Below are 44,221 nucleotides of genomic sequence, written 5' to 3' on the forward strand. Positions count from 1 at the left end.
TGGCTGCCCATGGTTTGCCTCCTGTTCGACGGAGTCGACAGGATACCATGGCCACCGGCGCCGGCGGCCGGTTTTTTGTGTGCCGCAGGGTTGTGATAACATGGCCGCACTATCGGCGCCAAAGCGCCAGGGATAGCTTCTGCGCCGGGACAACAAAGCACACAATGCCAGCCAACGAACCTTCTTATTTCGTCGCCGTCGATCTCGGCTCCAACAGCTTCCATATGTTAATCGCCCGGGAAAAAGACGGCGCTTTGGAAATTGTCGACCGGGTCAAAGACATGGTGCAGATCGCCCGGGGACTGGGCCGCGACGGCAATCTGTCCACCGAGGCCCAGGCGCGCGCAATTTTGTGCCTCGAATGTTTCAGCGAGCGCATCCGCCAGATTCCCAGTTCCCGGGTGCGCGCGGTGGGCACCAAAACCCTGCGCGCCGCCCGCAATGCCGAACAGTTCCTGCGCCGTGCTGAGGCGGCGCTCGGTCAACCGATTCAGATCATTTCAGGCTATGAGGAGGCACGGCTGGTCTACCTCGGCGTGTCTCACAGCATCGTCGACGATCACCGCAAGCGACTGGTCATCGATATCGGCGGCGGCAGCACTGAGTTCATCATCGGTCACAACCTCACGCCGCAGCATCTGGAGAGCCTCAGCATCGGCTGTGTCACCTACGCGGAGCGCTACCTGCAACAGGGCGTCACTGCAGATGCCATGGGTGCGGCCTACCTCGCCGCCTGTAACGAGTTGGAGCTGATCAGAAATGACTACCGCAACACCGGCTGGGACATTGTCTACGGCGCCTCGGGCACCATGCGGGTGATTGCCGAACTGATGCCGAACCACACCGCCGCCGCCGTGATCACCCGCCAGGGGCTCAACAACCTGATCGAGCAGACCATTAACGACGGTGAGGTGGGCTCACCCAGCGTGTCCAAGTTGCGGCGCGATGTGCTGCCGGCGGGCCTGGCGATACTGAAGGCCATTTTCAGCCAGCTCCAACTTACCGAACTGCATGTGGCCGACGCCACGCTCAAAGAAGGCCTTATCTATGACTCTTTGGGTCGCATGGGGCAGCGGGACACCCGCGACCAGACCGTCGAGATGATGTCGAACCGCTACCAAATCGACCGCGCCCAGGCTGCGCGGGTACAGGACACGGCCCTGGCGCTGCTGGGCCAGCTCTCGCCCACCGACCTGCGCGGCCTGGCACCGGAAAAATTGCTGTGTTGGGCGGCCCAATTGCATGAGATCGGCCTGAGCGTGTCCCACTCCGGCCATCACCACCACGGCCACTACCTGTTGAAGCACAGCGATATGGCCGGCTTCAGCCGTTACGATCAGCAACTGTTGGCACGGCTGGTGCGTTTTCACCGCCGCAAGCTGCTGGCCGAACCGCTGGACCCCCTGCATGAGAGCGAACCGGCCCACACCAACACCGCCGGACTGAGCGGCGACGACCCGCTGCTGCCGCTGGTGCTGTGTCTGCGCCTGGCGGTGCTGCTCAACCGGGCGCGGGAGACCGTCGACTGCGGCGCCGGTCTCGACTGGCGCGACAACCGGGTCCATATCAGCTTTACCCCCGGCTGGCTCGACCAGCATCCGCTGACGGCGCGCAGTCTCAGCATTGAAGCTGACTATCTCGCCGGCGTGGGGTTGACCCTGTCTTTTTAGGGGCCTGCTCCGTCCTCCTACTAAACCTCGCCGCCCTTGCACTGGCCGCCCTCGCACTGGCCGCCCTCGCACTGGCCGCCCTTGCACTGATAGATCGGTGAGCCCCCTGCCCCCGGCATCTGCGGGCCTCTTCTAACTGACGACACCTCACTATCTGTGCACATGGTCGTTTTTCCGCCGTGCCGGGCGTGCTAGCATGGCGCCATCATCATTGCCGCCCCGGAGATGGGGGGTTGAACGGTGTTTTAACTGCTAACAACTTGTCAGTGTGGAGAATAATAATCATGCCGCGCCTTTCCCTCTTCCCTCTGTGCCTGTCGGGCCTGTTAATGGCCGGCTGCGCCGGTCCGGCCATGAACCAGGCCGAATGCCAGTATGCCGACTGGCGCCAGGTCGGTTATACCGATGGTGCCAGGGGTGCCCTGCGCACCGACTTCGACCGCTTTCGCGAGGCCTGCGCCGAACACGGTGTAGCGCCGGATTACGAGGCCTACAGCGCCGGCCACGCCGAGGGTACCGAAGAGTTTTGCACCGAGGATATCGGCTACACCAAGGGCAAGAGCGGCTACAGTTACAACGGTGTCTGTTCCGGTAGAGGCGCCGATGAATTTTTGCAGGGTTATCGCGCCGGGCGGGAAATCTACTCAGTACAGCGGGATATGCGGCGTTTGAGTTCGTCGATCAGCGCCCAGCAGCGGCAGTTGGAAAAACTTGCCGATCAGGTTGCCACCAAAGAGCAGCAAGTCGTCAGTGATCAATCCACGGAGACGCAGCGCGCCCAGGCACTGGTTGAAGTTAAAGAATTGCAGCAGCGCATTGGCGAGTTGGAGGCGGAGCTGCTGGCCAATGAGCGGCGCAGGGCTGTTATGACAGCGGAATACGACAAAGTCCGTGCGTTTTATCGAGAAAGGTACGGCTATTAAATCGCGGGGAAGCTTTCCGGTTAAGTCGAAAGTATGGTGCCACTCCCCTTTCCTTGGCGCACCTCGCCTCGCGACATGCCACCGGAGGGAGTGCCAGTTGACGGTGGCGTGGTTCTCCTCGAAGGGGTCGGGGTGCTTGAATTTTAACCAGAAAAGACCTGGTCAAAATTCAAGCACCCCGACCCCGCATCGTGGGTTAAAATTCAAGCACCCCGACCCCGCATCGTGCCACCGGAGGTGGTGCCGTTTGAGGGTGGCTGCCCTACAAACCAACTCAATGTAGATCGGCGCGACACACTCAGTATGGCGCCTAAAACACCTTGATAATTGTTGCTTTTCATGACACCATCCGCCAGTTTTTGCGGCTGCGCAGTACTATCGCCAGAGTTGCAGTCCTTATCGACCGAACTTGTTATAACAACCACAACCGCCTTCGCCGCGAATGCCACCATTTGCGGTGAGGCCTTTTTCGATCCCAAATTAGAGGGGATGCACGTCGATGCGACGGGGGTACTGGCTGATTTTGGTCGCGACCATCCTGCTGGTGACAGGTTACCACCTGCGCTTTCAGGCCCCAGCCACCATAACCGCCGAGCAAGGCACAGCGAACCTCGGCAACTGGGACTTTACCCACCAGGGGCCCGTCAGCCTGTCCGGCGACTGGCTGTTTTTCCCCGGCCAACTGCACACTCCGGCCAGCTTTTTACAAACGCTGCAAACCACCGGCGGCGCAGGCCGGGCGCCGCAAACCCTGCCGGTGCCCGCCACCTGGAACAAACTGTACCGGCATCAATCCAGCCATCCGCTGGCCCAGGGCCGCGGCTACGGCACCTACGCATTGAAACTGACCGGCACCGGCCACAGCAGCCTGGGGCTGGTACAACAACCAGCCTGCACCAGTAGCCGCAGCTACTTTTTCCCCGCCTCGGCGCCCTCAAGCCAGCCGGTGTCGACACTCGGGCACGTCGCGGCGACCGCACCACAGTCCCTGCCACACCAACAACCGGTCTTCTCCGCCCTGCGAACCCGCCCCGGCGCGCCCCACTACCTGCTGGTGCAGGTGGCGAATTTCGACCATCGCCTCGGCGGGCTGTGCCGCGCGGTGTACCTCGGCACCCAGCAGCAACTGTTCGATCTCCAGTTGCAGCGCCTGATCGGCCAGGGCCTGACCATCGCCATCATCTTCAGTATGACCATCTACGCGTTCGCGATTTACTTTTACACGCCGCACAACCGCTCATCACTGTGGCTCGGACTCTGGGCCCTGTGTGCGACCCTGTATTTCTGGACCCGCGCCAACTTCTGGGAACAGGCATTCGGCACCGGCGGCACTTTCGGCTTCGCGTTCCATTACACCGTCGAGTACTGTTCGCTGCTGTTGATGGGTCCGTTTATCATCTACTTTCACCACCATGCCTACCGCACCCGCTATGTCGCCGAGAGGCTGCTGCGGGGCAATTTCGCCGCAGTGCTGTTACTGTGCCTGGCGGTATTGGTAACACCGGTGGAATGGTTCACCCGCTACTATACGCCGCTGATGTGGCTGATGCTGGCGCAGCTATTGCTGGCCGGCTATATTCTGCTGCGGGCACTGCACGATCGCCAAAAAAATGCCGTGCGCCTGGGTATCAGCGCGCTGCCCTTGTTTTTTACCATTCCCGTCGACCTGTTTGCCAACCTCAACGGCAAACCGTCCGGTTCTTACACCGAGCTGGCGATGGTGTTTTTTGTCTTTATGCAGGGGCTGGTCCAGGGCCGCCGACTGGGGCTGGTGATCGTCAGGTCTCAGCACCTGTCCGACTCCCTGGCCGAGGAGGTCAAGCACCAAACGGCATCGCTGGAGGAAAAGAACTATGAACTGCTGATCGCCCGCACCGCGCTGGAAGAAGCCAATCGCGATCTCAAGGCACTGTCCATTACCGACGGCCTCACCGGCGCCTACAACCGCCTTTACTTCGACCGCCAGTTCCTGATCGAGTGGCAGCGCGCGCGCCGGGAGCGCTGCCCGCTGTCGCTGGTGTTGGTCGATATCGATCATTTCAAAGCCCTCAATGACAACCACGGCCACCTCGCCGGTGACCAGGGCCTGAAGGCCATCGTCTCCCACCTGCACGCGATATTCAGACGCGCCAGCGACGTCGTCTGCCGCTATGGCGGCGAGGAGTTTGTAGTGCTGCTGCCCAACACCTCCCCGGACCAGGCGGCAGCGGCCGCCGAGGAACTGCGCGCGCTGGTGGCGTCCACCCCGCTGCACTACCACGACCAGGAGATTTACTACACGGTCAGCATCGGCGTCGGCGGACTGCCGGCGCCGGGCCCCTCGCAGCAACCGCTGGACTTGCTCAGCGCTGCCGATCGGGCGCTCTACCAGGTCAAGCGCGACGGTCGCAACGGCGTCGGTGTCGCCGATGTGATTGCCGCCGATATCCGCGCCTGAACGCGGCGGCTGGAGCCGACTCTTGCAACAGGGTTATAATTTCACACCTCCACAGCCGTTCGGACCCGCACCTCGACAGTGAAAGACAAACTGCCCAGCAACAAACCCGCCGTTTCCAGCAAGACTGACATTCAGGCGTTTCTGCAACAGGCCGCGACAATGCCGGTGCGCCACAACGCGGATCGCGCCGGGCGACTGCTGTTTGCCATCGACGCCACCGCCAGTCGGCAACCCACCTGGGACACCGCCAAACGCCTGCAAAGTAAGATGTTTCAGGCCACCGAAGCGCTTGGCGGATTGCAAACCCAACTGTGCTACTACCGCGGACTGAGTGAGTTTCACGCCTCCAAATGGCTCGATAACACCGATGCGCTGCTGGCGGCAATGGCTCGCGTAAGTTGCCTCGGCGGCCATACCCAAATAGGCCGGGTACTGGCCCACGCCCAGGCGGAGAGACGCCGCCAGGCAGTCAATGCGGTGGTTTTCATCGGCGACGCTATGGAGGAAAGCGCCGATCACCTGTGCCAACTGGCGGGGGAGCTGGGTCTGCTCGGCGCGCCGCTGTTTATCTTCCAGGAGGGCTACGATCCGGCTGTGCGCAGCGTGTTCCAGCAGATGAGCCAACTCAGCGGCGGCGCCTACTGCCCGTTCGATGAGAACAGCGCGGACCTGCTGGCGGAGCTGCTGGCAGCCGTGGCGGTCTACGCCGCCGGCGGTTACCGGGCACTGGAACAATTCAGCCGGCACAAATCCGACGGTGTGCGCCAGCTCACCCAACAGGTGCAAACCGCCCTGCCCAAAGGCGAGCGCTAGTGCTGATTCGCCTGTTGTTTGCGCTGATTGTGGTCGCCGTCGTGGTGCTGATCATGCGCCGTATTCGCCGCCAGCCGCCGGCGCAGCGCAGAAAGCTCTACTGGCAATTTGGCGCCGGTGCGGTTATCGCGGTGGTGTTGTTCGGTGTGCTGACCGGCAGAATGCACTGGCTGGGCGCCATTTTCGCCGCCCTGATACCCTTTTTGCGCGGCCTGATCCCGATGCTGCTGCGCCTGGCGCCGCTGGTCCAGTTTTGGCAGCGCCAGCGGCGCCCGACAGTATCGAGCGGCAACACCTCGACGGTGGCGACCAGCATTTTACAGATGCAGTTGGACCACGACAGCGGCGCCATGAGCGGCACGGTGCTGGAAGGCCCGTTCAAAGGCGCAGCGCTCGATGCGCTGGAACAGGAACAACTGGCGGAGTTATTGCGCTACTGCGCAGCCCAGGACCGGGAATCGCAGCAACTGCTGACGGCTTATTTGCAACGCCGCTTCGGCGCGGACATGTTCGAATCCGCCTACGGCGGGGAGGCCGGCCACGACAGCGGGCAACCCTCACAGCCCGGCACCGGCGCCATGACCGAGGCCGAGGCGCGACAGGTGTTGGGGGTAGATGCAGCAGCCGACCGGGAGGACATTATCAAAGCCCACCGCAAGTTAATGCAGAAACTGCACCCGGACCGGGGCGGCAGCGATTACCTGGCGGCCAAGATCAACGAGGCGAAGGATACGCTGATTAAAACCGGTTAACCCGGCACCTGACACAACACATGGATGTAGCGCCCCAGCGACCGGTAGGGTTCACGCCGCGAGAACTGCAACTCCATCTCCAACAGCCCCTGCGGATCGCGCTGGCGGTCGGTTTTGTCAAGAATATAATCGTGAAACACGCGAATGCCGCTGCGGCACAGCACGTTGACCGGCAACGCTCGCAGCCACGCCTCCACCTGCGCCGGTGCCAGCGGGTTGGTGGGGGTCAGGCTGCCGCGATAACCCCGGTAGTCCCGGGTGCGAATTTTCTTGAAATTGGTACGCAGCAAATTTTTAAAAATCAGCGCTTCGACATTGTAAAACGTCAACGAGAGAAAGCCGCCCGGTTTAACCGCCGCGGCGAGCAACCGCAACACAGTCTCCGGCTCCGCCAACCATTCCATCACTGCGTGGCACAATACCAGATCGAACCGGCCGGGCGTCTCCCCTGCCAGCGCCTGTATCGACCGGTTGACCAGTTCAACCCGGTCGCCGACACCGGCGGCCTGTACCTCGGCGCGCGCCAGCGCCAGCATATTGGCGGAGATATCGCACAGCAGCACCGAGTGACCGCGTTGCGCCAGGGCCACCGCCATCTGGCCCTGGCCGCCGCCGGCATCCAGCACCCGCAACGGCCTTTGCGCGAGTTGCGGAATAAATTCGTCGAAGTCCCGCTGTAAAACCTGCAGGCGCAGTTCGCCTTTCAACCCCGCGTAGATATTGCGTTTGAAACGGGGAGCGAGGTCGTCAAAGTTTCGATCCTGATCCATCGTTTTACTTAAAGAACCTCTGATCAACTGGGGCTCCGCTATCACCGCGAGGGAGCCAGGGACACTGATAACTTAATAACTTAGCGAGGAGCCAGCGGGAGCCAGGGACACTGATAACTTAATAACTTGGCTTTAGCCAAGTTATTAAGTTATCAGTGTCCCTTAGACATTAAGTTATCAGTGTCCCTTAGACAGAAAACGCTGCCGGTTCTTACGCATTTTCTCCTCCACCACGTCTGCCAGATCCAAATCCAGTCGCTTGCACAACGCCACCAGGTACAAAAGCACATCGGCCACCTCTTCCCCCACCCGCTGCTTGGCCTCGCCGGCGGTCGCTATCGCATCGGACTGGCGATCGTCCAGCCACTGAAACTCCGCCAGCAACTCCGCCGCCTCCACCGACACCGCGGTGGCCAGGTTTTTGGCCGAGTGCAGTGCCTGCCAGTCGTTCGCCCGGGCGATTTGTTCAAACTCGCGGGTCAATTGTTCCAGGTCCATACCGATGCCGTCTTGTTATCGCGCGAAGGGAACCCTAGTATAAGGCCCATGACACAAAAGAGAAGCAACCCGCAGCGCCCGCACGCCTGGTGTGTTTACATTATCCGGGCCAGTGACGATCGCCTTTATACGGGCATTACCACCGATCTGGAAAAACGCTGGCGCGCCCACGACGGCGGCCGCGGCGGCGCCAAGTTCTTTCGCGGTCGCCGGCCTGCACACCTGTGCTTTGTTGAGACCGGGCACGACCGCAGCAGCGCCAGCCGCCGCGAGGCGACTATCAAGCGCATGACCCGCCGCCAAAAGCTGCAACTGATCGCCGCTAGCGCCACCCCCGTCCCCCTCAATGGCGACTGAGCGGCGCCGCACCTGCGCCCGTTGCCGGCGGCCGCAAGCAACCTGTCTGTGCGATCTGGTAGTGCCGGTGGCGACCGACACTGAAGTGCTGATCCTGCAACATCCGCAGGAGTCCGGTCACCCCAAGGGCTCGGCACAATTGCTGTATCTGAGCCTCAGCCACAGCACACTCTGGGTGGGCGAGACGTTCGATGCAACACAATTGGCCGAGCGCTGCGGGGCTGGCGGCAAAACCACGGTATTGCTTTACCCGCCAAGCGGTGCCTACCCCTGCCGCACACTCCGGCCCGGGGCACTGACGCCCGGCACCACACGGCTGGTGGTACTGGACGGCACCTGGCGCAAAACGCGCAAATTACTACACTTGAATCCACTGTTGCAGCAGTTGCCGCACCTGGCCCTGCAGCCGGCGGCCCCCGCCGGCTATCTGATGCGCAAGGCGCCGCGCCCGCACCAGCGGTCCACCCTGGAGGCGACCTGCCAGGCGCTGGCAGCGATAGAGGACTGTGGCGAGCGGCTGGCGCCGCTGCAACAGGCATTTGCCACGCTGAACCGGCGCTTTCTCGCCTATGCCGACAGCGCCGGCCCATGACCCGGCTGCGGTAGCCGGCGCACAATATCGTCGTACAATGTCATCGTACAAGGACCGCATTCAGGATAGAATATGCGCCCGCGGCGGCGGGCCCGATCCGACGCTGATTTGACGACATTCAGTGCCGGGCGGTTTTACCCCATTCAGTAAAGAGGTTTTCATGACTCAACAGGTTCACCCCGCGTTTGAGTGGCTGCGCAGCCAACGTATCGATTCTCTCAAAGTCACCGTAGAGGAATACCGCCACCGCAAGACCGGCGCCCAGCACATCCATATCGATGCCGATAACGAGGAAAACGTGTTTCTCGTCGCCCTGCGCACTGTGCCCCACGATTCCACCGGTGTGGCCCATATTCTCGAGCACACGGCGCTGTGCGGCAGCGAAAGATACCCGGTGCGGGACCCCTTCTTCATGATGATCCGGCGTTCTCTCAACACGTTTATGAACGCCTTTACCAGTTCCGACTGGACCGCTTACCCGTTTGCCAGCCTGAACCGCAAAGACTTCAATAATCTGCTCGATGTCTATCTCGATGCCGTGTTTTTTTCGCGCCTGGACGAGTTGGACTTTCGCCAGGAAGGCCACCGGGTTGAATTCGAGCAGGCGGACGACCCATCGACGCCCCTGGTTTTCAAAGGTGTCGTCTACAACGAAATGAAAGGGGCCATGAGTTCGGTACCGTCGCAGTTGTGGCACACACTCTGCAAGTATCTCTACCCCACCACCACTTATCACTACAACAGCGGCGGCGATCCGGAATCAATCCCCGACCTCACCTATGCCCAGTTGCAGGCGTTTTACCGCACCCACTACCATCCCAGCAACGCCATTTTCATGACCTACGGGAATATCGCGGCCGCCGAACACCAGGCCAAATTCGAGGCCCAGGCGCTGGCACGGTTCGAACCCTTGACGACAGAGATCGGCGTCGCCGACGAAAAGCGTTATCACGCCCCGGTCAGCGTCGAGGAGCACTACCCCCTGACCGATGACGGCGGCCTGGAGAAAAAAACCCATATCGTGGTGTCGTGGCTGCTCGGCAAGTCCACCGATCTGGAGGCCGCGCTCAAAGCCCAGCTATTGGCCTCGGTGCTGTTCGACAACAGCGCCTCCCCCCTGCAACAGGCTCTCGAGACCACTGAGCTGGGCACGGCGCCGTCGCCGCTGTGCGGCCTGGACGATTCACAGCGGGAAATCAGTTTCGTCTGCGGCGTCGAGGGCAGTGAGCGGGAACACGCCGAAGCGGTGGAGCGCCTGATCATGGCTGTGATCGAAGACGTCGCCACCAATGGCATTCCCGAGGAACAAGTACAGGCGTCGCTGCACCAGCTCGAACTGCAACAGCGCGAAGTGGGCGGCGACAGCTACCCCTACGGCTTGCAGCTGATTCTCACGGGCCTTACCTCGGCCACCCACCGCGGCGATCCCATTGCCCTGTTGGACCTGGACCCGGTGCTGACACGGCTGCGCGAGGCTATCAAAGACCCGGCTTTCATCAAGGACCTGGCCCGCGACCTGCTGCTGGACAATACCCACCGGGTGCGCCTGACCCTGGCACCGGACCAGTCCCTGGCAGCCCGTCGCAACGCTGCCGAGGCCCAGCGCCTGGCCGCTCTGAAGGCGACCCTGACCGGGGACCAACAGCGGGCGGTGGTGACCCAGGCGCAGGCATTGCAACAGCGCCAGCAGCAGGCTGACGACGAGTCCATTCTGCCAAAAGTGGGGCTGGACGATATTCCGCCGCATATGCACTACGTCGAGGGACAGCGGGAACAGCTCCACCAGCGGCCGCTGACAACCTATCCGGCCGGCACCAACGGGCTGATTTATCAGCAGATCGTTATTCGGCTGCCGGCACTGGCCCCAGAACACCACACACTGCTGCCCTTCTACACCACCTGTCTCACCGAACTGGGCGTGGGCGAGCGGGATTATCTGGCCACCCAGCGCTGGCAGTCGCAGGTACTCGGGTCGATCTCCGCCTACACCACCGTGCGCGGCCGCATCGACAATGTGCAGGCGATCGACGCCCACCTGACGGTGTCGGCCAAGGCGCTAACCCGCAACCAGGCGGCCATGTCGCAGTTGATGTGGGAGACACTGCAGCAGGTGCGGTTCGACGAACTGCCCCGCATCCGCGAATTGATTGCCCAGACCCGCGCCCGACGCGAGCAGAGCATTACCGGCAACGGCCACAGCCTGGCCATGGCGGCCGCGGCGGCCGGCATGAGCCCGGCGGCGAAGCTCAGTCACCAGTTGAGCGGCATGACCGGTATCAAGGCGATAAAAGCGCTCGACGACGCACTGGCCGACGCCGGCGAACTGGCAGACTTCGCCGCCAGACTGGCCGCCATTCATCAACAGGTGTTGCAGGCGCCGCGGGAGTTTCTGCTGGTGGGCGAGCAGGAACATCTGCAGGCCTGCCGCGAGCAGTTACAGCAGCACTGGCTGGGCGACCCCGCGCAAGCGGGTGCTGCGTTTACCCTCGGGGAGGTCAGCGAAAAGATCGCCCAGGCCTGGATTGCCAACACCCAGGTAAACTTTTGCGCCAAAGCTTATCCCACCGTGCCCATGGAGCACCCGGATGCGGCGGCTCTTACCGTGCTCGGTGGTTTTCTGCGCAACGGCTACCTGCACCGCGCCATTCGCGAACAGGGCGGTGCCTATGGTGCCGGCGCCGGCCAGGACAGCAATATTGCCGCGTTTCGCTTTTTCTCCTACCGCGATCCGCGCCTGGAAGAGACCCTCGGCGACTTCGACAAGTCTCTGCAATGGCTCCAGCAGGAAACCCACGAGTGGCGCCAGGTTGAGGAATCCATCCTGGGGGTAATCAGCTCCATCGACAAACCCAGCTCGCCGGCGGGCGAGGCGAAACAGACTTTTCACGCCGAGCTGTATGGGCGCACCCGCGAAAAGCGCGAACGCTTTCGCAACCAGGTGTTAAAAGTGACTTTGGCAGACTTGCAGCGGGTCGCCGCCACTTACCTGTTGCCGGAAGCAGCCAGCACGGCGGTGATCACCCACAAAGACAACACCGCGCTGGCCGGCAGCCTGTCGCTGGAGACCATCGTGGTCTAAACACCTGCGACCGAGAGCAATTTTTTATGTTTGAGATGACTGTCGAGCCCAGGTTTGCCGAGACCGATGCCCTGGGCCATATCGGCAATACGACTTTCCCGATCTGGTTCGAGGCGGCGCGGGACCCGATCTGCAGAATTTTTCACCCGCCGATGACACTGCACGACTGGCCTCTGATTCTGGCGCGACTGAGTATCGACTTTGTGGCCCAGACCTACCTGGGTGCACCGGTCACCGTGCGTACCCATATCAAACGCCTCGGTAACAGTTCTTGTGAGCTTGTGCACGAGGCGTGGCAGAAGGGTGCGCCGGTGGCCCGCGCCACGGCGGTGCTGGTGCACTTTAACTATACGACGGGTCGGTCGGCCCCCATTCCCGACCGGGTGCGGGCGCAACTGCAGGAACACTTGCAGGAGGAGCCGGTCGCCGCGGCAGAGTCTTGACCGCCCCCTTACTTACAGCCAGCGGCGTACCTGCTGCCGGTAAGCGTTGTAGTCGGCGCCAAACAGGGACTGCAGTGCGCGTTCCTCCGGTAGAATCTGAAAGCGGTTCATATAAGGGGCAAACAACAGCGCGAGCAGCAGCGCAAAGAGGTTTGCCAGTAGTGTCGCCCAGGCCAGCAACAGGCATAAAAACCCCAGGTACATGGGATTGCGACTGATGCGGTAGACACCCGAACTGACCAGAGCGGTTGCCGAGTCTGGCGTTAATGGATTTACCGTTGTTTTTGCCTGCCTGAAGTGCAGTACTCCGTATAGACAAAAAACGACGCCGGGGAGAGTGAAAAACACCGCTCCCGCGTACCTGATGGCGGGAGCGACGTCGAAGTTCGGGGTTGCCAGGGACACTGCCCACATGGCGACTGTGAAGAGCACGACTAATAACAAGGGTGGGATCTTAAGTTCCCGCGCTTTCATAATCTGTAGGTTCCCACATTTGATCTGGCCGGGTCAGGCACATTGCGATCAAGGGTCGATCCTCCGGCGGTACGGAGGGATTATTTTTTATTCCCTCCTACCCCTTAACTCCAGAGGGACCACTCCCCGTGAACGAAGGCACCTCTACCTGTTTACTGCGATCTTGTTTATTCTATTGAGTCCCTGCCAGCTTTCGGCGGTGTTCTAAAAAAGGGGAGTGGAACCATACTAGGGGGACGCAACTAAAGTTACGTCCCCGCACCGCGCCACCGCAAGTGGTGCCACTCCTTAGTTCCGCTACTGGCGCGATGCTACCAAGATCGGTTGTGAACTCTCAACTAGTCGTCTATCTGGATACCTTCGACGTTACTGCGGTGCGGGGTCGGGGTGCTTGAATTTTGACCAGGCCTTTTCTGGTTAAAATTCAAGCACCCCGACCCCTTCGAGAGGGTCCACCTCCGGCGAACGAAGGCACCGCTATCCGTCTGCTGCGGTACAGCTTACTCTTCTATTAAAAACGCACAAGCTTTCAGTGGCACCCTAAAAAAGGGGAGTGTCGCCATTCTAGGGGGACACAACTAGAGCTATGTCCCCGCACCGTGCCGCCGCAAGAAATGCCGCTCGCAATTTCCGCTACCGAATCTGACGCTGTCACAGTTTATGATTCATTTTCCTGAGCGTTTGGATGATCACATTAGCTTGTGATTATTGGCTGACACGGAGTTTTGAACACCCTCTCCCATACCCGGAAACCAACACCACAAACAGACCAACCATATACTTCTTCATACTTACCCCCATTTCCTTATTAAAACATCCAGATCAAAGTAAGCTCTACTTTTTAATCAGGACAAGCACACAAAACGTCATACACCAACCAGCTCAATCCCAAGCCAAACCCTATCAACCAACCCACCCTATGGCAAATACAGACTAAACAACCCACCCCCCAACTGGCCGTGATTGGCCAACTCTATCCGCCCACGACGCTCACCCTGGCGATGCATCATCGCTATCTGCCGAGCAAAGAACAGCCCCAGATGCGTGCTGCCTTCCTCAAACCCGCGCGCGCGCTCCCCATCCCCGGTTTGCAACATATCATCGGGGTAGCCCACCCCGTCATCAGCCACCGCAATGCACAACAGGTCATCCTCCACCGACGCCGAGATATGCAGCGCCTTGCGGGTGTAACGCGCACAATTGACCAACACGTTATGCACCACCCCACCCACCAGGTCGGCATCAAAAAACCACGCCAACTCCGGATCGCAGTCCATCTCGACCCGCACACTGCGGGTTTCAAACAACATATGGTTGCGGGCCAACTGCTCTTCCAGGACGTCGATCACATAGTTTTCATCAACGTTCAGCACCAGCCGGTCGGTCTGCATTCGATAGATGGACAACAATTGAATCAACTCAGTATTGATACGGGACGCCTCGTACTGCAGCGTGCCGAAACGCTTCCGCTGTTGTTCGTCTTCAATCGGCGTCGAGTGCACCACCTCTTCCAGCGAGGTGAGCAACATGCCGAGGGAGTTCTTCATATCGTGAACGCTGGAGGCGAGCACAAAGGAAAAATCGATCGGGGGATTATCTGAAGACTCACTCATGCGGCAACGCCCTATTCCCGCCCCAGCGCGGTGGTTTTCTCACGCAATTTGCAGTAGCGCGTATACTGCTCGTGGGTAGGTTCTATTCTGGTTTCAATTTTCGCTAAGGTAGCCATACACATTTGCATCAGTTCCTCCACGCAGCCAACCGCTTCCATCTCCCCGATCAACGCCTGCACCAGATTTAAATGCACGCCGATATGATTGGGAAACAGGCGCTTGGCCCGGATAAAACTTTCGATAGCCTCCTTGAACTGCGCCTTGTCGTAGTGGGCGATACCGCCGCGGTTAAGCGCGGCCACCCGCCCGCGATTGCGCTGGCTCAACGGTTCCCCCAGCAGGCGGTCGATTTTTTCCAATGCCGCCTGGTCATCACTGAAGCGCTCGGCCAGGTCCTCCAGCAGCTTGTCCGCCTCCGGCTGCTTGTTCACCGCCGCCAACGCCGCCACCCAATCCAGGGCGGTATCGACATCCGGTTCCCGCCCCGCCAATGACTGTTCCACCTCTTGCAACAGCGACTCCGCCCTGGGTCCGTTGCCCTGCCCGGCATACACCTGAGACTCGATAAGATGAGCCTGGTTGTCCTGCGCGGGCGTGGGGTTAAAACGTTCGGGAATCTCCGCCAGCACCCGCAACGCCTCCCGGCACAGATCGGCGGCCACTTTGCGATCCTCTCGAAACAGCGCCACGGCCGTGCGGCCAAAGTTAAGGTGGTTTTCAATCCGGTCGTGACAGGAGTGCCGGCCCAGTCGCACCGTGCGACGATAGGCATCGGCGGCAACAATCAAGTCATTGTTGTCGACCGCAGTTTCTGCCAGGTCTTGTTGCCGCAGAATCGAGCGGGGTGAGATAGTGGCAGCCTGTTGCAGTACCGCCTGCAACTGCTCCCGATCGTCGCCGCGCCGACAGTTTTCCACCAGCGCGTCGTAGGCGGGCATGCACAGGGCATTGCCGGCGATAACCTCGCGCAGCCACCGGCCCGCCGCCGCCAGGTCGCCGCGGGCCTGATTGACCTGGGCCAGCCCCACCCGCGCCCAGTCGAGGGCGCGCGCTTCCAGCACCTGCCGGTAGAGCTGTTCGGCCCCGGCGTGGTCGCCGGCAGTCAAATAGAGCGTGCCGAGCAACTTTTGGCAGGCGGCGACATAGCGGCAGCCCGCCTGCAACTTGTCTTCACAAGCGGCTATCGCCCGGGCGGTATCGCCGGCATCCAGGGCGGCGTAGATGGGCATAAGGTCCTGGCGCTGGTGCAACAGGCGGTCGAGTCGCTGTTGCAGAGTGCGGGCGGTGATGGGCTTGGTCAGGTAGGCATCCGGCTCGTAATCGAAGGTCGCCATAATCATGTTTTTGTCAGTTTCCGCCGACACCACAACAAACAGGCTGCGGCGCTTGAGCGCCCCCTTGAACCGCAGTTCCTCCAGCACCTGCTGGCCGCTGCGGCCGGCACCGAGGTTGTAATCACACAACACCACATCATAGTGCTGGTGAAAACACGCCCGCACCGCCTGCTCGCCGTTAAGCGCGGTATCCACGGTCGCGAAACCCAGTTCCTGCAGCATATTGCTCACGGTGGTGCGGAAACTGTCAAAGTCATCAACCACCAGTGCTTTTAACGTGCGGTAGCCCGCGTAGGCCGTCACTCAGTCACCCTGTTCGCCGTCGCCGGGGTCGACTCCCTCGAGTACCGCCGCGTTGCGTGCTTTCTGCCGATATTTCTACACCATCAATTACGCCGCAAGAGCAGCGGTTCACCTGTCTAAATCATAGTCCATAACTGCGCTGCCTGGCGCCTTGCACGGGCAATTAAAGTGCATAAATGTGAAACAGTGCGCCAGCCACGATCCGGCCTGCGCGACTCCGGTGCGCCCCTCTGCGGCTCGGCCGCAACGATTGAGACCGGCGCTCAAGGGCGCTAAAATGCGCTGCCCCGCCAACGCGGGACGTATCACCATTAGCACACCATCGAGCTTCTCTTATGGGCAAAGACAGCAACCACGACGACCTCTATGCCGATCCTCTGGCGCAGGTGGCGGGCTTTGCGTTCGACAGCAAGGTCGCGGCGGTTTTTCCCGATATGATCAAACGTTCCGTACCCGGCTACAGCACCATTATCAATATGACCGGGCAGTTGACCGAACGCTACGCCCGCGCCGGCAGCCGCTGCTACGACCTGGGTTGTTCACTGGGGGCCTCGACCCTGGCCATGCGCCATCGGCTGCAGGCCGCCGATTGTCGCATTATCGGGGTCGACAACTCGCCAGCCATGATCCACCGCTGCCGGCAGGTCATCGAGGCCGACAGCGGCGAGGTGCCGGTGGAGCTGGTGTGCGCCGATCTCGAGGCGGTGGCCATTGCCCGGGCCTCGGTGGTGGTGTTGAATTTTACCCTGCAGTTTATCGCCCCCGGCCAGCGCCGCGCCCTTATTGCCCGTATCCACGACGGCCTGCTTCCCGGTGGTATTTTAGTGCTGTCGGAAAAGGTGACCTTCGCCGATCCGGAGCACCAGCGCCTGATGACCGAGCTGCACCACAATTTCAAACGGGCCAATGGCTACAGCGACCTGGAGATTGCGCAAAAACGCAGCGCGCTGGAGGATGTGTTGATACCCGACACCCTGGAAGCGCACCGGGACCGCTTGCGCGAGGCGGGATTTGCCAGCGCCGAGGTCTGGTTTCAGTGTTTTAATTTTGCTTCACTGATCGCTATCCGGTAAGGCCGGCGGGACTCCACGATGATCGAGTATTACCGCGACCTTATCGATGCCCTGAGCCGCGCACCGGTTGCCGGCACACCACTGGCGGCCTGGGCCGAAGCGTTGCCGGCGCAGATTGCCGCCGGCCTCAGCGAGCGGCGCTACGGCGACCTGCCGCAATGGCGCCGGGCACTGGCACAACTGCCCGCTGTCGACGCCAGCGAAGTGGACCTGGAACACGGTGTCAGCATCGGCGCCAGTGGCGATTGTGATGCGGCCACAATGCAAAACATCGAGCGGCAGTTGCGGGCGCTGATCCCCTGGCGCAAGGGCCCCTACCAGGTGCACGGCACCTATATCGACACGGAGTGGCGTTCGGACTGGAAGTGGGAGCGACTACTGCCACATATCGCGCCGCTGCAAGGGCGCCTGGTGCTCGATGTGGGTTGCGGCAACGGTTACCACGGCTGGCGCATGCTGGGGGCCGGCGCCCGGCGGGTGATCGGCATCGATCCCTCGCCGCGTTTTGTGGTGCAGTTTCACTGTATCAAGCACTTTGTCGGACGCCGGCCCATCGATGTATTGCCGCTCGGTATTGAGCAGTTGCCGGCGGGGCTGGAGGCCTTCGACACCGTTTTCTCCATGGGCGTGCTCTATCACCGGCGCTCGCCGATGGATCATCTGCGGGAACTGCGCGAGAGTCTCAGACCCGGCGGGCAGTTGGTACTGGAAACCCTGGTCATCGAGGGGGGGCTGGGTACCGTGCTGGTGCCGGAGGGGCGCTATGCCATGATGAACAATGTGTGGTTTCTACCGAGTTGCGAAACCCTGCTGTCCTGGTTGCGCAAGTCCGGCTTTCGCAATCCCCGGGTGGTCGATGTCTGTGTTACCACCACCGCGGAACAGCGCGCTACCGACTGGATGCGGTTTCATTCGCTCAGTGATTTTCTCGATCCTCACAATCCGGCGTTGACGGCCGAAGGCCATCCGGCGCCGACCCGCGCTCTATTTGTGGCCGAAGTTTGAAAGGGTCTCGTGTCATACTGCACTGCTCCAATGACACCGGAGCTAGTGGCGGGTCGTTGCGTTGTTACTAGCGCGATGGGAAGTGCCACCCGGCACGGGCCGCGCCGTTACAGGGTATTTTTAAGCCTTCCGGTAGTGGGACCTCTGCCGCGGGGAACCGGCCAGCATGGCACAGCCCCGATTCGGGCCCGGCAGCAGGCTCGAATCGGGGCGTGGTTGTTACTCTATCGGCAGCAGACACTCGCCGAAAGACTGGGGCTGCGCTATCTGGAACAGGGATATATCGCCCTGGACATTGGGGCCGGGACCATAGGCATTGGAGGCGATGCCCACTTCCACGGTGCCGGAAAAACTGGCGTTGATACCACTTCCGGGAAAGAAAAGTTGCGTCCAGTTGGCGCCGGCATCGGTAGAGATATAGCTTCTGAATTCCTGGCCGATCCGGCACAATCGCAGTTCTCCCGCCGTTGCTCCGCCGCCGATGGTATTCAGTGTGCTCTGGAACTCATCGGTGCTGACCGCGTGGGCGCCAAGCAAGGCATCGGCGCCGGCACCTAAGGACGTGTAAAACCAATCGCCCGCGTTGGCACTGTCTCGCACAAGTAAACCAAAGAGGCGCCAGTTGCCCGTCGGCACGGCAGCCGGGTTGCCCTCGGCATACACACTGAGGTCCAGCGACGCCACAAAGTCTCCGTTGACTGTTGTCGACAGGAAGGCACTGGTGCCACCGGCCCACCAGGCATTGTCAGCCAACTGGACATAGCTCAATGTTTGGGAAGCTTCGTCGACAACCAGGTTGGCGTAACTCGCGGGGTTCAAGTCCGCAAGTGTTGCCAGGTCCGCCTGGGATGCAAAGTCGTTACGATAAACGTGATTGAGAGACACCACCGGACCTGGGCCCGGATCGGGCTCCGGACTCACCGCATTGTCAATGATGGCAGTGCAGTCCTGAACGTCAGTCGGAACGGCAACGGCAAAGTGTCCGACCTGCACCCCGACATCGGACCCGGCGAGGTAGGCATTGGAGGCGATACCGATATCCACTGCTTCTCCCATATCGCTGCGAATGGCACTGCCGTTGAAGGGCAGCGCCTGCCAGTTCTGGCCCGAGTCGGTCGACACATAGGCGGAAAACGCATCGCCGACACGACACAGGCGCACCCGTCCCTGATAAACGCCTGCGATCAGGTTCGGGTTCAAGTAACTGGTACCGTTGTCGGTGTTAAGCGTCTGTGCCCCGAGACCCGTCTGACTGGCGCCGATGGCGGGAAACAGCCAGTCATCGCCGACACTCTGACTGCGGGCAAGCAACCCGGCCACCCGGAAAATATCGGTCGGCAAGGCCTCTATATCTCCCGGCGCGTGGGTCAGTATCTCCGCCTCGACGATAAAATTGCCGGCAACCGACCTGGACAGAAACGTACTCGTGCCGCCGGCATACCAGGACAAGTTCGCGTTCTGCACGTAATTGAGTGTTCCGGTGGTGTCATCGACACTCAGCCCCTGGTGGCTGCCCGGAAACGCATCGGTATAGTTGGCGAGACTGCCGGCAGTCGCGAAGTCGTCGAAGAATATTGCCTGCACGCTGTCCGGACCCGGGTCGGGATCGGGCAGCAAAACCTCGGACTCAGCGGCAAACAGCACCGCGTTTTTCACCAGGTGACGATAGGTTTCATCGGCGAAAGTAACTCCCGGGGTTTCTCCCGGCTGCAGGTAAACCACCCGGCCCCCGACACCGTTTTGATCGCTGTCAAAGCGCTTTACCCAGCCGGATGTGGTCAACTCTCCGCTGTCGTCCCCGCCCTCGATGATGGTGTTGTTGCCAAACAGCCTTTCGATCTGGTTAGCACCCCGGCCAAACTCTACACCGTTGTTAAAGGTAATACCCGGGTAGAGTTCGTCCGGACCCGGAAAGGTAAAACCAAAGTAACCACCGCCGGCACTCGGGTTGGGGATAGGCAGGGCATCTGTATAAGCGACGCTGATATCGGACGGCATACCGTGGGTCGAGACAAAATGACCGATATTGATGTTAAGCAAACCGGCCCCTTCGAGAAAAATAATACTGTTTGGATTATTCAAGGTGGCAGTGGCAGGCAGCTCTGCGCCAAACATTGAGACCAGCGGCATTTTATTATTGCCGTGGTTATAGATCGCGTGATGCACGCCGACCACCCCGCCACCGTTATCGGCAAAGTTGACGATCTGGTTTTGCATAGCCTGGGAAAAGGTATTGTGACAGAAGACAAAAATAACATCCGTGGTAGTTAGCAGATTGGCATCAATCATCCCATTAGGTGGGCATGCGATAAACTGGGCATTGATGTGGTATTCATCGACAGGGTCGTTTAGCACTTCCAGGATCGTGTCTTCATCGGCAGCCGTATAACCCAGGTTCTGGTAGTGATAGACTTCGTCCCCGCCAAGCACCACAACCGCCAGTGGTTCGGCAGCGGTTACCGGCGCCGGGTAGGTCTCCATCATATTCATCAACGTACGGGTGAAGTGCAGCCCGGTTTGCGGAATCCAGTCCCTGGCGGTGACAAATAAGTCGCTATAGGGCACATTGAGGCCCGCATATTGGCCCGGATCGGGTCCGTCGACAATCGCCCGATCCACATCGTTGTAGTTGACGTCCAGGATCGTATAGGCGTCCTGGGTCGAGGTGCCGAGATGGTAGCCTGTGGCGTATCTGCCGGCCAACACACTGGTCCCAAGGCCGTCAGGACCCGCACCTTCCGTACCCGGAACCCGGAAAAAGGCCAGTGGCGTGGCCCCGTGGCATTGACCGCCAACCGGCTTGCCCGCCTCGACTGCCATAATCGCCAGCGTATTGAGGTGAGCCGCGGCTTCCTGGGTTTGCAGATTGGGGTACACGTTATCGTAGCGATAGTCCAAAATGCCCTCCCCACCGACTATGGCGAGCGCATCGTAATCGTCCATATTGGGTATATCCACCACCGCCGCGTGAACGGGGATAGCGGCCGGGGCGTTCCAGGCGGCGTCCCATACCTGTCCGGATGCAGACGCAAAAGACGCGGTAAAACCGTCGTAGCCACCGGGTCCGGTAGTCGCCAGGTTCTGGATATTGTCACCGTAACTGGTCGCCGGTCCTTCACCGCCGCTGACCACATGGACTTCATAGCCGTTGGCGCAGAAAGATTCATATACGGTTTTGTATTCCGACCAATAGGTTTGTACCGAAGCGACAAACAACAGCACCGTTCTGCCGTTGCTTTGGCCCTCGACACAGGAGGGAACCTCGATCCCCAGCGCCGGGCGATTCAATAACACCGCCAATAATACAAGGAGAAAAAGACTTCGTTTCATAGTGTCCCCACTTGATTCAGGAATCAGGTAACATCGATTTGATATGACGCTCGCCGGTGCCCCGTTTGGGCGGCCGGCGCTGCGTAATAACCCCCTTAACCGGGCAGTTCATGTGCTCCTGCAATAAACAGTTTTCTTTTGAAATTACGGACACAAATCACGGCCTTTTTGCAGCCGGGTTGTGATGTAGGGAGGGAATGTGGACACCGGCACGCTGCGACAATGCCGGCGCCGAAAGTATCACGGATATATAACAATGCCGACGCTGGGCACACGGGTCATCAATGCTGCAACCGCCCCTTAAAATCAAAGGCGGCATCGACAACACCAAGTTCCTGTCCGCGACTGCGGCTGGAAACCGTCCGCCGCAGGAGTCAACGATCAGTGTCTACACCCAACTATCCGGGCTGTACACTTGATACACTGTGATACACACATAAGAGGACCTGAGCTGCGCGGCCAGGTTTTATGGACGATGTAACTTTCTCCGCCTTCCGTAGCTGTCTACTCTTCTTCGTAACCTTCCGTATCGCCAATGGATTTTTATGCGCCTCCCGCTGCCGTCAACTTAACGAGTTCAGCCCCTGTTTCAGATGGCTGGCGGCCAACTGTCCACAAAAGCTAACCCGGCAAAAACAAAATGGTCACCCAGATATACCCGGTCAACAGCAGCGACAGAAACACAGCGGCCGAACCGAGGTCTTTGGCACGCCCCGCCAACTCGTTATACTCGGTTCCCACCCGATCGACCACCGCCTCGATACCCGAGTTCAACAATTCCACAATCAGCACCAGGACCACACTGCCGACCAACAGCAGGCGCTCCACCTGTGTCAGCTCCACGATAAAGGCGACCGGCAACATCACCAGCGCCAGGTACACCTCCTGGCGAAATGCCTCCTCGTGTCGAAACGCCGCCCTGACACCCTGGGCGGAATAGACCGCGGCGTTGAGAACGCGCTGCAGGCCTTTCGCCTTGCCTTTCATGCCCGCCTGTCCAGTTACGTTTTCTGTGCTTTCACTCATAGCTGCGCGCTCACTCCGCTACACACTCCGATAAACCCTCAATCGTCAACAGTAATCAGAGGCGTGGTCAAGTCGAATTGTAGATGAATTTGCTCACACCAACGATCCAGGCGCTGGCGGGTGAGTTCCTCCTGCTGGTCCTCATCGAGCGCCAGGCCGACAAACTTGCCGGCGGCGGGAATTTCGGCTTTGGAGGCGTCAAAGTCATAGCCTTCAGTGGGCCAGTGACCGATTATCCGGGCACCGGCGGCCACAATCACGTCGTGGAGCATACCCATGGCATCGAGGAAATAATCGCCGTAGCCGAACTGGTCACCGAGACCAAACAACGCCACTGTTTTGCCGCTGAAATCAACCTCGCTGATATCGCCCCAGAACTCCTCCCAGTCGGACTGAATCTGGCCGAAATCCCAGGTCGGGATACCCAGGATGATGAGGTCGTAGTCGGCAAACTCGAGCTGGGTGACGTCGGCAATGTCCAACACATCTACCACATCCTCGCCCAGGCGGCGCTGAATGCGGTAAGCGACCCCCTCTGTGTTACCCTCGTCACTGCCAAAAAACAGGCCAATCCTGCTCACATCGGTCTACCCGCTATCCAAGGAGCCGGAATTGTCCCAATAATGCCAACCTTAGGCAAGCGAGGAGCAAGGCAAGTGAAAAAAACCCCGGCTATAGGGGATTGTGGAGAGGACGTGTAGAGCGCTAAAGTAGTCCACCTGGTTAGCAAGCGCCGGTGGATGTCAAACCTTCAGCAAGTCAGCCGGGGTATCAAGCAAGCATTTGGCGGTTTGGGCCCCGCAACGGCACCCCAACCAGGTTCCCATCATAGAGGGGGGTCGGGTTAAGTCGGGCAAACCACGGTAAAATTGTGTTAAGAAGGGTAAATCCCCGGCGGCCGGGTCATGACAGTCGGGTCGCCATGTAGCACACTAACAATAACGACGGGCTGTGAACCCGGTGCGACGGCAGGACTGTAGTGCACGGGAGTGATAAAAGGCGTGATAAAAAGGCGTATTAACGAGTGCGGTGAAGGGTGCGCTGAAAGTCACTCGAACGCATCGGCGTCTCCAGCACCGGCCCGAATCAACGACGGATACCTATGACAGATTTACTGCTGGTCGATGACGACCTCGAGCTATGTGACTTAATGCAGGAATACCTCACCGCTGAAGGCTTTGCGGTAGACATGGCGCACGACGGTCAGCAAGCCCTGGAGAAGACCGCGCACAACAGCTACGAGGTGATTGTGCTCGATGTGATGCTGCCGATCCACAACGGCTTCGATGTGCTCAGAAAGTTACGCGATTACTGCCAGACACCGGTGCTGATGCTGACCGCCAAGGGCGAAACCGTGGATCGCATTGTCGGCCTGGAAATGGGCGCCGACGACTACCTGCCCAAACCCTGTAATCCGCGGGAGTTGGTCGCCCGCCTGCGCGCCATTTTGCGCCGCACCGATGCCGCGGCAACCCAACAGGAACCGGAGGATGCCCTGCAGGTAGACCAACTGGAACTGCATCTTGGCAGTCGCAGTACCCGCATCGCCGGCAGGGATGTCAATCTCACCGGCGCGGAATTTACGGTACTGGAGCTGCTGGTGCGCTCGGCCGGCAAGGTCATCAGCAAAGAGGCCCTGACCGAGCAGGCGCTCGGGCGCAAACTCACACCCTATGATCGCAGTATCGATGTACACGTCAGCAATATTCGCAAAAAACTCAGCCTGTGTGGTGCCAGTAAAGACCTGATCATCAATATCCGCGGCGCCGGCTACATGTTGACCCAAAACCAGTAGTCCACCCCTTGAATGTCGTTTTTATGACCCGTTTATATCTGAAAATATTTTTTAGCTTCTGGCTGATCACGATCATGATGATCGTTGGCACCAGCCTGGTGGTGCACTGGTTCGACCTCGGCACCAACAAGCATCTCAACAAAAAATACCAGGCGGAACGCAAGCTGGAGCCGGCCAAACGGTTGATGCGTGATGTGGTGAGAGAAGCCATTAACCACACCAAAAAAGATGTTACTTACGGGCTCGCAGCGGCACCCGAATGGGCCACCAGTCATCTCTTCATTATTGATGACAACAGCAGGGACCTGCTCGACCGCCCCTTAAGCGCTGACATCCTGGCGTTTTTACCGAGCCTTACCCCCAATGCCCCTTATGCCGAAAGACCGATTGCCGAGCAGGTTTTCTTCGGCCGCCATATCACGTTGGAAGACGGCAATGTCGTGCGGGTAGTCACCAGCACCACCCCGGACGGACACAATGTTTTCTGGCAACTGTTTTTCAACAATGTCTGGCCGACACTGCTGGTATCCATTCTGATCAGCGGCACCGCCTGTTTCTTTTTGGCCAAGCGCATGTCCCGCGGGCTTACCACCCTGAGAACGGCGACCCAAAAAATCGCCGGCGGCGACCTGAGCGTGCGGGTCACTCCGCAGTTTCAGGGCCGTCGCGATGAGATCGGCATGCTCGGGCAGGAATTCGACAATATGACCGAGCGCCTGGAGAAGGCCATGCTCGAGCAGAAACGCATGATCAAAGACGTCTCCCACGAGCTGCGCTCGCCGCTGGCGCGCCTGCAGGTAGCGCTGGCGCTGGCGCAAAAGCGCAGCAACGGCGACGTCGACCAGGAGTTGAACCGCATCAAGCAGGCAGCCGAGTACCTCAACGATGTGATTTCGGACATTCTCTCGCTGCCCCTCAATGAAAACGAATCCTGGGAACTCAACGACACGCTCGATTTGGTCTCACTGCTGGAAACCCTGACCGAGAGCTACCGAGAGGAGGCGCAGAGCAAAGAGGTGGCGCTGTCGTTGATCACCGATGAACACGACGCCCTGGTGCCGACCCACGGCAATACACTGATCGGCGTGTTCGAAAATATCGTGCGCAATGCCATTCACTACACCTCTCCCCGCACGCCGATCGCGGTAAAGGTGGACCAGCTTGAGAACAGCCACTTTCGGGTGCGTATTTCCGATCGGGGCCCAGGGGTGCCGGAGGAGTGCCTGGCGGATATCTTCCAACCGTTTTTCCGCACCGATGAGGCACGCGACAGAAGCAGCGGCGGCTACGGCCTGGGCCTGGCCATCGCCAAGCGCACTGTAGCTTTACACGGCGGCACCATGGAGGCCATCAACAATCCCGAGGGCGGCCTGACCATATCGGTGATGCTGCCCAAGTGTGATCTCGAATGACAGGAACGCCCGCCATCACCCACAGCCGTTATACGTTGTAAATCTTACCCGTCTGCCCCCGCCAATTTTTTGGCGAGCGGCAATTGTGTTCCCCTGCCTTGCCGCCGGGGCCCACGACTTTTTGTCGTCCGCACCTGCCACAACTCTTAAAAAAACCCATAGCTCATTGATTTTTATAGACTTTTATAGCAACCCCAAAAACCTGGCACAAATTTCGCTCAACTATCCGCAGACGTTTCGCCAAAAACCACTTCGGTACCCTGCCCAGTGCTCCACCCGGTACTCGGCGCACCGAAGCGGGCGTTGAAAAACCTGCCGCCGAGGCGGCAACTGCATTCAGGACACGGCTATGGTTACACCGGTACAGACAAGCCCAACGGCCCTTATCCGCGAGGACAATATCGTGCGGGCACGCATGCCCTCGCCACGACGGGATAGAGACGAGGCGCGGGCCCACCTGACCTCGGTGCTGCAGACGACACTGGACCTCACCCAGTTAGTGAACCTGTTTTTCGAATCCCTGCAGGACGTGGTGAGCGTCAGCGGGCTCACTTACACCCACGCTGCCCATGCGGTGCAGATTCAAACCGGCAAAGCCTGTGTTCACAGCAGCGCCTATCGACTTATCACCCCGGACGACAATCTGGGCGAAATCGTGTTCACCCGCGGTCGGCGCTTCAAGGAACAGGAATTGACAGTGCTGGAGTTTTTGATCGGCACCCTGCTCTACCCGCTGCGCAATGCGCTCAAGTATCGCGAGGCCATTAACACCGCGTTGCAGGACCCCTTGACCGGCGCCGGCAACCGCGCGGCGATGCAGAACACACTGGATCGCGAACTGCGACTGGCGCGGCGCTACCGGCAGGCGCTGTCGCTGCTGGTCATCGATATCGATCACTTTAAAAGTATCAACGACCGCCTCGGTCACAGCGGCGGCGACCAGGTGTTGCGCGAAGTGGCACAGCAGATCGGCCGCGCCTCCCGAGAAACCGATCTCACTTTTCGCTACGGTGGCGAGGAGTTTGTGGTGGTGTTGAGCAACACCGGTGAAAGCGGCGCTGCCACTATCGCCGAGCGCGTCAGGCAGGGCATAGACACACTCGCCATCCGTTTAAAGGGTGATGCCGTTCACACCACCGTCAGCGTCGGTTGCAGCACGCTGACAGCGGAAGACGATATTGCCAGCCTGTTTGAGCGCGCCGACAAAGCCCTCTACAAAGCCAAGCAAAAGGGCCGCAACCGGGTGGTCGCCGGCTGAGCCGGCAACTACCCTCAAGCCTCGGCCAGTACCTCATCGCGCAGGTCTTTGCGCAAAATTTTACCCACCGGGGACATCGGCAGGTCGCTGCGAAATACCACCTGCTTCGGCACTTTATAGCCGGTCAGATGCTCGCGGCAATGACCGATGATCTCTTCGGCCGTCACCGCCTCGCCGTTGCTGACGACGAACAGCCTGACCGCCTCACCGGTGTCGGCATCGGGCACGCCGATCGCGGCACAGGACTCCACCGCCGGGTGCATGGATACCACGTCTTCTATTTCGTTGGGGAAAACGTTAAAACCCGACACCAACACCATATCCTTGATGCGATCGACAATGCGCACATAGCCGTCGGCGTCGATCACCGCCACATCCCCGGTGCGAAACCAGCCGTCTTCAGTAAACACTTCCCGCGTCGCCTCGGGTCGCTGCCAGTACCCCTTCATCACCTGGGGCCCTTTGACACACAACTCGCCCCGCTCCCCGATCGGCAACTCCTTGCCGTCGGCATCGATCACTTTCAATGCGGTATCCACCACCGGTACACCGACAGTGCCGTGGCGTACCTGGTCAGCGGCGAAATTGCCACACACCACCGGTGAACATTCCGTCAGGCCGTAGCCCTCGCCGATATCCACACCGGTGATCTCCTTCCAGCGCTGGGCGGTATCGGCCACCAGGGCGGTGCCGCCGGAGCCGGTACTTTTCAGGTGGCTGAAGTCGCAGCGGGCAAACTCCGGGTGATTCATCAGCGCAACAAACAAGGTATTGATACCCACAAAGCTGGTGACCGGCCAGGGTTTTATCGCGTCGATAAAGCGGCCGACATCGCGGGGGTTGGCGATCAGAATATTGTGGGCGCCGGTGCTCATGGCCACCATCATATGAGCGATAAAAGAATAGATGTGGTAGAGCGGCAGCGGTGCCACCAGGTGTTCGTTACCGGGTTCGTGAATCTTGCGCCCCTCGGCATCGAGTTGTTCCAGATTCGCTTTTACCTGCAGCATGTTGGCGACCAGGTTGGCGTGCGTCAGCATCGCGCCCTTGGCGACACCGGTGGTACCGCCGGTGTATTGCAAAACCGCCACATCTTCACTGCGCACGGTTGGCGTCTGCGGTGTGCCGCCATCGCCCCGCTTCAGCGCCTCGTTGAACGTCACCGCCGCCGGTAACTTAAATGCCGGTACCATTTTCTTCAGGTACCGCACCGCGCCGTTGACCAGCCAGCGCTTGGGCGCCGGCAGCAGGTCGGCGATACCCGTCACGATCAGGTGATCGATATCGGTTTCAGGCAGTATCTCCTCCACCTTGTCGCCGAACATGTCCATAAACACCAGCGCCCGCACGCCGGCGTCCTTGAACTGGTGCAGCATCTCCCGGGCGGTGTACAGCGGATTGGTATTGACCACCACCAGCCCCGCACGCAGGGCGCCGAACAGGGTCACGGGGTATTGCAGCAGATTGGCCATCTGAATCGCGATGCGATCGCCGGGACGCAGATCGGTATGGGTTTGCAGGTAATGGGCAAAAGCGGCGCTGTAGCGGTCGATATCGGCATAGGTCAGAGTGTGCCCGATACCGGTATAGGCAGGACGTTGGCCGTGTTCCTGCACCGCTTCGCGAAACACATCGAGTATGGTCAGCTCGCCGTAGTTTTCAAAAAGCGCCGCCAGGCTGTCGGGAACACCCGCTGCCCGCTTGCCATTCCAAAAAGTCGCATCCATTAATTTCCCCCCGAACAGATTAATAGTGCGCCACGTTATACCACAGATTTGCCTTTGCAGTAGTCATTGACCAAGTGGTCACCAATACTGACAATCGCCTCGCCCACACTTCACAACGGCGCCGACCCCGGCAGCGGGCGCCGCGGTTGTGCGACACACAATCCAGGTAGTTTGCGAAGAATGGCTGGCGAGGAGCGGTTGGCGAAGAAAAGGCTGCGGTGCTGAAACTTGGCGCGGCGCTCTTGTCACGGAGCGCGGCCCACCGCCTCAACCGCGGGGACGCGGCTTGCCCCGCCCGGCGCGCAGGCGGCGCCGGTGGCGGTCACGATTGTGTTGTTCCGCCCGGCTCAACACCGGTTGCCGGCCCGGTCCGGTAACACCGGCAGTCTGGCAGAGTTCGTCGACCTCCTGCGCGTCCAGTTCGATCCACTGCCCGACCCGCACATGGGAGGGGACAAAAATATTGCCGTAACGCACCCGCTTGAGGCGGTTGACCTTGACGCCCTGGGATTCCCACAGGCGCCGCACCTCGCGATTGCGCCCCTCCATGACCACGCAGTAAAACCAGCGGTTGCGCCCCTCGCCGGCACCGTCGACGATATCGGTGAAACGCGCCATGCCGTCTTCCAGCAACACCCCTTCGCGCAGGCGTTGTTTCATATCGTCGTCGACATCGCCCTGGACCCGCACCAAATATTCGCGGTCAATCACCGACGACGGGTGCATGAGTTTGTTGGCCAGTTCGCCGTCGTTGGTAAACAGCAGCAGGCCGCTGGTGTTGAAGTCGAGCCGGCCCACTGAAATCCAGCGGCCCGTTTTCAGGCGCGGCAGTCGGTCGTAAACCGTGGGCCGCCCTTCAGGGTCCGCGCGGGAGCAGATTTCACCTTCCGGTTTGTTGTACAGCAATACCCGGCTGCGCTGCTGCGGCGGCGCCACCGCCACCTTGCGGCCGTCAAGCTGCACTGTATCCGTAGCGGTTACCCGATCGCCTAAACGGGCAACCTTGTGATTGACCTTAACGCGCCCGTCTTCGATGGCACGCTCCATTTCACGCCGCGAACCCAGACCGGCTCGGGCCAGCACCTTCTGCAGCTTTTCGTCGGTTTTGTCGGTGTCGGGCCGCGGCTTCAAGAGGCAGTTCCGGGTTTGGTGTCGATAGCGTCCGCCAGTGTCTCTGCCAATAACTCGGGAGCTTGCTCGGTATCTTTCTCGGCAGACAGAGGTTCTGATGCTGCGGACGGGATTTTCTCAGAGGGTGTGGCAACTTCCTCCGGCGGTGCCGCCGCTTCGTCAGCAGCAGCGGCGCCTTCAAAAGGTGCGGCCATGTCCTCATCAAGCTCGATAAGCGCCTCTGTTTCCAATGCCTCACCGTCCGCGGAGGCTTCGCCATCTGCACCGGGCTCAGCGGCGCTCGCCGCGGGCTCTTCGATACCCAACTCCAGTTCGGGGTTCAGCTTTTCCAGATCGCTGATTTCACTCAGCGTCGGCAACTCCTCCAGGCTTTTGAGATTGAAGTAGTCGAGAAACCGGCGGGTGGTGGCATAGAGGGACGGCCGGCCCGGCACATCCCGGTGCCCTACCACCTTCACCCACTCCCGCTCGGTCAGGGTCTTAATGATGTGGGAGCTGACCGCCACACCCCTGATCTCCTCGATATCGCCGCGGGTGATGGGCTGGCGATAGGCAATCAGTGCCAGGGTTTCCAACAGGGCGCGGGAATACTTCTGCGGTTTTTCCTCCCATAGACGATTGACCCAGGGTGCACTCTCCTCGCGCACCTGAAACCGCCAACCGCTGCCCACCTCCTTCAATTCGAAACCGCGCCCCCGGCAATCGGTTTGAATATCCTCCAACACCGCCTGTAACTCGTCCTTGGCGGGAGGCTCATCCTCCTCGAACAGACTTTGCAGCCGGGCGATATTGAGCGGCTGTCCGGCCGCCAGCAAAGCGCCTTCGACAATGCGGCGCAGTTGGTCTCTTTCCATCATCATTGGGTTCTTGCTTTCACATGAATAGGTCCGAAAGAGTCGCTTTGGACAATTTCCACCAGCGATTCCTTGATCAGCTCCATCACCGCCAGGAAGGTCACCACCACGCCCAGACGGCCTTCCTGTACCGTAAACAGGCTTACAAACGGCAGAAACTGGTTGCCCTGCAGGCGATCCAGCACCTGGGCCATGCGCTCCCGGGTGGACAGCCTCTCTTTCTCGACATGGTGACTTTCATACATATCGGCGCGGCGCAACACCTCCGACAGGGCCAGCAGGATTTCTTTCAGGTCCACTTCCGGGTCGGGGCGGGACAGATTGCGATCCGGCGCCAGGGCCGAGGCCTGGAAGACATCGCGACCGCTGCGCGGCAGCTCATCGAGGTCCTCGGCGGCTTTCTTGAAGCGTTCATACTCCTGCAGGCGGCGGATCAGCTGCGCCCGGGGGTCCTCCTCCTCCTCAATGTCTTCGGCGGAGCGCGGCAGCAACATGCGCGATTTGATTTCCGCCAGCATCGCCGCCATCACCAGGTACTCGGCGGCCAGCTCAAACTGCAGCGCGTTCATCATCTCCACATAGCGCACATACTGGTGGGTGATCTGCGCCACATTGATATCGAGAATATCGATATTCTGCCGGCGGATCAGGTACAGCAACAAATCCAGCGGCCCTTCAAACGCCTCGAGAATGACCTCCAGGGCATCGGGGGGGATATAGAGGTCTTTGGGAAGCTCGGTAATGGCCTTGCCGTGGACAATCGCAAACGGCATTTCACCCTGCTCGGGGTGACTGCTTTCACCCGGCCCGCGGGCGGCGTCCCCTTGGGTATTTTCCGGTGCATCGGTGACAGTCTGGCCCGATTCCTGTTCGGCGGCGGCTGCGGTCGTCTCGTCGACGACAGCCAGGTCTTCAATGTCGCTTGTCACAAAAATACCTATGTTGCAGGTTCAGGTCGCAGATTCGGGCTGCAGATTCGGCTATGGGCACCTCGAGTTATTGTTCGCGGTCAATACACACGTCGGGTCGGCGCCTCGGGCGGCTCATTATAGCGGTTATTACCGAGCCATTACAGCGTCGTGAAAAAAAGATGAAACTTATTACATTTCAATTAGTTATACTCAAAAGCTGAGAAGTCACCACAGCCCTGGCGCAACAGTTGCGGCACCTCTCCGGTAAGGTCCACCACTGTGGTCGGCTCCATCCCGCAAAAGCCCCCGTCGATCACCAATTCGAGCTGGTGCTCCAGGCTCTCGCGAATATCGTAGGGATCGGTCAGGGGAAATTCGTCCCCCGGCAACAGCAGGGTACTGCTCATCAGCGGCTCGCCCAGCGCCTCTATCAGCGCCAGCGCCACGGCATTGGCGGGTACGCGGATGCCGATGGTCTTGCGTTTCGGGTGCAACAGCCGCCTCGGCACCTCGGAGGTGGCCTCGAGAATAAAGGTATAGGGGCCCGGGGTGTGACTTTTCAACATGCGAAACACCTGGTTGTTGACCTTGGCGTAGGTGGCCAGCTCCGACAGGTCGCGGCACATCAGGGTAAAGTTGTGGCGCTTGTCCAGCGCCCGCAGCGCCCGGATGCGATCGAGCGCCATGCGGTCGCCGAGATGGCAACCGAGCGCATAGGCAGAGTCTGTCGGGTAAGCAATCAACCCGCCCTGTCGCAGGATATCGACCGCCTGGTTGATCAGGCGGGATTGCGGGGTTTCTGGATGAATCTGGAAAAACTGCGCCACAAGGACTCCTTTTTATGACTATTTTCTTATGACTGTCTGTCGATGGCCCCAACTGGACTCAGGGTTCGAGATTCAGGTCGGCAGCCCCCGGTAGGTCCGACACCGAGCGCTCAGGCCAGTGGCCCCAAGCGGGTCCGGAGCCGGGGGCTCAGGCCGGTAATCTCGAATAGGCCCACTGCCGGAGGTTTAGGCCAGTGGCGCACATGGCACACAGCCGAGACCCCAGACCAGTGGCCCCGGGTGGGTCTGGAGCCGGGGGGTCGGGCCGATGGCTCCAACTCGACCCGCGGGACCGAATACTCAAGCGGCATCCCACAGCGCCCACACCGGCGGACAATCCGGCGGCAGAGTGCCACAGGCACCCAACTCCTGCCAGGGTTGATCGGGCACATGAAAATCGCTGCCGCAGGATACATGCAATTCAAAGCGTCGGGCCAGTTCGGCCAGCTCCAGCGTCAACCGCTGTTGCTGAAAACCGCTGATGACCTCCAGCGCCCTGCCGCCGCCTTCGCAAAAATCCTCCAGCAGCGCCACCAGACGGGTACGGGTCAATTGATATTTGTCCGGATGCGCCAGTACGGCGACGCCCCCGGCAGCGCTGATCCAACCCACTACCCGGTCCATGGCGGGCCACATCTCTTTGATATCACCGGGCTTGCCGGCCCCCAGATACTTTTTAAACGCCTCATTGACAGAGCCGACATGGCCGGCCTCCTCCAGATAACGGGCAAAATGCGGGCGCCCCACGGCCGCCTCCCCCGCCCAGCGCCGGGCACCCGCCAGCGTCCCTTCGAAACCGTATTTAGCAAGCTTATCGGCAATGCGGGTTGCGCGCTCCTCGCGCACTTGTAACTGGTGACGGCGCGCCTCGGCCATAGCCGGGTGCCCGGTATCGACATTCAACCCCACAATATGAATACCCCGGCCGCGCCACTGGCTGGACAGTTCGATCCCGGCAATCAACTTAAGTCCGGCGGCCGCCGCAGCAGCAGTGGCCGCCGCCACGCCGGCCAGGGTATCATGGTCGGTCAGTGCCAATACCTCCACACCTTTCGATTTGGCTCTCGACACCAGATTTTCAGGGCTTAAAATACCGTCTGAGGCGGTGCTGTGGGTATGTAAATCAACTAGCGGCAAAAAGCACCTCGTATGTTAATAGCTTACCGGCTTACAATCGACAGCCTGCCCGCAAGCAGGCGATCAACTGACGGACCAATCACTGGCGGACTATCAATTGACACCCTTGACAGCTTATCATCTGGCAGCCTGTCAGTTGACGGCCTGCCAGTCCCGGTCGGTGGCCCATCAGTTGACAACCTGCCGCTGACAGCCAAGCGCGGCGACGTCGGGTTGGCACTGCCAGCAGTAATTTAACTCTATTATCCTTGAGCGAACGAATGACACAAGCCACGCCCGAAAAAAACCCCAAAAAAAATGAAAGTCTGATTGCCAACCTGCTGTTCAATATCATTATCCCCACCGTGATCCTGATGAAGTTGAGTGGCGATGAATATCTCGGCACCCGCTGGGCGATTGTGGTGGCATTGGCTTTTCCGATTATTTACGGGTTGCGGGACTACACCCGGACCCAAAAAGTCAATTTTTTCTCCGCCCTGGGTGTTGTCAGTGTCATGCTGACCGGCGGTATCAGCCTGCTGGAGCTTGACCCGAAGTATATCGCGATCAAAGAGGCCGCCATTCCGGGGCTGCTGGGACTGGCAACGTTGATTTCCCTGAAAACCCCCTACCCGCTGGTAAAAACATTTTTGTATAACGATAAAGTGCTGCAGGTGGAGAAGGTAGCCGATGCGCTGAAGACCCACGGCACGGAAGCGGCGTTTGAGAAAACCCTCAGCAACGCCTCAGTGATCGTGGCCTGCGCCTTCTTTCTGTCATCAATCCTGAACTACATATTGGCCAAGGTGTTGCTGGTCAGCCCTCCGGGAACCGTCGCCTTTAATGCGGAACTGGGTAAAATGACAGCACTGAGCTTCCCGGTGATCATGGTGCCCGCCATGGTTGTCATGATGTCGGCCATGTTTTATTTGTTCCGCAGTATCAATAAACTCACGCACCTGAGCCTGGAAGATATTATCGTCCAGCAATAGACGGCCGTTTTACCGGAGCACTTATGTTATACGCCATTATCAGCGAAGATGTCGCCGACAGCCTGGCCCGGCGCAAAGGTGCCAGGGCGGCGCACCTGGCTCGGCTCGAGGCACTCAAAAGCCAGGGGCGGCTGGTGTTGGCCGGCCCCCACCCGCATGCCGACACCGAAGACCCGGGCAGCGCCGGTTTCAGCGGCAGTCTGGTGGTGGCTGAGTTCGCCTCGTTAGAGGAGGCGCAAGCCTGGGCCGATGCCGATCCGTATCGCGAGGCCGGCGTCTACGCCGGGGTCAAGGTCAAGCCTTTCAAGCGGGTTTTACCCTGAAGACCGACTTGCTGGCGTCGAGAGTGCCTGACAATTAAATGTGACCCAGTTGACAAGCATGTTTTCGCTAACTGGAGTAAACTGCGTATAATACGCCCCGGAGTACTGGCCGCGAAGAAGTCAGCAGGGCTCGGGAAAGAGCAGCCGGTAAAGCGATAAGGCAGCAATAGGCCAAGGCATCGCCGGACAAACAGCAACAATGGATGTGCAACACCGGATAAGCCGGATAATAAACCGGATTAAAAGACTGCCGGATACACTGCTGCATGCACAGAACCACCAGGTAAAATACTATTGGGCAAACGATGGGTTGAATATCGGACGGGAAGCGCTATGGCACTACTCCCGAACCCCGACATTACCGGAATACCAAGCACCAAGACTGTATGGAAAGCAACGTGAGACCTTTTCTAACTGCGCTATTTGCCGCCCTGCTTATCAACGCCGCCCACGCCGAAGTCCGCTATATCTCAGATGTGCTCTATGTGCCCCTGCGAAGCGGCCAGGGCACACAGTTTCGCATCATCAACAAGGGCCTGCGCAGCGGCACCAAACTGACAGTGCTCGAGGAGGACCCGGGCGGCGAGTGGACGCGCGTGGAAACCGAGCGCGGCATCCAGGGCTGGATTCGCAACCAGTACCTGCTCGCCGAGCCGACAGCGACGCTGAAACTGCGGGCCGCCCAGCAGACGGCCAGCCAACTGCAAAACCGCACTCAAACGCTGGAACAACAGCTCGCGCAACTGCAGCAGCAGAACCAGCAGCTTGCGGCGCGCCTGGACGACAGTGAAAAACAGGGGCAGACACTGAACAATGAACTGGCGGAGATCAAGACGATCTCCGCCGGGGCGATCGATCTCAACAGCCGCCATCAAACCCTGATGGAGGAACACCAACTCCTGCAGACCGAAATCGATGTGCTCAAGGCCGAAAATGAGCGCCTCGGCGACAAGTCTCTGCAGACCTGGTTTATTTACGGAGCCGGCGCGGTCGGGCTGGGTGTGGTGATCGCACTGGTGGTACCGGCAGTGCGGCCGCGTCGGCGGTATTCGGACTGGCGTTAACGGAGAGTACTTTCATGTCCCGACAAGGCATGTCCCGACAAGGGTCCCGCAAATGGTGTTTGAGCCTGCTTCTCGGCCTGGTGCTGGGGCTGTCACAAGCCACAGCGGAAACCGGCAGCCCCCGGGTGCAACTGGATACGGACTTTGGCGAAGTATTGATCGAACTGTATCCGGACAAGGCGCCGGCGACAGTGAAAAATTTCCTCGAGTATGTCGATCGCCGCTTCTACGACGGTACCATCTTCCACCGGGTCAAGCGCGGCTTTGTCGTGCAGGGCGGCGGTTTCACGTTCGACTTCGTCAAAAAAACCACCGCCGACCCCATCCCCAACGAATCGGCCAATGGGCTGAAAAACACGGCCGGCACCCTGGCCATGGCGCGCTTGCCGTCGCCCGACAGCGCCACCTCCCAGTTTTATATCAACCTCGCCAACAATATTCACCTCGATGCCACCAGGGAGCGACCCGGTTATGCGGTATTCGGCAAGGTTATCACGGGCTTTGATGTCGTGGAGCAAATTGCCAGGGTAGAGACCGGGCTCTATCGGGCGCATCCGGAGGCGCCCAACGTGCCGGTAAGAATTCTCAAAGCGCGGCGCGTGGAGCAGGCCGCGGCATCCGGCACACCTGGGACATCTGCCAAACCGGAGATATCCTCTAAACCTGAAACATCCGCCAAACCCAAGACACCGGCAAAACCCGAGAGTTAAGCACAGCCCATGGCTTTCGCACTGAGCGTCAACCTCAACAAGATCGCCCTGCTGCGTAACTCGCGCCCGGGCAACTATCCCGACGTCGTCGCCCACGGTAGTCGTTGCCTGGCGGCGGGTGCCGATGGCTTGACCGTGCACCCGCGGCCGGACCAGCGTCATATCCGGCCCGACGATGTGCGCCAACTGGCACGCCTGGTCGCCGCTAACCCGGGCATAGAGTTCAATGTAGAGGGCAATCCTTTTGCGCAAAAACTGGGGAATTTCCCCGGCTTTCTGGAATTGGTGACAGAGACCCGCCCGCACCAGTGCACCCTGGTGCCGGACAGCAACGAACAATTGACGTCGGACCACGGCTTCGACCTGACCACCGCCGGCAACCGGCTCGCGCCTGTTATTCGGCAGCTGAAAGACCAGGGCATACGCGTCAGCCTGTTTATGGACCCCGACCTCGCCCAAATCAGCCTGGCGCGGGATATCGGCGCCGACCGCATCGAACTCTATACGGGCCCTTATGCAGCCGCCTGCCGGCGCCGGGCTGCCAACCTCGACGACCTGTTTCAGGACTACTGCCGGGCTGCCACCCACGCCACCCGGATAGGGCTGGGGGTCAATGCGGGCCACGATCTCGACCTCGACAACCTGCCCAAGTTTGCCGGCCTGCCCGGTCTGCTGGAGGTGTCCATCGGTCACGCGCTGATCGTCGATGCCCTGGCACTGGGGCTGGAGGATGCCGTGCGTGCCTACAAAAAGTGCTGTAGTTGATAACTGACGACTGACGATTTATCCCACCATCTGACAGCCGCTGCCCGCAACAACAACTTGCTGTACGCCCCTGGGGAAAGTAGGCTAATCTTGTCATTGAGTGGATACCAATAACGCGACACAGAGGAGAGGCTGCCCGTGCACTCCATCCTAGTTAAAGATTTCATGGACTACGATCCCCATGCAATTCCCGTCACCGCCAATGTGCGCGATGTGGTGAAAAGCCTGTTAAAGGCCGGCATTATCGGCGCGCCGGTTATTGACGAGAATGAAAAAGTCGTGGGGTTTGTCTCTGAGCAGGACTGCATCAAGGAAATGCTCAACGATGTATTCTATTGCGAGGAGCCGCCGGTGGTTACCACCGTAATGCGCACCGACGTACTGACCGTTACCCCGGATACCTCCATCGTCGAAATCGCCGAGACCATGCTACAGAGCAAACCGAAAAACTACCCGGTAGTGGACGACGGCAAACTGGTGGGCCTGATCAACCGCAGCCTGATTCTGAAAGCATTGCTAGCCAACGACGACGACTGTTATATTCACCACTGAAGCAGTCGCCACCAGGCACAGAGCCTTACTCGCCGGGTGGTTCTCACCGCGGGGCATGGCTGATCGGCCCGTGGCGACGGCGGCTGTGGTCGTCGCTCGGGGTAGGATATCCTCTTGAAACCCACACTCAATATTATCGGCTGCGGCAAGCTGGCGAAGACCCTGGCGGCGCTCTGGCACCGGCGCCGCTGCTTGGTCCTGCAGCAGTGTTACTCGCGCAGCTACGGCAGTGCCCGGGCGTTGTGCGATTTCGCCGGCGCCGGGAAGGCCATCGGCGAGTTGGAGGCTTTTAAGGACGCCGATATATGGCTGATCGCTACACCCGACGCGGCAATTGCGGACACCGCCCGCGAGCTTGCCGAGCGCAGACGGGTGGGCACCGGCGCTGTCGTATTTCATTGCAGCGGCGCCCTGACATCCGCACATTTGCGCCCCCTCGACACCTTTGGCGTCTACCGTGCCAGCGTTCACCCGATTCACAGTTTCGCCGACCCCACGGCATCGCTGGCCAGTTTTGGCGGTAGTTATTGCGCCACCGAGGGCGATCATGCTGCGCTGATGCAATTGATCCCGGCTTTCCAACAGATCGGCGGGCTTACTTTTGCTATCGAAGCTGAAGCCAAGACGCTCTATCACGCCGGCTCGGTTATCGGCTGCAACTATCTGGTCACACTGCTGGAGGCGAGCCTGCGCAGCTTCGAAGCGGCGGGTGTGGAGCGGGAACTGGCGGCAAAATTATTGCTGCCCATTATGCACAATACCCTGGACAACGCCCTGACCCGCAGTCCGGTGGCGGCGTTGACTGGCCCGATTTCCCGCGGGGATATCGCCACGGTGGAGAGCCAGTTGGCGGACCTGCAGGCGGTAGCTCCCGACCTGGTCGATCTCTATGCTACTTTGGGGCGGTATACGCTGGCGATTGCCAGGCAGCAGGAGGCGAGCGATGCCGGGGGGTTGGATGACTTGGAGGAACTGTTGGGCGACGGCCCGATGGGGAGAGAGTAAGCCTCGGTATTCACTTGTCTGGAGGTGGTTAAACTTTAGCTCCTCCGTCCCATTAATCATCCTCCGTCCAATTAATTCCTTTAAAGGCGGTTAAACCTGCACCCCGGCCGCTTAACTCCCTTTGACTCCAATCAGGGTGCAGGAGGGTAAGGCATGCGATACAGGCTGTGGTCAGTTCGGTTGTAAAAATAAAGTACCTCTCCGCCGCTACCGAGCATCATGCTGTACACATCAAACGGATAGTCAAAGGCCACTTCTGTGCGCTCTCCCGCGGACAGATTTTGGCGGACTAAATTGAAGACGGCGAAGTCATCGGGGTTGGAAACCAGGTAAATCAAATGATTGTCGCTATCAATCCTAAGCGGCCCTATTCGGCTTCCTATTACGCCATCGAAGAATTCGGACGGCAACCAACTCTCGTTGGCCAAGTCATATTTAGCGATATACAAGCTCCATTCGTGGCCAAAAACCGGAAAGGATTCCACCGTGAAATAAAGGATATTATCAGGGCTGATGGCAAGAGGACCCGGTATCAGAATATATCCGGGGTCTGCCAGTGAAGACAGGAAATCAAATTCGCCGGTCATCGACTCAATACCATAGATATCAATGGCAAAGTCATCCTCGGCAGAGGCCTTGAAAACACTGACAAAGATATCCTCCTCGCCCGGCACCAGACTGGCGGCAAAGCCTGCATTCGTGTCGGCCGGCGGCACCTCACTGATGGACGATTCGGAGAAATCTGTTTTCACCTCCAACAACCACGAGCGTGGATCGAGACCTATATTCTCGCCCGTCAAGAGATAGAGGCGATCACCTTTTATCTTCATATCACTGATGTAAGTCAGATTTTCCGGAAGAAGATAATCGACTACGTGGTTGCCTTGGCGGTCGAGCTTGCTGATATAGCCGGGATAAGCATAAGCCATATAAATACTGCCTGAGGTGTCCTGTACCATAGTTACCAGCGAGCCCCCGGGGATTTCAGCGCTGCAGGTATATGCCGGTGCCTCGCAGATATACAATGAGGAGTTGCGGTCATCCACCATATAAAGATGACGGCTGATTGGATGCATATCGATTTCGGTTACCCGGTTTCGAAAGCCACTGCCAATATCCTGGACATCGACCTCCCCGTCCAGGCCGTCGGGGAAGTACATTAGCGTTGTGTCGCCCTGGTCGGACCTGGCAGCCAGAAACAGACTGCCGGCGTCTGCAACCAGGTCCATCATCTGCCAGGAAACAGCCGGCTCGGTTTCAGCCATCGGAAAGTCCCGGGCATTGACAACTTCTATAGTGTCATTGTCGCCATCCAACCGCAGTTCGAGAATCTGACCTCTCCGGGCATCTGCCACATACAGGCGATTGTCGTCCTGTGCATCCACGGCAATACTTTCGACCTTGCTGGGTGGGCCGCTGCTATGCGTGATCACCGGCCATTGCCGACTACCTTCATCGGTGCCGGTGTCAAACGTGACGATGTTGGAGTTGCCGGCCGCATGCCGGGCCATATAAAACCTATCGTTCTGTACGTCGCCGCCAACGGCTAAATCTGTGTAAGCACCTCCGGGCATACCAGCAGCCGCGCCTGCGATCACCTCAGACGTGCAATCGTCATTCAACCGCAATAACTCTCTCTGGTACAGTTCGTTTTGAATGAGAAACGACATACCACTACTACTGTTTGTCATAGCAAGGAGCCTGCCGGTCCCCACCCATATTGCGACCGAATAGAGATCATGATTGAGCCTGACGATACGCCATTCACCGTTCGTAAGATTCCTGTCATCGCCGACATACATAAAGCCGTCGTCGTCGAAGGCCACTACCCTGGGCCTTTCAAAGCCTCGCTTCAACTGCCCGAGCTGCTGCACGCCTTCACCGGCTTCAGGTGCCGTGGCACATGCCGCAGACAGGGCCAGGTGACCGTAATCAGGCTCACTCCATAAACCTGGCTGCTTGTCTTCCCCGACGGCTCTGACGGCGTATTGGCGTGTCTGCTGCGATGCTCCTGAATCCAAAAACTCACTCTCTGACACCTCACCAAGCAGCGTATAATCCGCATCGGCCTGCCAGCGGGCGTAGACTAAATATCCCTCTGCTGCGTCTACGGGTGTCCACCTTATATGAACGGCATCCGCAGAGGTACCGTCACTGGCACTGACAGTTGCCGGCGCGGGTAGTGGCGGCGCCGGTGGTGTCTGAGCTTGCGGACTGTCGGACGATTCTCCGCCACACCCCGTCAGGAAAAGATAACTGGCAAATGCTGCCCATATACGAACTTTCACTTTCTTGCTGTGCTTAACTGTCATAACCGGCTAAAACCCCGGGTTGCATGTTTGCCTTCCGGCAGAGCTGACTTGGTTATTGATACGACTTTATCGCGGAACATATATCAATTCGTAACGGCCTGTACTTTTTAAGGAAACATCACAATCGATTACTTCACTTTATTGACACTTTTGAATTCACTTTTTAAGGTTCTATGCGTTCATATCTCGTCGGGCGGAAGAGGTAAGACCATCGGACAAGCTTTTTCCATAGAGATAGAAGCAGAGAACTTTTTTAATACACCTTTTCAAAGCTATCCCGAGTCATTGTCAGACAGAAACTCTCGTTAGACAGACATTCTTGTTAGACAACGATAACCAATAGTCGATTGGACCACTATATTGAGGTGGTGAGTTTTTTTAGAACAGAATCTCTGGAGCTGTAATAATAGAGAGTTACTTGGATTTATCTACAGACCTTTGGTATGTTTTGACGCTCAGCATACCGGCGGCCAGGGCGGTGTTATCTCGTGGAAAAGGGGACGGAGGGATTATCTATTAGGAAAAGGAAAAAGGGGACGGAGGGATCGAAAAAGGGGACGGAGGGATTATTTACTACTCACTTGCCATCCATTCCTTTCTTCGGCCTTCCTATGCTCATATTACCCAATGTAATCCCGTACTTTTCTTCAATAGCTTGACAAAAACCATCATCGCCAACCGGATGATTGTAATGAGTCGCCTTTCGCACCATGTGTAAGTCTTCTTCTGCTAAGGCGGACTGAAACAATTCTCGATAGGCATAAGCTCTGCCTGATCGATCCTCGCCCAACCGCAAATATTCCTCGTGTGGAACCAGCCAACTTTTTTCTCGCTTTGAATCAAACTGGCGCGATGACGCCCCTCCCATAGGGTACCTGTGCGTTTGTATTTTACATTGATGTATTGAGCGTAGCGGCTGCCAACAACTTTCAACGTATCTGACCGAAAAAGGGGACGGAGGGATTATCTATTATTCACTTGTCATACATTTTCTTCCTCGGCCTTCCTCTGCTCACATTACCCAATGTAATCCCGTACTTTTCTTCAATGGCTTGACAGAAACCATCATCGCCAACTGGGTAATTGTAATGAGTGGCCTTTCGCAAAAGGTGTAAGTCATCCTCTACTAAGGCAGACCGGAACAATTCTCGATAGGCATAGGCTCTGCCTGATCGATCCTCACCCAATCGCAAGTATTCCTGGTGTGGAACCAGCCAGCTTTTTTCTTCCCACGCGTTGGCCATATAACTTGACCACGCATACGCCTCTGGGCGTTTTACCATACCAGCTCTCACAGCATTCAACTCTATATAGCGATAACAGATAAGCAAGTACCTCTCGCTTTGAATCAGGCTGGCACGGTGGCGCCCCTCCCAAAGGGTACCCGTGCGTTTGTATTTTACATTGATGTATTGGGCATAGCGGCTGCCCACCACTTTCAATGTATTTGACAAGGAGGTAGCTTCCGTGGGTGTTGCCAGGAAGTGGATATGGTTAGTCATCAAACAAAAGGCGTGAACTTTAACGCCATACCGATCTGCCAACTCCCGCCAGAGGTTCAAATAGCATTGGTAATTTTCCGGCTCCATAAAGCAAGCCGCTCGATTATTACCTCGTTGCACAATATGATACGGCTGGTCAGCTATATAGTGTCGGGCACGTCTTGGCATTGCACATCCTTTGCGTTGCCTGCTTAGGTTGAGAGGGAGTGTACTGCAATTGGCTTAAAAAGCTCAGTTGTTCAGTAAATAATCCCTCCGTCCCCTTTTCTGTCCCCTTTTCTCTCTTTTCTCCTTACCTATCTTTGATTGTCACCGATCCATTTTCCCAAAAAGTGCTCAAAGAAAATTATTCTCATTCGCCAGCGATCCCTTTTTTCTTTTTCGCGTTTAGCCATCAGCGTACACATCAAACACTAAACTTAATTCTAAATCGCTAAGCCTTTTCATCGTTGAAGACGATAATATTGCTCCGCCTTGACCATTATCAGAATCAAAAAAAACAGATATATCAATATCACAACCCTTACTTCTAAGATCGATAATTTCTTCTTTTTTGGATTCTGCAAAATCGAGAATCTCACTTAAATGATTATCGAAACTACATGTACGCTCAATCGATGAAGAAAGGCTCCAATAAGAATGTTTGCGAAATCTTTTTCCTTTTGACCAAGGGTCACCCCTTGAAAAGCCTCGCGATGGTTCTCCCAGTATTTCTTTGAAATCATCTATCAAGAGAGTTTCAGAATACACTCGTAATGTAGTTTTCACTTCTAAAGCCATTAAAACTCTTCCTCGATATTACCGATACTATCACCAAGTGTCCCTTGATCTGTTTGTGGAAAGACCTCACCGCAACCATTACAAACTTCAATATCAGGGTTGCCGGAAACCTTTGAATCGTCTTTTAATCCATGAATTCTATCCTTAACTTCTCTAGGCTTGAGACCATGCGCTTGACCAATTTTTCCAGGCTTTTTACTTGTCTTTCCACCACAAGTAGGGCAATCGCCAACCTCCGCTTGTCCTTGCCCTTTATTTTCAGTTTCCGTTGAACCTGAAGAAGTTTCACCAGAGTCGGAAGAATCTGCCGACTCATTAAAATGATTAATGGCAGCATCCGCAATGGCAATGCCAATGATCGCACCAATAGCACCACCAACCACTGCTCCAACCGGACACCCAGGGCCCGTCGCCGCACAACCCGCTCCTGCACCGGCCACAATTGTCGGACTCTCGCCATTTGGATCGGTATATTTGTAAGGATTATTATTCGCGTAAGCGTAACGATTAAATCCTTGGATATTGCCTTGCTGTATGAAGGTTAACGCACTGACCGGGTCATTCGCATAAAACCGCCCAATCACCGGATCATAATATCGGGCCTGCATATAACTCAACCCGAGATCAGCATCAAACTTGTGGCCGGTATAGCCAATCTCGTCTGTCGGCGCTGAAAGCGTCTCGCCGAAGGGC

At 58.5% G+C, this 44,221-nt stretch carries 41 protein-coding genes (1 of these 41 cut by a window edge); 21 read left to right on the top strand and 20 right to left on the bottom strand.

The genetic code is table 11. The annotated features are described in order from the left end of the window. A protein-coding gene (msrA, locus tag FKG94_RS14355) for a peptide-methionine (S)-S-oxide reductase MsrA (RefSeq protein ID WP_142905026.1) crosses the window boundary here: on the bottom strand, positions 1–11 show its start. 622 nt of this gene lie to the left of the window's left edge; 11 of the gene's 633 nt are visible here — the first part of the coding sequence; the start codon lies at positions 9–11; the stop codon falls past the left edge of the window. 153 nt (positions 12–164) lie between these two features. Here msrA and FKG94_RS14360 point away from each other — a divergent pair, with 153 nt between their 5' ends. The 5 genes from FKG94_RS14360 to FKG94_RS14380 all read left to right on the top strand — a co-directional run bounded on the left by FKG94_RS14360 (position 165) and on the right by FKG94_RS14380 (position 6,595). Further along, positions 165–1,670 carry a Ppx/GppA phosphatase family protein gene (locus FKG94_RS14360; RefSeq protein ID WP_179957653.1) on the top strand — a complete coding sequence of 502 codons (1,506 nt, stop codon included), beginning with the start codon at positions 165–167 and terminating at the stop codon, positions 1,668–1,670. Positions 1,671–1,954: 284 nt separating this feature from the next. Continuing rightward, complete coding sequence (locus FKG94_RS14365) at positions 1,955–2,593, top strand: DUF2799 domain-containing protein (RefSeq protein ID WP_142905028.1); 639 nt, start codon at positions 1,955–1,957, stop codon at positions 2,591–2,593. Positions 2,594–3,092: 499 nt separating this feature from the next. Continuing rightward, on the top strand, positions 3,093–5,030 hold the full coding sequence (locus tag FKG94_RS14370; RefSeq protein ID WP_142905029.1) for a sensor domain-containing diguanylate cyclase: 1,938 nt from the start codon (positions 3,093–3,095) through the stop codon (positions 5,028–5,030). A 78-nt stretch (positions 5,031–5,108) separates the two neighbouring features. Continuing rightward, positions 5,109–5,843: a vWA domain-containing protein gene (locus FKG94_RS14375; RefSeq protein ID WP_142905030.1), complete on the top strand. Its 735-nt coding sequence runs from the start codon at positions 5,109–5,111 to the stop codon at positions 5,841–5,843. Continuing rightward, the gene (locus FKG94_RS14380; protein ID WP_246125159.1) at positions 5,843–6,595 is read left to right on the top strand and encodes a DnaJ domain-containing protein; all 753 of its coding nucleotides are present in this window, start codon (positions 5,843–5,845) and stop codon (positions 6,593–6,595) included. The genes FKG94_RS14375 and FKG94_RS14380 overlap by 1 nt, the downstream gene beginning before the upstream one ends. On the opposite strand, the gene FKG94_RS14385 is transcribed toward FKG94_RS14380, so the two are convergent. Together FKG94_RS14385 and FKG94_RS14390 are read right to left on the bottom strand one after the other, a co-directional pair. Beyond that, a complete protein-coding gene (locus FKG94_RS14385; protein ID WP_142905031.1) occupies positions 6,592–7,365 on the bottom strand; it encodes a methyltransferase domain-containing protein in 774 nt (257 codons plus the stop codon). The two genes, FKG94_RS14380 and FKG94_RS14385, sit on opposite strands and share 4 nt — an antisense overlap. A 177-nt stretch (positions 7,366–7,542) precedes the next feature. Further along, the gene (locus FKG94_RS14390) at positions 7,543–7,863 is read right to left on the bottom strand and encodes a nucleotide pyrophosphohydrolase (RefSeq protein WP_142905032.1); all 321 of its coding nucleotides are present in this window, start codon (positions 7,861–7,863) and stop codon (positions 7,543–7,545) included. 48 nt (positions 7,864–7,911) lie between these two features. On the opposite strand from FKG94_RS14390, the gene FKG94_RS14395 reads away from it, so the two are divergent. The 4 genes from FKG94_RS14395 to FKG94_RS14410 all read left to right on the top strand — a co-directional run bounded on the left by FKG94_RS14395 (position 7,912) and on the right by FKG94_RS14410 (position 12,334). Continuing rightward, positions 7,912–8,220, top strand: coding sequence for a GIY-YIG nuclease family protein (locus FKG94_RS14395; protein ID WP_142905033.1), 309 nt, complete (start codon positions 7,912–7,914; stop codon positions 8,218–8,220). Further along, positions 8,210–8,812, top strand: a complete 603-nt coding sequence (locus tag FKG94_RS14400) for a tRNA-uridine aminocarboxypropyltransferase (protein ID WP_142905034.1) — start codon at positions 8,210–8,212, stop codon at positions 8,810–8,812. Before FKG94_RS14395 ends, FKG94_RS14400 begins: the two co-directional genes overlap by 11 nt. Before the next feature lie 160 nt (positions 8,813–8,972). Next, positions 8,973–11,891 (top strand): insulinase family protein, encoded by a 2,919-nt coding sequence (locus tag FKG94_RS14405; RefSeq protein ID WP_142905035.1) that lies wholly within the window; start codon positions 8,973–8,975, stop codon positions 11,889–11,891. Positions 11,892–11,917: 26 nt separating this feature from the next. Next, on the top strand, positions 11,918–12,334 hold the full coding sequence (locus tag FKG94_RS14410; protein WP_142905036.1) for an acyl-CoA thioesterase: 417 nt from the start codon (positions 11,918–11,920) through the stop codon (positions 12,332–12,334). 12 nt (positions 12,335–12,346) lie between these two features. On the opposite strand, the gene FKG94_RS14415 is transcribed toward FKG94_RS14410, so the two are convergent. The 3 genes from FKG94_RS14415 to FKG94_RS14425 form a co-directional block, all read right to left on the bottom strand. Next, positions 12,347–12,808 (bottom strand): methyltransferase family protein, encoded by a 462-nt coding sequence (locus FKG94_RS14415; RefSeq protein WP_142905037.1) that lies wholly within the window; start codon positions 12,806–12,808, stop codon positions 12,347–12,349. 917 nt (positions 12,809–13,725) lie between these two features. Beyond that, positions 13,726–14,421, bottom strand: a complete 696-nt coding sequence (locus FKG94_RS14420) for a sensor histidine kinase (RefSeq protein ID WP_142905038.1) — start codon at positions 14,419–14,421, stop codon at positions 13,726–13,728. An 11-nt stretch (positions 14,422–14,432) separates the two neighbouring features. After that, complete coding sequence (locus FKG94_RS14425; protein ID WP_142905039.1) at positions 14,433–16,058, bottom strand: tetratricopeptide repeat-containing response regulator; 1,626 nt, start codon at positions 16,056–16,058, stop codon at positions 14,433–14,435. A gap of 335 nt (positions 16,059–16,393) precedes the next feature. Between FKG94_RS14425 and cmoA the strand changes: the two genes are divergently transcribed. Both cmoA and cmoB read left to right on the top strand, forming a co-directional pair. Further along, entirely contained in the window at positions 16,394–17,131 is a 738-nt protein-coding gene (gene cmoA / locus FKG94_RS14430) for a carboxy-S-adenosyl-L-methionine synthase CmoA (protein ID WP_142905040.1), read from the top strand. 18 nt (positions 17,132–17,149) lie between these two features. Continuing rightward, the gene (cmoB, locus tag FKG94_RS14435) at positions 17,150–18,136 is read left to right on the top strand and encodes a tRNA 5-methoxyuridine(34)/uridine 5-oxyacetic acid(34) synthase CmoB (RefSeq protein WP_142905041.1); all 987 of its coding nucleotides are present in this window, start codon (positions 17,150–17,152) and stop codon (positions 18,134–18,136) included. A 219-nt stretch (positions 18,137–18,355) separates the two neighbouring features. Here cmoB and FKG94_RS14440 read toward each other — a convergent pair whose 3' ends face one another. The 3 genes from FKG94_RS14440 to FKG94_RS14450 all read right to left on the bottom strand — a co-directional run bounded on the left by FKG94_RS14440 (position 18,356) and on the right by FKG94_RS14450 (position 23,073). Continuing rightward, entirely contained in the window at positions 18,356–21,466 is a 3,111-nt protein-coding gene (locus FKG94_RS14440; protein ID WP_142905042.1) for a type 1 glutamine amidotransferase family protein, read from the bottom strand. A 621-nt stretch (positions 21,467–22,087) separates the two neighbouring features. After that, a complete protein-coding gene (locus FKG94_RS14445) occupies positions 22,088–22,492 on the bottom strand; it encodes a diacylglycerol kinase (RefSeq protein WP_425460047.1) in 405 nt (134 codons plus the stop codon). Between the two features lie 38 nt (positions 22,493–22,530). Next, entirely contained in the window at positions 22,531–23,073 is a 543-nt protein-coding gene (locus tag FKG94_RS14450; protein WP_142905043.1) for a flavodoxin, read from the bottom strand. A gap of 521 nt (positions 23,074–23,594) precedes the next feature. Between FKG94_RS14450 and FKG94_RS14455 the strand changes: the two genes are divergently transcribed. The 3 genes from FKG94_RS14455 to FKG94_RS14465 all read left to right on the top strand — a co-directional run bounded on the left by FKG94_RS14455 (position 23,595) and on the right by FKG94_RS14465 (position 26,957). Then, positions 23,595–24,287: a response regulator transcription factor gene (locus FKG94_RS14455; RefSeq protein WP_142905044.1), complete on the top strand. Its 693-nt coding sequence runs from the start codon at positions 23,595–23,597 to the stop codon at positions 24,285–24,287. 23 nt (positions 24,288–24,310) lie between these two features. Further along, positions 24,311–25,699: an ATP-binding protein gene (locus tag FKG94_RS14460; protein ID WP_142905045.1), complete on the top strand. Its 1,389-nt coding sequence runs from the start codon at positions 24,311–24,313 to the stop codon at positions 25,697–25,699. Between the two features lie 349 nt (positions 25,700–26,048). Beyond that, a complete protein-coding gene (locus FKG94_RS14465; RefSeq protein ID WP_142905046.1) occupies positions 26,049–26,957 on the top strand; it encodes a GGDEF domain-containing protein in 909 nt (302 codons plus the stop codon). Between the two features lie 14 nt (positions 26,958–26,971). Here the strand turns inward: FKG94_RS14465 and FKG94_RS14470 are convergent, their stop codons facing one another. The 6 genes from FKG94_RS14470 to FKG94_RS14495 all read right to left on the bottom strand — a co-directional run bounded on the left by FKG94_RS14470 (position 26,972) and on the right by FKG94_RS14495 (position 33,544). Next, positions 26,972–28,684: an AMP-binding protein gene (locus FKG94_RS14470; RefSeq protein ID WP_142905047.1), complete on the bottom strand. Its 1,713-nt coding sequence runs from the start codon at positions 28,682–28,684 to the stop codon at positions 26,972–26,974. 267 nt (positions 28,685–28,951) lie between these two features. Then, positions 28,952–29,815, bottom strand: a complete 864-nt coding sequence (gene rluB, locus FKG94_RS14475; protein WP_142905048.1) for a 23S rRNA pseudouridine(2605) synthase RluB — start codon at positions 29,813–29,815, stop codon at positions 28,952–28,954. Beyond that, on the bottom strand, positions 29,812–30,675 hold the full coding sequence (gene scpB, locus FKG94_RS29205) for an SMC-Scp complex subunit ScpB (RefSeq protein ID WP_246125161.1): 864 nt from the start codon (positions 30,673–30,675) through the stop codon (positions 29,812–29,814). The genes rluB and scpB overlap by 4 nt, the downstream gene beginning before the upstream one ends. Next, positions 30,672–31,598, bottom strand: coding sequence for a segregation and condensation protein A (locus FKG94_RS14485; RefSeq protein WP_246125163.1), 927 nt, complete (start codon positions 31,596–31,598; stop codon positions 30,672–30,674). The genes scpB and FKG94_RS14485 overlap by 4 nt, the downstream gene beginning before the upstream one ends. 182 nt (positions 31,599–31,780) lie before the next feature. Continuing rightward, positions 31,781–32,407, bottom strand: a complete 627-nt coding sequence (locus FKG94_RS14490) for an L-threonylcarbamoyladenylate synthase (RefSeq protein WP_142905049.1) — start codon at positions 32,405–32,407, stop codon at positions 31,781–31,783. Between the two features lie 300 nt (positions 32,408–32,707). Continuing rightward, on the bottom strand, positions 32,708–33,544 hold the full coding sequence (locus FKG94_RS14495; RefSeq protein WP_142905050.1) for a PHP domain-containing protein: 837 nt from the start codon (positions 33,542–33,544) through the stop codon (positions 32,708–32,710). A 260-nt stretch (positions 33,545–33,804) separates the two neighbouring features. Between FKG94_RS14495 and FKG94_RS14500 the strand changes: the two genes are divergently transcribed. The 7 genes from FKG94_RS14500 (at position 33,805) to FKG94_RS14530 (ending at position 38,934) form a co-directional block, all read left to right on the top strand. Beyond that, a complete protein-coding gene (locus tag FKG94_RS14500; protein WP_142905051.1) occupies positions 33,805–34,515 on the top strand; it encodes a VC0807 family protein in 711 nt (236 codons plus the stop codon). A 23-nt stretch (positions 34,516–34,538) separates the two neighbouring features. Continuing rightward, positions 34,539–34,838 carry a YciI family protein gene (locus FKG94_RS14505; RefSeq protein WP_142905052.1) on the top strand — a complete coding sequence of 100 codons (300 nt, stop codon included), beginning with the start codon at positions 34,539–34,541 and terminating at the stop codon, positions 34,836–34,838. Between the two features lie 398 nt (positions 34,839–35,236). Continuing rightward, on the top strand, positions 35,237–35,902 hold the full coding sequence (locus tag FKG94_RS14510; RefSeq protein ID WP_179957654.1) for a TIGR04211 family SH3 domain-containing protein: 666 nt from the start codon (positions 35,237–35,239) through the stop codon (positions 35,900–35,902). 14 nt (positions 35,903–35,916) lie between these two features. Continuing rightward, positions 35,917–36,612, top strand: coding sequence for a peptidylprolyl isomerase (locus tag FKG94_RS14515; protein WP_342779085.1), 696 nt, complete (start codon positions 35,917–35,919; stop codon positions 36,610–36,612). 9 nt (positions 36,613–36,621) lie between these two features. Further along, complete coding sequence (locus tag FKG94_RS14520) at positions 36,622–37,377, top strand: pyridoxine 5'-phosphate synthase (protein WP_142905054.1); 756 nt, start codon at positions 36,622–36,624, stop codon at positions 37,375–37,377. Positions 37,378–37,515: 138 nt separating this feature from the next. Then, complete coding sequence (locus tag FKG94_RS14525; RefSeq protein WP_142905055.1) at positions 37,516–37,929, top strand: CBS domain-containing protein; 414 nt, start codon at positions 37,516–37,518, stop codon at positions 37,927–37,929. A 114-nt stretch (positions 37,930–38,043) separates the two neighbouring features. Then, a complete protein-coding gene (locus tag FKG94_RS14530) occupies positions 38,044–38,934 on the top strand; it encodes a Rossmann-like and DUF2520 domain-containing protein (RefSeq protein WP_142905056.1) in 891 nt (296 codons plus the stop codon). A 131-nt stretch (positions 38,935–39,065) separates the two neighbouring features. On the opposite strand, the gene FKG94_RS14535 is transcribed toward FKG94_RS14530, so the two are convergent. The 5 genes from FKG94_RS14535 to FKG94_RS28980 all read right to left on the bottom strand — a co-directional run. Next, positions 39,066–41,246 carry an NHL repeat-containing protein gene (locus tag FKG94_RS14535; protein ID WP_142905057.1) on the bottom strand — a complete coding sequence of 727 codons (2,181 nt, stop codon included), beginning with the start codon at positions 41,244–41,246 and terminating at the stop codon, positions 39,066–39,068. 577 nt (positions 41,247–41,823) lie between these two features. Then, the gene (locus FKG94_RS14540; protein WP_142905058.1) at positions 41,824–42,036 is read right to left on the bottom strand and encodes a hypothetical protein; all 213 of its coding nucleotides are present in this window, start codon (positions 42,034–42,036) and stop codon (positions 41,824–41,826) included. A 184-nt stretch (positions 42,037–42,220) separates the two neighbouring features. Then, positions 42,221–42,916 (bottom strand): transposase, encoded by a 696-nt coding sequence (locus FKG94_RS14545; protein WP_142905059.1) that lies wholly within the window; start codon positions 42,914–42,916, stop codon positions 42,221–42,223. 219 nt (positions 42,917–43,135) lie between these two features. Then, the gene (locus FKG94_RS14550) at positions 43,136–43,528 is read right to left on the bottom strand and encodes a DUF4279 domain-containing protein (protein ID WP_142905060.1); all 393 of its coding nucleotides are present in this window, start codon (positions 43,526–43,528) and stop codon (positions 43,136–43,138) included. After that, positions 43,528–44,221 (bottom strand): RHS repeat-associated core domain-containing protein (locus FKG94_RS28980; protein ID WP_218943532.1); only part of this gene is annotated, 694 nt, incomplete at its 5' end. The genes FKG94_RS14550 and FKG94_RS28980, both read right to left, overlap by 1 nt.

Source organism: Exilibacterium tricleocarpae (assembly GCF_007004655.1).
Taxonomy (GTDB): Bacteria; Pseudomonadota; Gammaproteobacteria; order Pseudomonadales; family Cellvibrionaceae; genus Exilibacterium; species Exilibacterium tricleocarpae.

Bases quoted from the DNA above. Each gene is read 5' to 3' on its own strand.
- cmoA (WP_142905040.1), top strand. From the start codon at position 16,394: ATGGGCAAAGACAGCAACCACGACGACCTCTATGCCGATCCTCTGGCG.
- FKG94_RS14420 (WP_142905038.1), bottom strand. From the start codon at position 14,421: ATGAGTGAGTCTTCAGATAATCCCCCGATCGATTTTTCCTTTGTGCTC.
- FKG94_RS14500 (WP_142905051.1), top strand. From the start codon at position 33,805: ATGACACAAGCCACGCCCGAAAAAAACCCCAAAAAAAATGAAAGTCTG.
- FKG94_RS14445 (WP_425460047.1), bottom strand. From the start codon at position 22,492: ATGAGTGAAAGCACAGAAAACGTAACTGGACAGGCGGGCATGAAAGGC.
- FKG94_RS14515 (WP_342779085.1), top strand. From the start codon at position 35,917: ATGTCCCGACAAGGCATGTCCCGACAAGGGTCCCGCAAATGGTGTTTG.
- FKG94_RS14415 (WP_142905037.1), bottom strand. From the start codon at position 12,808: ATGAAAGCGCGGGAACTTAAGATCCCACCCTTGTTATTAGTCGTGCTC.
- FKG94_RS14505 (WP_142905052.1), top strand. From the start codon at position 34,539: ATGTTATACGCCATTATCAGCGAAGATGTCGCCGACAGCCTGGCCCGG.
- scpB (WP_246125161.1), bottom strand. From the start codon at position 30,675: ATGATGATGGAAAGAGACCAACTGCGCCGCATTGTCGAAGGCGCTTTG.
- cmoB (WP_142905041.1), top strand. From the start codon at position 17,150: ATGATCGAGTATTACCGCGACCTTATCGATGCCCTGAGCCGCGCACCG.
- FKG94_RS14390 (WP_142905032.1), bottom strand. From the start codon at position 7,863: ATGGACCTGGAACAATTGACCCGCGAGTTTGAACAAATCGCCCGGGCG.
- FKG94_RS14405 (WP_142905035.1), top strand. From the start codon at position 8,973: ATGACTCAACAGGTTCACCCCGCGTTTGAGTGGCTGCGCAGCCAACGT.
- FKG94_RS14370 (WP_142905029.1), top strand. From the start codon at position 3,093: ATGCGACGGGGGTACTGGCTGATTTTGGTCGCGACCATCCTGCTGGTG.
- FKG94_RS14455 (WP_142905044.1), top strand. From the start codon at position 23,595: ATGACAGATTTACTGCTGGTCGATGACGACCTCGAGCTATGTGACTTA.
- FKG94_RS14440 (WP_142905042.1), bottom strand. From the start codon at position 21,466: ATGAAACGAAGTCTTTTTCTCCTTGTATTATTGGCGGTGTTATTGAAT.
- FKG94_RS14520 (WP_142905054.1), top strand. From the start codon at position 36,622: ATGGCTTTCGCACTGAGCGTCAACCTCAACAAGATCGCCCTGCTGCGT.
- FKG94_RS14470 (WP_142905047.1), bottom strand. From the start codon at position 28,684: ATGGATGCGACTTTTTGGAATGGCAAGCGGGCAGCGGGTGTTCCCGAC.
- FKG94_RS14395 (WP_142905033.1), top strand. From the start codon at position 7,912: ATGACACAAAAGAGAAGCAACCCGCAGCGCCCGCACGCCTGGTGTGTT.
- FKG94_RS14400 (WP_142905034.1), top strand. From the start codon at position 8,210: ATGGCGACTGAGCGGCGCCGCACCTGCGCCCGTTGCCGGCGGCCGCAA.
- FKG94_RS14360 (WP_179957653.1), top strand. From the start codon at position 165: ATGCCAGCCAACGAACCTTCTTATTTCGTCGCCGTCGATCTCGGCTCC.
- FKG94_RS14545 (WP_142905059.1), bottom strand. From the start codon at position 42,916: ATGCCAAGACGTGCCCGACACTATATAGCTGACCAGCCGTATCATATT.
- FKG94_RS14365 (WP_142905028.1), top strand. From the start codon at position 1,955: ATGCCGCGCCTTTCCCTCTTCCCTCTGTGCCTGTCGGGCCTGTTAATG.
- FKG94_RS14550 (WP_142905060.1), bottom strand. From the start codon at position 43,528: ATGGCTTTAGAAGTGAAAACTACATTACGAGTGTATTCTGAAACTCTC.
- FKG94_RS14385 (WP_142905031.1), bottom strand. From the start codon at position 7,365: ATGGATCAGGATCGAAACTTTGACGACCTCGCTCCCCGTTTCAAACGC.
- FKG94_RS14460 (WP_142905045.1), top strand. From the start codon at position 24,311: ATGACCCGTTTATATCTGAAAATATTTTTTAGCTTCTGGCTGATCACG.
- FKG94_RS14465 (WP_142905046.1), top strand. From the start codon at position 26,049: ATGGTTACACCGGTACAGACAAGCCCAACGGCCCTTATCCGCGAGGAC.
- FKG94_RS14410 (WP_142905036.1), top strand. From the start codon at position 11,918: ATGTTTGAGATGACTGTCGAGCCCAGGTTTGCCGAGACCGATGCCCTG.
- FKG94_RS14535 (WP_142905057.1), bottom strand. From the start codon at position 41,246: ATGACAGTTAAGCACAGCAAGAAAGTGAAAGTTCGTATATGGGCAGCA.